Origin of the sequence: Selenomonas sp. GACV-9 (genome assembly GCA_900116485.1) — a bacterium.
Taxonomy (GTDB): Bacteria; Bacillota; Negativicutes; order Selenomonadales; family Selenomonadaceae; genus Selenomonas_A; species Selenomonas_A ruminantium_G.
The window spans coordinates 1-47,794 of sequence record FPAX01000017.1; the positions used below are offsets into that span (position 1 = coordinate 1).

Below are 47,794 nucleotides of genomic sequence, written 5' to 3' on the forward strand. Positions count from 1 at the left end.
CGTTACTCACCCGTTTGCCACTCGACTCTCAAAAGCAAGCTTTCAATCGTCTCGTTCGACTTGCATGTGTTAAGCACGCCGCCAGCGTTCGTCCTGAGCCAGGATCAAACTCTCCAATAAATCATATTGAAGAACTCAATCAAGCTCTCAATTATTCTATGTAAGAAATTGCCGATTGCTATGTTGTTCATACCAATCGATGTTTTGAATATGAAACCGAAGTTTCATCAAACATCTGGCTTGAATCATGTTGCATGATTCATTCTGCATTGTTTAGTTTTCAGAGAACAATCTCTGGTTCTTTCGAACCGCGCCGCTCATCGTAGCGACTTGTTTATTATATCGCGTTGAGTTTTCTCTGTCAAGAACTTTTTGAAATTCTTTTTGACTGAATTCGGAACCAATGTGTTTCAACCCTTTGCCAATCAAGGCTTTGCGGATTCACATCCTGTGCCGTATCTCTCAGCGACTTGTATTATGATACACGTCTTTTCCTGCTTTGTCAACACTTTTTTCAAAAAAACAAAAAACAGGCTGCAGTATCATCCACTGCAGCCTGTTTCACCATCAATTCATCAGTAAAACGATGATTACACCTGGCACCCCTAATACGCCGGCAATCAAAGCCTTCACAAAGGTAATCTGCACACCAGCGCCAAACAGATTGACAATCCAAAGCAGGACTGCCCCGACGACACTGTTGGTAATGAGTTTCCACAGCAATTTCATCGGCAGCGCAATGATCTTGCCAATCAAGCAGAGTACAATAAGGCCTACGGCAAAGGCCACAATGATTTCCATTAGATTTCCCTCCGATTTTCCATTGCCTTAGACAAGGTGACCTCGTCCGCATACTCAAGGTCACCGCCAATCGGCAAACCATGCGCAATGCGCGTGACTTTCACGCCCATCGGCTTGAGCAGTTTGGCAATATACATGGCCGTAGCCTCCCCCTCGACATTCGGGTTCGTCGCCATGATGACCTCCTTGACTGTATCATCAGCCAAGCGGTTCAATAATTCTTTGATGCGTATCTGGTCAGGCCCCACACCCTCAAGTGGCGACAGAGCCCCATGAAGCACATGATAGACACCGTGAAAATCACGCATGCGCTCCATAGCTGCGACATCCTGCGGCTGCTCGACCACGCAGATGATCGAATGATCCCGCTGATCGCTGCCACAGATTGCGCAGGGATTCTGATCGCTGAGATTGAAACAGGTATTGCAATAGCCGATTTTCTCTTTGGCCTCTACGATAGCACCGGCCAAGGCTTTCGCCTGTTCCACATCCATATCCAGCACATGATAAGCAAGACGCACTGCCGTCTTGTTTCCAATCCCCGGCAGTGCGCGAAAATGCTCTATCAGTTTTGCAAGCGGTGCAATGTATTGCACGATCAGAACATCCCTGGAGGCAGGCCAAGACCACTCGTCAGCTTGCCCATCTCAGAGGCCATCATATCGTCTACTTTCTTGATGGACTCATTGAATGCCGCCGAAATCAAATCCTGCAGCATCTCGACATCTTCTGGATCAACGGCAGCCGGATCGATAACCAGCGACTGCACCTGTTTCTCGCCATTCATGACGATCTTGACTGCACCGCCGCCAGCCGTGACTTCAACGGTCTTGCGTTTTAGTTCGTCCTGCATCTTCTTCATTTCATTCTGCATTTTCTGGACTTTTTTCATCATGCCGGCCATTTGGCCCATGTTGCCCATTCCACCAAACATGTTATTGCTCCTCTCAGTACACGCTGTAAGCCAGCATGCTTGTCTTTTCTTTTTCACTTCCTCTAGCCTACCAAAATAACGTGCTAACGTCAACCATAATCCACAAAGGCATACAGGACAAAAAATCCCGCCGCCTGAAAGACAGCGAGATTTTTCGCAGAAACAGTTTTCCAAAGTTTTACTATAGGTTTGAAAAAGAGAATCTTACTTCGCCACGACGGGGAAATCGCGCGTAAGCTTTATCTGAGATGCCGTAAGAGCTTCCGGTTTAGCAAACCATGCTAAAGCATAGGCTGCCGTGCCCGTATAATCGATAGCATACTCATTCGTAGACCAGGACGACAGGACATCCAAATAGGATTTTGCCGTCGGGATATGGCCGCTTTCCAGGTATTTCGTCTGATCCGGATCGCCGCCCGATACCGCATTCGGACCACCGACTAAGAGACCTGGGATATAGGCACCCGTACTCTCATGGATGCGATTGTGCGGATGCTCTGGCGGATTGGCACCAGCGCCCGTGAGGAAACTCTTGTCGAGCGAGTTGCGGCCAAACATGTAATGGATCTGTGACAGAGCACCTTCGACATAAGCCTGTTTCGGCTCAAGCTGATATGCCATAAGCAACATATCGCCCTGCGTCACAGCATTTTTCGTCGATGCCCAGGTATATTCTTCTTTAGAAAGGGCGCAGCCAAAGCCGTCTTTGGCAATCTTGCCAGCAATCATATCTGCATAATCAAGATACGCCTTCTTTACCTCAGCCTGCAGGCCAGCGTCGGCATTCTTGGACATCGCATAGGCAAACTGTGCCAGTGCCAACGTATTGTCCCAGGTGAAGAATCCCGGAGCCTTCGTAAGCTCTGCCTTATTGGCCTTGAGATACTCCTCATACTTCTTGTCGCCCGTTGTACGGAACATTTCAGCGGCCATCCACAGACGCTCCTGAATATCATTCGTATCATTGTACGGGCCCGAGCCACTTTCCTGGCCTTCATCGACACGGTAAACCGACTCTTTCGTCTTGGACAGATAGTTCCAGACCTTATCGGCATCCTTCAGCAAGGACTTGGCATACGCCTGATCGAAGTCCTTATAGACGCGACCGCCGATGGCCAGGCTGGCACCATACATCGCCGTGCTGGCCGAGCAGGTGCTGTAGAGGAAACGATCCTGCGTATCCGTATCCGGGCTCTTGTCAAAACCTGGCCACTGAGCACCAGATACCTTATGGAACGTGCTGCCATCCTTGCGCATCATCTTTTTCATGAAGTCAAACTCATACTTGACCTCATTGAGTGCATCCGGCAGGTTCTTATCATACTGGATGCCTTTCGGGAACAGCAGCTGACCTTTCGTGAAATGATCAGGATGCGCCTCATAGGCGAGCAGCAGCTCAGCAGCAGCGATGCCAGCCGTCGTCGTGTATTTGCCGTAATCACCGGCATCATACCAGCCGCCCGTCACATCGATCTTATCGCCCTTCTTGTTGAGCTTATCCGTAAAGTAGACCTGTGCCTCTTTATCCTGGGCATGGCCATTCTTCACCTTGAGCCCCGTGATGTCCGCATCATCGATTGGCGTGCCGCTGCGCGTCAACGTATAGGAACGCCAGGTCTGCACAGCCGGCACTGCATAGACATTATCGCCAATAGCAAAGTCATAGGATTCACGATTGCCGACTTTGAGCTTATAAGTACCAGGCGTATCAAACCCCGTGAAATCAGCCCGGCGCAGCGTCTCCTCCGACAGAGGATCCGCTTTGGCTGCCGACAGTTTCCCCGTATAGACAACCTTCCCCGTCTTGGCATCGACTACGCTGAAATCCGTATCGCCGGAATCCGTTACCATAGCTACTTTTTCATAGCCAGTAAGGTAACCAACCTGATCGACATGCATGCCAGCATCGGCAGCCTCCGTAAGGGATGCCATCCCGCAAGTTCCTAGCATGGCAATTCCAGCCAGCACCAGCCGGCAAAGTCTTTTCTTGCTCTGCATGATACTATCACTCCTTATTCTGCAAACGGCGTATACTTGATGGACTTGTACTCAGCCTTGAGAGGCATCTTGTCATCTTTGAACGGCTTGAGCCACTCATCGACGCCTTTGCCACACCATGCGTTCATAAGGATGCGGCCCTTCGTGCACGGCAGGTCGCCCCCTTCGACACGGTATACTTCTTTACCATCCACATACCAGATGATGGAATCCTTGTGCCACTCGAATACATACGTGTGGAAGTCTTCCGAAGCATCAAAGCCAAGGTCGATCATCTTCTCATGGCCGCCAACACCCTTGCGGAAGTAGTTGAGCTGGACCTTCGTGGTGTCCTTGCCCAGGACCTCGAAGTCGATCTCATCCCAGTCGTTGCCGTTATCATAGGGGCCCGTGCAGGTAAAGAACGAGGAAACGACACCATCGTTCTTGATGGCCTTCATGGTCGTCTCAAAACGTCCATAACCATAAAACCCTTTCGTACGGTATTCGCCGCCAGAATAGGGCACCTTATCGGCTGACGGATTCGGCGAGGGGCTGACTACCAGCTGCATAGCGCCATCGTTGAAAGTAACATTCTCTTTATGCCAGAATACATTGAACGGATTGCCATTCGTCCAGCCATCCGAAGGGATGGAGATATCATTCTCCCCCCCCTTCGTCAAGTCAATCGTAAAGGCATCACTGGCTTTTGTTTCCGTTGCCGGAGCAGCAAAAACGACTGCCGGTGAAACCATGTCCAATGAAACAGAGACTGGAGCTGCCAGCGCAGCGAGAACTGCAACTGCCAAGGCTTTCTTACGAATATCCATCATTCCGTATTCCTCCCGATTTTTTACATAATCAATGCGTTAGATCTTCGCCATTGCTGGCAATGACTTTCTGATACCAATAGAAGGATTTTTTCGGTTTACGTGCCAGCGTGCCCTCACCTTTGTTGTTCTTGTCAACGTAGATGAAACCGTAGCGTTTCTCCATCTCACCCGTGCTGGCCGAGACAAGGTCGATCGGCCCCCAGGGGCAATAGCCCATCAGCGTGATGCCGTCTTTCTCGATGGCATCCTTCATCTGAGCAATATGCTCGGCAAAGTACTTGATGCGTTCATCGTCATGTACTACACCATCCTCAGCCGGTTCTTCATGCAGGCCAATGCCGTTTTCCACGATCATCATCGGCAGTTCATAGCGTTCTGCCAGGACATTGAGCGTATAGCGCAGGCCAACCGGGTCGATCTGCCAACCCCAATCCGATGCCTTGACATATGGATTAGGTACTTCCTTGCCCATATGGATCTTGCCATCGGGGTCAAACTCACTGACAAAGCTCATATAGTAGGACAGGGCAAAATAATCTACCTTGCCTTCCTCCAGCAAGGCCAGATCCCCGTCTTCCATCTCGATATGATAGCCACGGTTCTCCCACTCTTTGAGCATATACTGCGGGTAATGGCCACGGCACTGGACATCGCCATAGTAGAAGGTACGGTCCATCTCCTTGAGTGCTGCCATCTGGTCAAGGGGTTTGGACGTGGCCGGATAGACAGGCGACATCGCAAGCATGCAGCCAATCTGGAAATCCGGATTGATTTTATGCCCCTCGATAACCGCTTTAGCCGACGCGACGAATTCATGATGCGCAACCTGATAGAGAACCTGATAGCGATCCTCGCCCTCTTTATAGACCACACCCGAATTCGTGAACGGAGCAAACGCGTCATCGACATTGCGCTGATTGTTGATTTCATTGAACGTCATCCAGTATTTTACCTTGTCTTTATAGCGTTCAAAGCAAGCAACAGCAAAACGGACAAACATATCGACGAGCTTGCGATTGCGCCAGCCACCATATTCTTTGACCAGATGATACGGCATCTCGAAATGTGAGAGCGTGATGACCGGTTCCATGCCATACTTGAGCATTTCATCGAAGAGATCATCGTAGAACTTCAGACCTTCTTCATTCGGCTCGAGCTCATCACCATTCGGGAAAATGCGCGTCCAGGCAATACTTGTACGGAAGCATTTGAAACCCAGCTTGGCCAGCAGAGCGATATCCTCTTTATAATGCGAATAGAATTCGATTGCCTCATGATTCGGATAGATCTTGCCTGGCAGGACACCATCGGTGATCTCACGCGGTTTGCCAGGACCGCCGACCGTCATGACATCGGCAACGCTTATGCCTTTGCCGCCTTCTTTCCAGCCACCTTCAAGCTGATGGGCTGCTACTGCGCCGCCCCAGAGGAAACCTTTTGGGAAACTCATAATCAGGCCTCCTTCTCAGCATCAAAGCGCTTATACACTTCGATGAATTCCAATGCAATCGTCTTAAAGCCCTCAGCACTCATGAGCTGATCTTCGGCATGGAGAATCAGCAGATTGATGTTGCCCCCCTCACCAGAAGCCTCCTTCTGCAGGAGCCCGGCATGGGCATCATGGCCCTCAACAAATGCCTCATCGCCATCTTTGATAAGTTTCTCTGCCGATTCGTAGTTGCCTTTCTTGGCCTCCTGAATGGCCTCAATGTAGCAGCTGCGGGCCGTGCCGACAGCCGAAATAATCTGAAATGCAGTAAGTTCCAAACCTTCCATTATAAAACCTCAATCCTTCATAAGTTTACGCGCGAAATCCAGAGCACCCTTGCCATCCATGCGGCCATACATGCGCATGTCGATAGCATCCACCGGAATCCCCGGAATCTGCTCAGCAATCTTGTTCTTCTGGAAACGGATCTGTGGTCCCAGCAGGACACAGTCAGCATCTGCGGCCTTCGTTGCTGCCTCCGATGCCGAGAAAGCATCGATGGAGCAATCGTAGTTATCTGCAGCAGCGGCCTCTTTCATCTTCTTGACCAGCATGCTCGTGGACATCCCCGATGCACAAAGTAAAACAATCTTTTTCATGATAAACTCTCCCCTTTGAACCTTTTGACTTGGAAAACTATAGTATTGACATATTTTGCTTAGAAATGGTAATCGAGCTGGGTGCGGATAAGGTTACGCGTGAATCTATTTTCCCCTGAAGTAGTGCCAGTAGCCTGCCATGGTGACATATTGCACTCAGAAATCTGATAGAATGTTTCCCATTCAATATTCTTCCATGGTACATATTTGAAACCAATCGTCCAACCTCTGGAATTCTTGAGCAGCGACCCCCAAGCATCATCTGCCCAGATATTACCATGGGCCTGGATATTATGATAGCGCAGATAAGCACCAAAAGAACCAACTACCGACGGATTCGTCCATTTATAATCAAGGCGAGCAAGATATGCACGGTTCTCATCATCATGCCCCGGATCAGCCTTATGATTTGTCTGAACATAATCAGCCGTCAAACGCAGATTCTTGGCAACATTGGTAGCGCCGCTGATAACAAACGCTTGATCACCATAAGGGTTCTTTTCTGTAGCTCCCCATGCCTTGTTTATGATTTCTGTACGGCCTTTATTGAGTTTTGCATAAGCAATATTGATATCAAAATTATGACCAATCGGACCGCTAAGCGTTGGTCCATACATAGAGAAATCAGCCTCTGGATATTCAGCCATCGCATAGTAGAATGCACCGGCGCGCAGGCCCTGTTTCGTGATGGGATAGCTGACATCGATACCACTTGTCGTGCAGCCAATCAACGAGAACTGCATGCCGAGTGGGCTCCATTTGCGGCCTGCATTGATCTGCAGACCGTTCTTGAGGTTGCCGCTAAGCCAGATGCGCTGAATCTGACCATCTTCCTTTTTCAATTTTCCATCGGTTGTGCTGTGGGCAAAACGCTGATTTGTCTCACTCTGGAAATGACCAGTCCATTCATCATTGATCTTGAGGTCGCCCATCAAGTTCAGATAGTAACGGGAAGTTTCTTTTTCATCCCTCCACGCAGCAGCCTGACCACGTGCCGTATCCTTATCCCACGATGCGCGTACAAAACCGTAGACTTTGACACGATCCTGTTCCTTCTTGACTTCGTTGACCTTGTTATCCGTCTCTGCTTTCTCGGCCTTGAGCTTGCTGTTTTCAGCCTTGAGTGCCTCGAGCTGTGCAGCGAGCTGCTGCTGCTGTGCCTCGATGGCCGCGATGCGGGCGCTGATATCGCCCTCTTCAGCCGGTGCGGCAAATGCCGTTCCCGTAAGCCCCATGGTCAAACCAAGCAAGATAGCTCCCGTTTTCTTGCGATTCATCATCATCCAACTCCCCTTATTCTCAGTGTTCTACAACAGCATCCGTATTCTCTGCGTTCTCCTCGGCCTGCTCACCGCGCTCCTCTTTAAGGAAGGCATTATCCTGTGCCTTGAGGAACGGGAAGTAGACAGCCGTAGCGATGGCAAGGTTCACGATCTGCACCACAGCGCCCTGCCAGCCGCCGAGCAGGAAACCAGCGATAACTGGCGGCGTCGTCCAAGGAACCTGTACGGCACTGAACGGAGCCATGAAGCCCAGCGAAATCGAGAAGTACGTGACAAACATAGCCAGCAGCGGTACCAGGATGAACGGAACCAGCAGATACGGGTTGAAGACAATCGGCAGACCGAAGATGATCGGCTCATTGATATTGAAGAGTCCCGGAACAAAGGCCATCTTCATCAGCGATTTGAGCTGCTGTGAACGGGCTGTGATGGCACCAGCAATCAAGAGGCCAAGCGTCAGGCCACAGCCGCCGCTCTTGACGAATACGTCGTTGATCTGGCAGGTGAAAATCTTCGCCTGCGGGTTGTTGATAAGGCTCATGCCTGCGTCAAGGATGTGCTGGTTATCGAGGGAGTTCGCAATCAACAGCGGGCTTACTACACCGCCGACAACGTTCGGACCATGGATACCAGCCCAGAACAGGATGCTCTGGAGACCAACGATGATGGAACCGCCAGCCAGCGAGTCCGAAAGCCCCTGCAACGGCGTCTGGATAACCTTGAAGATGAGTTCCGGCAGCGTCGTAGCACCGATATAATGGCAAAGACCATAGAGAATCGATGCCGTCGTGAAGAAGATCATGCCCGGTACCAGTGCCGTGAAAGCCTTGGCAACACCAGAAGGTACGGAATCCGGCATCTTGATGCCGATGTGGTTCTTTTCGCAGTAGCAGAATACATACGAGACGAAGAAAGCAATGATGATTGCCGTAATGACACCATTACTGCCTGCCCATGCCTTCGGGATGATATCACCAACAGTCTCCCCACCTTTGGTGATGATTGCCGGTGGCAGCAGGATAAGGAATGTGGACAATGCCAGGATTGACGCCATGATGGCATCACAGCCTTCATTTTCCACATATTTATAAGTGATAGACAAAACTACGATAAGTGCTAATACGCTAAACGTGCCGCCAGCAACAGCATTGAGCGGTGCCGTCCAGTCATTGCCGAACAGCGAAGCCATGAATTCTGCATAACCTGGGATTGGCATATTTGCGAGCAGCAGGAATACCGAACCGCAAATCGTGAATGGCGTCGTCATGATGAAGCCATCACGTAGAGCTGCTACAGCACGAATCTGAGCGAACTCTCCCATGAATTCGATAAACTTATCGAATAGTTCTTGTTTACTCATGTTCTTTTTCCTCTTTTCCAATAATCTGTAACCATGGAGCTGTGCGCCCAGCTCCTTCCCCTTAAGGTAAGTCTAATATAGCATGTCCTGCTTTTTACGCACAATAACGCCAAACCAATAAGAAACACTGATTCAAATCCCCTTGACAGATAATTCCCAGTCATGTAGCACTGTTACATATATTGCTTTTATTCATAATATTACGTCGTTATTGCATAAAAAAAAGACTCCCCTGCAGGGAAGTCTTAGAATAAACATTAAAAATAGAAATGCTTATTGAGCCACTGGTCTTTCTGCTGCGCATTCTTATAGTCAACGCGCGTCATCAGCACCGCAAACAGGATATCAGTCACGTATTTCGCCGTCAGCAGGAACAGGCGTGGCCCCAATTCCTCCATCGCTTTGGCCGTCGCCACAGGAAAGACTACATCAGCCATCGACGCCAGGGAAGATTGCGGTGCTGCCGTCAGCAGGAGGATTGGATTACCACGCATCTTCAGCAGATGCGCGATATCGAGCAACATGCGGTTCTCGCCAGTCCTGCTGATAAGGAACGCCACATGATCCTTCGGTGCCCCCGTCGCCTGCAGATACTGCATCGTCATAGCAGGATGTACCGTTGAGCACTTATTGGCCATGATGAAACCTGCAGCGGCCATATTCGCGATGTTGATATTGTTATCCGTCGCATAGAAATCCACATGGTCTGTCTTATTGAGCAGCGTCAGTGCCCGCACGAAGTCGGCAGGATCGAGCATCGTACGCGTATCCTTGATGGCATCAAGCTCGATGCTCGTAACCTTGTCGAGCAGCGAATGTACCGAGTCGCGATCCGTCATGATGAGTTCATCACCATGCGGCCGCTCGATATAACGCATCATCTCTGCCAGGAATTTGACGCGAAACTCCGTATAGCCGCCAAACCCGAGTTTTTGACTGAAGCGGACAATAGCTGCCGAACTCGTAAATGTCTCCTTGGCGAGCTGACGTGTGGACATCCCCGGCAGCATGCGAAAATGCGTCAGCAGATAATCCGCGATCATTGCCTCAGACTCAGAAAACCCTGTCTTCTCCTGCAGTTGCTTCACTAAACCAGTCATTTGTCATCCTCGATTTCTACTACATGGTCACCAAAATAGTTGAAAGCCGTCTCCAGCGGCGCTCGTTCCTCCGGCGGTATATCGTTGAGATCGACCGGAATGGCCGGCGGTTCCTCCGGCAGCGGAATGGCTTCCGCCCGCGGTTTCGGCTTCGGCCGCGGCGGCGGTGCCATCGGCGTATCTTCCCCACTGCACGACAGATGCAGCTCACGCCCTGTAATCTCCTGCAGCAAGGCTTCGAGCTGCTGCCGATAATTGCGCATCGTCAAGGATGCCATAAGGCTGCCCTTGAACTGGATGAAGAATTGTTTCTCCGTCATGCCTGCAAAAGTTCCCTGCTGCACACAGGCCAGGATTGGCATCTTATTGGTCTCCCGCAGCTTGCGCAGCAAGGCATCCCAGACCTCAGCATCGGCGGCTGTGACCTCTACCGGCTCAGGCGGCGCTGCCGGTACTGCCACCTGTGGACGCGCAAGTGCCGGCCGTTTAGCTGCTGTTGCCACAGCAGCTGGGGCAGCTGGTCTTGCAGCCAGCGCCGCTGTTACCTGTGCAAGTTTTGCCTCCAGCTGGGCAATGCGGGAATCCTCTGCAGGAGCAGCTGATGCAGCTGCCACACCGGTTACTGCAGCAGCCGCCGGCCGGCACAGCGCCAGCAATGCCACCTCGACCGTAATCCGCGGCTGCGGCGACCACTTCATCTCATTCATCGCTTCATGCAGCCTTTTGATCATCTGCATGATCTGCTCAGCCGTAAACAGCTGTGCCTGCTCCCTCAGCACCTCATCCTGCTCAGCATACAGGTCCATATTCGCGACTGTGCCAGCAGCCTGATAGATCATCAGGCTGCGCAAATGCAACGACAGCTCCGCCACGATCTGCTTGAGATCCTTGCCATCACGCAATAGTTCAGCAATGATTTGAAGGACTTCCTGCGCCTTATGCTCAGCTAGTGCTGTCGTCATGCGATAGATCCAGTCATGCCCGACGAGACCCAGGATCTGCCGCACGCGCTCAGATGTAATCTTCCCCTCAGCCAGTGCCGAGCACTGATCGAGAATTGAGAGCGCATCACGCAGACCTCCATCGGCCTGCACAGCAATCATCGTCAAGGCCTCATCTTCGGCATCAAGCTGCATTTCCTGCGCCACATAGCTAAGCCGCTCGCGGATTTCCTCCACCGTGATGCGCTTGAAATCATAGCGCTGGCAGCGGGACTGGATCGTCGCCGGCACCTTATGAGCCTCTGTGGTCGCTAGGATAAAGACAACATGGGCCGGCGGCTCTTCGAGTGTCTTGAGCAGAGCATTGAAGGCCTCCGAGGTCAGCATATGCACCTCGTCGATGATGTAGACTTTATACCGGCCATCAACTGGCGCAAATTTCACGGTCTCACGCAAATCGCGGATCTCATCGATACCACGGTTCGATGCCGCATCGATCTCAAAGACATCCATCGACGAGCCATCGTTTATCTTGCGGCACTGCTCGCACTCGCCACATGGATCAGGCGTCGGTCCATGCTCACAGTTCAGTGCCTTGGCAAGGATCTTGGCGGTACTGGTCTTACCAGTACCACGCGGCCCCGAAAACAGATAGGCATGACCGATGCGCCCTGATGTGATCGCATTGGACAATGTCCGGCTGATATGTTCCTGTCCCACCAGATCCTTGAAACTGCCCGGACGCCATTTGCGGTACAAGGCAATATATGCCATAACCTGTTCCCCCTAACTCTCCGTACACAAAAAAAGGATAGCCAACCGCTATCCTTATTCTTTTCCACGTCGGACCACAGTCCCCAGGCGACCTTGCGGCACATGAAGCGATCCGCTTATCGCTGCTTCCTTCCGGACCTGACGAGGTTCGCAGGACTCCATTGCGCAAGACCCAGACACTATGGCCCGACCTGAAAAAGAATCATTATTGTAAAAATGAATAAAAAAATGGCGGAGAGTGAGAGATTCGAACTCTCGATACAGCGTTCACCGTATACACGCTTTCCAGGCGTGCTCCTTCAACCACTCGGACAACTCTCCACAATGCTCTACAATGTAAGCTATTCATTTTTCGTCATCAAGCTTGTCGCTTAACAACAGAATTTATTATAGCGGCTCAAGTAACATCTGTCAATACTTTTTTCTAAAATAATGCAAAAAACTTTTACAAAAGAAAAGGAGCAGTTACTCTGCCCCTCATTATATCAAAAAAACTCATCAACAGCCAGTACAATCTGAAAAGCACCAAAGGAAGTATAGACACGCAGACACAGCTGACAATTCCCATGTGGCTCGATATCCTGTCTCCATCGCGGCAGCTGCAGCTCTCCCTCAAGATTCTGCCTGGCCATCGTCACAGAAAACAGGCCTTGCACCACATTGAGGAACTCTGCACAAGCATCAATCGCCATATCGTCGACTTCCTGCAGGGTATCGTCACCACTGTAGCGGCGTGCCAGCTCAATAAAGACCGGTTCACTTGCCACAACGCCACCGACGAATTCGTAATCCCCATCGATGCGGACCGATACCGCATAGGCAGGTGCTGTTTCCAGCTCCACACAGGGGTCCTGCGCGATAACAGCCTCCGTACGCACAAGCTCACGCAGTTTCTCGATAAAAATCTCTACGTAAGTGATATATAGCGACAGCTGCTTGTCTTCATAGCCATCGCCTGCTGCCCGCAACACTGCCGTACGCACCGGCCGCGTATCAATGGTCTCCACTTTTGGCAGCAGCCGTACCATGGCCCCTTCATTTTCTTCGCCTTGTTTGAGCAGTACCTGGATCTCATCAGGACTATGTTTCTCCTCATTGAGCAGGCACTGTGCAATGTTGTAGTTAATTGCCATTCGCAGCGACCTTCTTTCGGACCGTCTCGATGGTCTTCTTGATCTGGTCGCTGGAGTATGGTTTCTGGATGAAGTCCATCGCTCCCATCTTGAGGGTTATCATGAGTTTCTGCGGTGTACCTGCCGAGGACAGCATGACAACCGGCAGGTCAGGATTCACTTCCTTAATGACCTGCAATGCCTCAATGCCTCCAACTTCTGGCATCACGATATCCAAGAAGATGCAGTCGATGGATTCCTGCAGATTCAGCATGACTGCTTCTTTGCCGTTCTCAGCCTCGAGGACCTCACAGTTCAAAGCCTCAAGCTCTGCCCGCAGTTTCTTGCGCAGCATCTTGGAATCATCCGTAATCAACACTTTAAGTTTTCTATCCAAAATTAACGCCCCCTAAGCTGTATATGTCCATCCCAAATCCACTAGACATTCCATTACATCGATACTCTGTATTAATTCGGCAGGCCATACATAAACTCCTTCCCGACCAATAAAAAAGAACCTGATAAAAATCAGGTTCTCTTGTTGATACGATTACCAGATGAAAAGACCAGCGATGCCTGCCGACAGCAGCGAAACCAGGATACCCGAAAGCAGCATGTAGCCGACATTGCGGGAAATCAGGTCGTTCTTGTCCTCATCGACAATGCCCTTGAAACAGCCGATGATCATACCGACCGTCGAGAAGTTGGCAAAGGACGTGATGAATACAGTCAGGACACCCTGCATGTGCATGCTGAAGCCAGACATGATATCCTTGACATTGAGCATGACGACGAACTCGTTCGTGATGAGTTTCGTGCCCATGTACTGTGCCAGCTGGAATGCCTCACCAGCATCCAAACCGAGCAGCCAGGCAAACGGGAACATGATGCAGCCAAGAATGTTCTCGAGGGTAACCGATGGATGAATCAGCACGAGGAGCTTATCGATAAGTGCAGCCAGCGCCACGAAAGCGATGACGTTTGCGCAGATGATGAGTACCAGACGGCCAGCCCCAAGGATGGAGTTGCCAAGGAAGGAGAAGAACGGCTGACGCTCAGCGCCATTATCATTCAGCGTAGCAATGACATCTTCCTGCTCCGAGACCTTGACCGGATGCAGCAGATTCGAGACAATCAACGCGTTGATGCAGTTGAGCGGCACAGCCGTCAGGATGAACTCTGCCGGCATCATCTTCGTATAGACACCAATCAGAGCAGCCGTTACGCAGCTCATGGACATCATGGCCAGCGTCAGGTTACGGTCAGCCTTCATGCGGTTGAGCTGCAGCGTGGAAACGGCCAATGCCTCCGTGTTGCCAAGGAACATCATCTCGATGGCAAAGAAGGACTCAAACTTCGGCGTGCGCGTGACAAAGGCAAGCGCCTTGCCAATCCAGCGGATAACAAACGGCAGGATGCCGATATACGTCAGGATATCGAACAATGGTACAACCAGCAGGATTGGCAGCAGTGCCGAAGTGAAGAAGTTCATCTGCTCAACATGTACCCAATCCGGGAATGCGAAGGCAATACCGTCATAAGCGACACTGACGAGCCAGACGAAACCTGCAGCCGCCCCCGATACGATATCACGGCCGATTGGGAACGTCGTCAGGAACCAGGCGATGAATACGTTCAAAAGCAACAGCGCACCAACACAGCGCCACTGAATCTCTTTACGTTTCTTGGATAAAAGAACGCCAATGGCCAGAAAGACCACGACGCCAAGAAGATTGATAATGAAATACATCTTTTTCTTTCTCCCCTTTTAGCATTATGAGAAATAAGGACACGAGTCCTATTTTCGCACACGCGTCTGGTATTGTCAAATTGTATCTACGAATCAGAGATCTTTTTCTGAGAACGCAAACGGCAGGACTTCCTCCAGTGTAGCTACCTTTACATCCCCCTTGAGATTTGCCATGATGATGCGGTTGATATGGAACTCACCCATAACCTGGCGGCAAGCGCCACAGGGCGAGCATGGCCCCTCGGTGTCAGCGATGAGGGCAATGGCCTCGATTTCACGCTCTCCCTCTGAAACCGCCTTGAAGATAGCCGTGCGTTCCGCACAGTTAGTCACTGGATAGCTGGAATTCTCGATATTGCAGCCACCGTAGACATTGCCCTTTTTCGTCAATACTGCCGCACCGACCTTGAACTTGGAATACGGGCTGTAGGAGAATTCACGATACTTTCTCGCGACCTCAATCAGTTCTTTATCTTCCACGCAAAAACACTCCCTCAATACAAAATTTATTGACAATTTCTTCGATAGAAAAATGCCTCCCGAGGAGGCATTCCCCTATCCACTAGTAAATCAATATTTCTCGACTTTGTCTTTCTCGACACGTGCATAGACCAGCGGCTCTTTCTCCGGCTGCGTATCGCCAATGACAACAGCCTCACGATATAGGCGCTCTGCCCCCTTGAGGGACTCTTCCTTAGACGTGTAGAGCGTAACAAGACTGTCACCCTTCTTGACCGCATCGCCATATTTCTTGTGCAGCACAAGGCCAGCCGAGAAGTCAATATCGCTGTCCTTGGTCTCACGGCCAGCACCGAGGATGACCGACGTCTCACCAATCTGCTCCGCATTCATCTTGGTGATGAAACCATCGCGCTCGGCCAGGATTTCCTGCTTATACGGAGCCTGCGCAAACTTCTCGTAGTCGCGCAGTACAGAGTCATCGCCGCCCTGCTCGCGAACCATCGTGCAGAAAGTCTCAAAGGCACTGCCATCAGCAATAGCCTTCTCAGCCATTGCCCGGCACTCTTCAATCGTTCCCTTGCCAACGAGATAGAGCATGTTCTCAGCCAGCTGCAGCGAAACCTCGGTGAGGTCTGCCGGACCATGTCCCTTGAGGACATCCATCGACTCCATGACCTCAAGGCTGTTGCCAATGCCAAAGCCCAGCGGCGTATCCATATCGGTAATCAGTGCTACCGTGCGGCGGCCAGCGCCCTCACCGATGGCAACCATCGTCTGTGCCAGCTTGATCGAATCATCCAGCGTCTTCATGAAGGCACCGCTGCCCGTCTTGACATCCAGCAGGATGCAGTCGCTGCCAGCCGCGAGTTTCTTGCTCATGATAGATGAGGCAATGAGCGGAATGCTGTCAACAGTTGCCGTGACATCGCGCAACGCATAGAGTTTCTTGTCAGCCGGTGCCAGATTGCCCGACTGGCCGATGAGACTCATGCCGCATTTGTTGACCGTATCGAAGAATTCCTTGCGGTTCAGCACCGTGCGATAGCCTGGGATTGCCTCGAGCTTGTCCACCGTGCCGCCCGTATGGCCGAGGCCACGGCCGGACATCTTGGCGACCTTGCCGCCGCAGGCAGCTACGATAGGTGCTACGATCAGCGTCGTCTTATCGCCGACACCGCCCGTCGAATGCTTGTCAACCTTCTTGCCTGCAATGGCCGAAAGGTCGATCATATCGCCAGACTGCGCCATGACCTTCGTGAGTTCCGTGATTTCATGGTCGTTCATGCCGTTGAACCAGATAGCCATCGTCATCGCCGACATCTGATAGTCAGGAATCTCGCCATTGACATAGCCAGTGATCATGAACTGGATTTCCTCATCCGTCAGGACCTCGCCATGTTTTTTCTTCGTGATAAGATCATACATTCTCATAGCTGCATATCTCCTTTATGTTACAGGGGAGCAGCTGCTCCCCCTTATTATCAGTCTTGTACCAGACGCGGCAGCAGGCTTTCGCCCTTGGTCTTGAGCTCGCAATCAAACATATCCGCAATCGTTGCGCCAATCATCGCAAAGGTCGGATAGGTACCGAGGTTCAGTCCCGCCTTGATCTGTTTGCCATAGACGAGCAATGGCACGTACTCACGCGTATGGTCAGTGCCCGGTGCCCCTGGATCGCAGCCATGGTCAGCCGTGATCATCAGCACGTCATCATCACGCATCTTGGCCATGAACTCACCGAGCTGACGGTCAAAGACCGTAGCAGCCTCAGCATAGCCATCGATATCGCGGCGATGGCCATACTGCATGTCGAAGTCGACGAGGTTTACGAAGCAAAGCCCCGTGAAATCCTCATCCATGAGTTTCAGTGTCTTTTCCATGCCATCGACATTGTCCTTGTTGATGCCCAAGCTGCGGCTGATGCTGCGGCCGGCAAAGATATCCGAGATCTTGCCGACACCAATGGTAGCCAGTCCCTTGCGCTGCAGGGCATCCATCATCGTATCCCCCGTCGGGTCAAGGGAGAAATCATGACGGCGCGAGGTGCGCGTATAATCCGGGAATTTGCCAACATACGGACGGGCAATGACACGGCCGACACCATGCTCCCCCTGCAGGATCTCACGGGCCGTCTTGCAGTAGCCGTAAAGCTCCTCCACCGGAACATCGGCCTCGTTGGCAGCAATCTGGAACACGCTGTCCGCCGACGTGTAGACGATGAGTCCCCCCGTCTTCTCCTGCTCCTGACCGTAGTCATGGATGACCTGCGTGCCGGAATACGGCTTGTTGCAGAGGATCTTCTTGCCGAAGGCCTGCTCGAGCTTTGCTATGAGATCCGCCGGGAATCCATCAGGATACGTCGGCATCGGCCGCTCCGATATGATGCCAGCGATTTCCCAATGGCCAGTCGTCGTATCCTTGCCGCGCGAGAGCTCACGCAGACGGGCAAAAGCGCCAATCGGCTCTGCCTCAGGCGTGCCGCAATCAACACCATCGATGTTGAACAAGCCGAGTTTCTTCATATTCGGCGTATCGTATTTCGGCGATGCGGCGATGGATTTGAGCGTATTGCAGACATCATCGCCGAACTCCGGAGCATCCGGCTCACGGCCGATGCCATAGCTATCGAGCACGATAATGAACGCGCGTTTGAACTTACTCATTTTTGACCTTCCCTTCCTGGCCTCTGCCATCATTTATCGATTTCGTCTTTGAGGACCTTTACGGCTGCGCTGGCACCAAGCCGCGTGCAGCCAGCCTTGAGGAATGCTTCCATCTCTTCGCGGGTGTGGATGCCGCCAGCAGCCTTCATCTCAACACCTGCGCCAATGTGTTTCTTGAAGAGCTCGATGTCCTCCAGCTTGGCACCAGCCGAACCAAAACCCGTCGACGTCTTGATGATGTCGGCCCCGGCCTTCGTCACACACTCGCAGGCAGCAATCTTTTCTTCCTCGGTCAGGAAACAAGTCTCAACGATTACCTTAAGCACACGCTCACCGCAGAGACGCTTGAGGGCACGGATCTCGTCGGTGACATAGTCCATCTCACCAGCCTTGAGCATGCCGATGTTGATGACCATATCGATTTCCACAGCACCATCGGCCAGGGCCTGCGCCGTCTCCGCAATCTTAGCAGCCGTATTGCAGTTGCCGTTCGGGAAACCGACGACCGTGGCAATCTTTAAGGTCTCTCCATACTTTTCCTGGATGCGCGGGATAAAGCAGGACGGCACCATGACCGTAGCTGTATGATATGCCACTGCCTCATCGCAGATCTTCTCGATATCGGCCCAGGTTGCCGTCTGTTTCAGATACGTATGATCGACACAGGCTAAGATTTCCGTTGCTTTCATGAATTATTCCTCCCAATTACATAGGTCACTATGTTTACGATGATTGACGGGGTCCATCATCATGTTTCCCTTTGTTGCTATTATTGTATCGCTTTCCCTCGCATAATAAAAGGACACATGTCTTGAAGTACCACGCATTCTGTCGTGTTTTTCAAGTAATGTGTCCTATTTTCATATTTTTACCACGAATCAGCAGCCAAGCTCCAGCCCCTGCTCCTTGCGGGCCTGGTATTCCCGGTCGAGGATACCCAGTATCACGAGATTCTCATAGATGCCATTGGTCAAGATGGTCTCGCGAATCAGCCCTTCGCGCAGCATGCCCTCGGATTCATAGAGATGCAAGGCCCGCGCATTGTAGTCCTTGCAGTCGAGCCAGGCACGATGAAAGCCCAGCGTGTCAAAGGCCCAGGCCTTCAGCAATCTCATCGCCTCATGACCATAGCCCTGCCCCTTCTTGCCGATGATGACATGCGTCCACTCGATTTCCTTAGCAGGTGTCGTCAGTCCGTTGATCATCAGGTAGCCAACAGCCTCACCTGTGGCTTTCTCCTCGACGATGACATCCATCGCCGCCTTGCTGTCCGTAATGATCCGCGTATGGAATTCACGGTCAAAGGGCACGATGAACTTGAGGTTTTCCGGCTCGTATTCCAGTTTCATGATATAATCTAAGTCACTAAGGTCTGCCCGGCGCAGCTGCAAACGCTCTCCAGACTGCAAGATTTCTGCCATACTATCACTCCATTTCCTGCATCAATGAAATTCAGCTTTTCTTTTCACATAGGTATAGTATAATTAGAGATATTTTCAAGTTCAAGTAACACTATCACCAAGATAACAATTAAGGAGGTAATTTTTTTGCCGAATTCAGAATGGATGACCGCAATCAACTGGGCGCATCTCTTGGAGATGCTGATTATCCCCGGCTGCATCCTGGCTGCCTCACTTACAGCAGGCATCACTATCAACCGCATCATCAAGCAGCGCGTGGCTCATCATCTCGACACTGATGAGGCCACCTGGCAGTATATCTTCATCAACGCCCTGCAGGGTGTGCCGATCTCACTCTGCCTTGTTGTCGGGCTCTATTGGATCGTCAACACCATCAATATCATCGAACCCCTAGTACGCATCTTCTCGTACATCCTCTTTACCGTCATCATCCTTTCGATTACCCGTGTCATCGCCCGGGCGATAAGCGGCATCATCGATATGCAGATCGAGCGCTCCCAGCAGAAGCTGCCGAAGACAACGCTCTTGAATGCCATCGTCAACTGCATCATCTACGCAATGGGCGGTCTCGTTATCCTTCAATATTATGGCATCTCGATTGCCCCGATCCTCACTGCCCTCGGTGTTGGTGGTATGGCCGTCGCCCTCTCGTTGCAGGAAACACTGGCCAACATCTTCTCCGGCCTGCACCTCATCCTTTCCAAGCAGCTGCGCATCGGCGACTACATACAGTTGAGCACCGGTGAAGAAGGCCGCGTCACCGATATCACCTGGCGCTTTACGACCATCGTCCCCGCCGGCAACTCCAACATGGTCGTCATCCCGAACCAAAAGATTGCCTCCTCCATCATCACCAATTTCAGCATGCCGTACCGCGATATCGTCATCAAGATTCCTATCGGCGTTGCCTATAACAGCGATCTGGAAAAAGTCGAACGCGTGACCATTGAAGTCGCAGAACAGATCTTGCAGGAAGTCGACAAAGCAGTAACCGTCAAACCTGTCGTCCGTTTCCACACCTTCGGTGACTCGAGCATCAATTTCAATGTACTCATGCATTCGAGCCGTTTCGACCATCAATTCATCCTCAAACATGAATTCATCAAGGCGTTGACCAAACGCTATCGCGAGGAAGGAATCGAGATTCCGTACCCGATCCGCACGGTTATCCACTCGTAATCCACAAGCGGGAAAATAATCTGTGGATAACAATATATAGTGTATCTATTGACTATCACCCCATACATATTGTATAATTTGTTCAGATTCAAGAAAAGCCTTGCATCGACAGGATTGGCGCGAATACGCACTTTCACACATAAAAGAACGGGGGATTATCATGGTAGTAAATGGTATTGATGTAACGATTGAAGGACTTTCCGATGTTTCCGAGCAGGAAATCGTCAATTATATCGACTATGTCGAAAACGAGACCAAGGAAAAAGTCGATACGCTGCGTATCTCGGCTGCTGAAGATGATACGGTAAATATCGACTATGTCCTGCAGCCGCAGAAATTCGAGCGCATCCGCCGCATTACCGGTTATCTCGTCGGCACGATCGATCGTTGGAACGACGCCAAGCAGGCAGAGGAACATGACCGCGTCAAACACGGCATGCATTGACGATGAAACTGCAGATTGCCGGTATTATCGATGACTCGATGGTCGACGGCGAGGGCATGCGGCTGACTGTATTCACCCAGGGCTGCCCGCATCACTGCCCCGGCTGTCACAACCCCGCCACCCACGATTTCCGTGGCGGACGCGAAACGACCACCGAGGCTATCCTGGCCGAAGTGGCGGCCAACCCACTGCTCTCAGGCATCACCTTCAGCGGCGGCGAGCCCTTCATGCAGCCCGCACCGCTTGCGCGACTGGCCCGCGATATCCATGCCCGCGGGCTTACCGTCTGGAGCTACACGGGCTTTACCCTTGAGGAGCTGCTGCAGCGGCGCAATCCCGCAATTGACGCCCTGCTGGCCGAAATCGATGTGCTCATCGATGGTCGCTATCGCGAGGACTTGCGTGACCTTACGCTGGCTTTCCGCGGCTCTTCTAACCAACGCATCATCGATATGGATCACTGGCGCAAGACCGGTAAGATCAAACTTTTATATACGGACACTTAAAAGCGGTGCAACGAAACGCTTTGGCATTTCGTTGCACCGCTTTTGTGTACCTGATTATTGCTTATTTTACGACCAACACCGGACACTTGGACTGCTCAACAATGTACTGGCTGACACTTCCGAGCAGTACCCCCTTGACAACGCCAAGGCCACGGCTGCCCATGACAATCATATCCATATCATTGGTTGTAGCAAAGTCGAGAATGACGACTGCAGGCGAGCCGGTTTCCGAGAACGCCTCCTTCTCGATGCCCGACGGAACCATCTCCATCGCCCGATCGAGGATGACGTTGCCAGCCTTCGTGACTGCCTCAAGGATTGCATCCGACAGGCAGGCATTGATGGCCAACTGGTTGATATTGGCTACATACAGGAAGTTCAGCTTGGCCTCGCAGGCCTCTGCCAGTGCAATTGCCTGGGCTACGGCGCGGTCCGAACCTTCAGATCCATCTACTGGTACAAGGATATTTCTCGACATAATATTACCCCCTTGATAAAATGCTTGCGCTTATCTGGCTACTACCACAGAGACAGTCGCCCGTTCTACGATTTCCTGACTGACACTGCCCAGCAAGAACCCTTTCACCATGCCGAGGCCACGGCAGCCGATTACGATAAGCTCCGTCTGATTCGCATCGGCAAATCTCAGGATCTCTTCGGCCGGAATGCCTGTCCGGCGGTGATAGTTAGCAGCCACCGACGCAGGAACGTGTTTCCTCGCCCGCTCCAGCGCCTCCTGCCCTGCACGCCCTACCGGACCAGCAATCGATGCCGGCAGCCAGGATTCGTTTTCATCATCAGTATCGGCATCGAAATACGAAACATGCAGGACATCTAGGACAGCTCCTGTCACCAAGGCCAGATCAGCCGCCAATGACACGGCCCGATCTGCACCGTCAGACGAATCAACAGGAACCAAGATACGGGTAAGATTCTTCATATTTTCTTCCTCCCCCGTAATGCTTATACTGTATATTTCGGCAATTGCCGCAAAATTCCTCTAAATTTTCCTAAACTATCCCAAAAAAACCGCATGATTTATTCGTTGACAATAAATATGGAAAGATGATAAACTTTATAGAACATTTAACGGATATTTTTACACATTAATCACCATTTAGTGTAAATACACTCTTATTTTTTAGTATATTTGTTTATAAATATTTCAAGGAGGCATCATCCATGTCAAAATCAGCCGCTGCAGCCCCAAGCAACCAGGAAATCGTCGCTTCCACCACCATTGCCGGTGTCTATCAGGCAGCCCGCCAGCTCGAGGGCGTAGTCAAGAAAACACCGCTGATTCCCAGTGACTTCTTCTCTGAGCAGTCCGGTAACCAGGTATTCCTGAAACCAGAAAACCTGCAGCACACCGGCGCCTTCAAACTGCGCGGTGCCTATAACAAGATCAGTCAGCTCAGCGAGGCAGAACGCGCCAAAGGCGTAATCACGGCCTCAGCCGGCAATCATGCCCAAGGCGTCGCCTTTGCAGCTCAGAAACTTGGTGTGGTAGCTGTCATCTGTATGCCGGCTACCACACCAATCCTCAAGGTGGAAGGGACCAAGGCCCTCGGTGCCGAGGTCGTCCTGCATGGTGATGGTTTCGACGACGCCTACGCTTACAGCCTGGAGCTGCAGAAACAGCACGGCTATGTCTATATCCATCCGTTCAACGATCTGCAGGTACTGCTCGGCCAGGGAACAACTGCCCTCGAGATCATCGACGCCTGCAAGGATATCGATGCTATCCTCGTGCCGATTGGCGGCGGCGGCTTTGCCTCGGGCGTAGCCCTGGCCACGAAACTCGTCAACCCCGATATCAAAGTCATCGGTGTCGAGCCTGAAAATGCCGCCTGCATGAAAAAAGCCCTGGCCAAGGACAAGATTGTCACACTCTCCAGTGCTGACACCGTTGCTGACGGCTGTGCCGTCAAGACAGCTGGTACGCTGACCTTTGAGTTCTGCAAGAAATACCTCGACGATATCATCACGGTTTCGGAAATGGAAATCATGGGGGCACTGCTGTCACTGATCGAGAAACACAAGCTGATTGCCGAAGGTGCCGGTGTCCTGTCCCTCGCCGCTCTCTCGAAACTGCCGTTCAAAGGCAAGAAAGTCGCGGCCATCGTCAGCGGCGGCAACATCGACATCTCGATGATTTCGGCTCTGATTGAAAAGGCATTGATTGCCCGCAGCCGCGTCTTCTGCTTTGCCGTATTGCTGCCAGACAAACCAGGGCAGCTCCTCAATGTCTCGCGCATCCTCACCGAGGAGAACGCCAATGTCATCGAGCTCAACCATAATCAGGCCAAGGTTACCGACAGTTTCAAGAAAGTCGTGCTCGAGGTAACCGTCGAAACCCATAATGAAGAGCACGTACAGCGCATCATCCATGCACTCGATAAGAACGGCTATGAGGTCGAACGTCTCTATTGATAGCTGAATCTGCCGTTATTTGAACCCGGTTTCATCCGGGTTCTTTCTTATTTTTTGCTTGCAATGATATTCATAGTTTTCTAAAAATAGAACCTTTTTTATTTCGCATTGACTTTTTTTAGTACCTGCTTATATAATGAAGTATCTTATTTATTTTCATCATTTTTTCACAATGCGCTATTACAAAGAAAGGAATGAACTCATTTGGTTCTAATCGCACTGTCCCCAATCCTTTGGCTGGTCGTTGCGCTGAGCATCCTTCATATGCCCGGTCACAAGGCCTGCTCCTTGGCACTTGTCATTTCCGTAGTGGCTGGTATGTTCCTCTATGATATGACTGCCCTGCATGCATTCCAGGCTTTCCTTGAGGGTGTGGCATTGGCTTGCTGGCCAATCCTGTTGGTCATCATTGCCGCTATCTTTACCTACAACCTGTCCCTGCATACCAAGGGCATGGATGTCATCAAGAAGATGCTCACCTCGGTCAGCAGTGACCGTCGCGTACTTATCCTGCTGATTGGTTGGGGCTTTGGCGGTTTCCTTGAGGGTATGGCTGGTTTCGGTACGGCTATCGCTATCCCGGCTGGCATGCTCGCCGGCATCGGCATCAATCCGATCATGGCTGCCTCGGTCTGCCTGATTGCCAACTCGGTACCGACTGCCTATGGTTCCATCGGTATCCCGCTTGTCACGCTCGGCAGTGTCACGGGCAACGATCCGACGACGCTCGCTACCTACACCTGCCTGCAGCTCGCACCGCTGACAGTACTCTGCCCGACGCTTATGACCATCGTCGCTGGTGGCGGCAAGCTCAAGGCCATGAAGGGCATGACAATCATGTGCATCGCTGCTGCTCTCGGTTTCCTTATTCCTGAGCTCATTGTCGCTCATTTCATGGGGCCAGAGCTTGCTGTTGTTGCCGGTGCTATCGGCGCTATGGCTGCCATCGTTGGCTGCGCCAAAGCCTTCCCGGTAGACGACCCAGAGTATGCAATGCCAGCTCAGGCTGACGAAGAGCCTGTCACGGGCGCTGAGGGCGTAAAGGCCTGGCTGCCGTTCATCCTCATCTTCGTCTTCCTGCTCGCTACGTCGAAACTCATCCCGGCAATCCATGATCCGCTGAACCTCATCAAATCCTCGGTTCTCATCTACTCGGGAGAGGGCGGCGCACCGTACACGTTCACCTGGATTGCTACGCCGGGTGTGCTGATCCTGCTGGCTGCCTTCATTGGCGGCAGCGTCCAGGGTGCAGGCTTTGGCGAGATGCTCAGCGTCCTCAAACGCACCATCATCAACCTGCGTTTCACGATCCTTACGATCATCACGGTTATCGCCACCGCTAAGGTCATGGGCTATGCCGGCATGACCCATGAGATTGCGGAGACGGCTGTTGCCGCAACGGGTACGGCTTATCCGTGCATCGCAGCTTTCATCGGCTCGATTGGTACCTTCATCACAGGTTCGGCTACGTCGAGCTGCGTCCTGTTCGGCAAGCTGCAGACAGACTCAGCTATCGCTATCGGCGCAAGCCCAGCTGCACAGGCCTGGATTGCCGCTGCCAATGCGACGGGCGCCTGCGCCGGCAAGATGGTTTCGCCGCAGAGCATAGCGATTGCTGTTGCCTCCATCGGCGTTGCCGGTGTCGACGGCCAGCTGCTGAAATTCGCAGTCAAATATTATCTGCCCTTTGTCATTGTCATGGGCCTTATCGTTTACTTCGGCCAGGCACTCGTCGGCTGATCCATATCACAAGAACCTTCCTCGCATGCGGGGAAGGTTTTTTCGTATGCAGCATACGTATTGTGTTATACTAAATACATATCTTGCCAAAGGAGCAGCTACAATGATTCAGCTAAATCAACTAACCACCGAGCGGCGCAATCCGCAGACGACTCATATCGATGAACTCGATACCCTGGCCATGGTCACGCTCATCAACCAGGAAGACCAGAAAGTACCGCTTGCCGTGGCAGAGGTCCTGCCGCAGATTGCCGCGGCCATCGATGTCATCACCGGCAGGCTCAGCCACGGCGGACGGCTCATCTATATCGGTGCCGGCACCTCCGGCCGTCTCGGCATCCTCGATGCTGTCGAATGCCCGCCGACCTACAGTACCGACCCCGACCTTGTCCAAGGACTTATCGCTGGCGGCCTGCCAGCCATCTTCAAGGCCCAGGAAGGTGCCGAAGATGATCCGCAACTAGCGCAGCATGACCTTGAAGAGATCCGCTTTGCCAAAAGCGATGTGCTGGTTGGCATTGCCGCCTCAGGGCGCACCCCCTATGTCATCGGCGGCCTGCAATACGCCAAGGAACTCGGGGCCGCCACGATTGCCGTATCCTGCAGCACCGTATCGAAAATCGCCGAGATTGCCGACATCGCCATCACACCAGTCACCGGCCCCGAAGCCATCACTGGCAGCACGCGCATGAAGGCCGGCACCGCCCAGAAACTCGTGCTCAATATGCTGTCGACCGGCACGATGATCAAACTCGGCAAGGTCTATGGCAATCTGATGGTCGACGTCAAGACCTCCAACCTCAAGCTCGAGGAACGAGCCCGCCGCATCGTCATGGAGGCTGCTGGATGCAGCCGTGAAGAGGCGATTCTCGCCCTTGCTCAGGCCAATGGCAGTGCAAAACTTGCCATCCTGCTGCAGCTCACGGGCTGCACCCCCGCCGAAGGTCAGGTACTTCTTGACAAGGCTCAGGGAAAACTTGGCCTTGCCCTGCAGAAAAAGGAGATGGCACAATGAATCACGAACTTATAGCCCAGGAGATTTATGAGATTGTTGGCCCTGCTGGAAATATCCGTTCCGTTACCCATTGCATGACCCGCCTGCGGCTCTACCTCGTGCAGCGCCCGGACAATATGGAAAGCAATCTCCAAAAGATTGCTGGTGTTCTCGGCGTCAATGACACCGGCGACGAACTGCAGATCATCCTCGGCCCTGGCACAGCGGCCAGCGTTACCGATTGCTTTACCAGCATTATCGATAAGGCTGCCGGAGACACAGCGGTGCAGCCTGCGGCCCCAGAAAAGCCGCAGATTGGCGATGGCAAGGCACTCCATGCCCAGATCCGCGCCAAGAATGCTACGCCGGTCAAGCTGTTCTTCAAGCGCATTGCCAGCATTTTCATGCCGCTTATCCCGGCCTTCATCGCCTGCGGCCTGACCACAGGACTTCTTAGCATCGCCGCCAAGATCGATCCGTCAATCACCACTGCCGCCTGGTTCCAGCTCGGCGCTGTTGCTGGCAATGTCGTATTCTGGAGCATGAATCTCTTCATCGGCTATAACACGGCCAAGGAGTTTGGCGGCTCGCCAATCCTCGGCGGTATCCTCGGCGGCCTTATCAGCCACCCGGGCCTTGCCGCCATCACCCTCGGCGATACCCAGCTCGTCCCCGGCCGCGGCGGCGTCATCTCAGTACTGCTGGTCGCAGCCCTCGGGGCACTGATTGAAAAGAGACTGCAGCGTCTGATCCCTGATATGTTCAGCCTCTTCCTGGTACCATTGCTGACCTTCCTGATTGCCGGGCCGATTGCCATCTGTGTCCTGCAGCCCCTCGGCGGCCTCATCGCCACCACCATCGGTACGGCTGCGACAGCTGCCGTGCAGCACGGTGGGGCCTTGACAGGCTTTGTGCTCGGTGGTCTTTGGCTGCCCCTTGTCATGCTCGGCATCCATCAGGCCTTCACCCCCATCCATGTGGAGCTCCTGTCCCAATACGGCATGACCATCCTGCTGCCAATCCTCGCTATGGCTGGTGCCGGCCAGGTTGGCGCCAGCTTTGCCGTCTTCTGCAAGACCAAGAACGCCCATTTGAAGAAAACCGTGGCCTCAGCCCTGCCAGTTGGCATCATGGGCATCGGCGAGCCGCTGATCTATGGTGTCACGCTACCACTGGGCAAGCCATTCCTCGCGGCCTGCATCGGCGGCGCCTTTGGCGGTGCTGTCCAAGCCGCCTTTGCCGTCGGCGCCTCCGCCCTGGGCATCTCGGGGCTGCCGCTGGCCGCCACCACCAACCACGTCCTCATCTACCTGCTCGGCGTGCTCACAGCCTATGTAGCCGGCTTCATCGCCGCCTGGCTGCTGGGCTTTGACGATCCTGCCGATGAGGCTTGATTACCTTTCTGGCACGACTATAAAACGATAAAGAAGGAACGAATATGGAGAACGGTATTTCCATCTATCCCGGCCTCGACAACACGCTGGAGGAAAACCTCGCGCTGATCGACAAGGCCGCTGCCTGCGGTTTCCGCCGCATCTTCACATCCCTGCATATCCCCGAGACCAATGTCGCGGCACTGAAACGCGAGCTCTCAGAGCTGCTGCGAGCCGCCCGCCACCATGATATGGAGGTCATCTCCGACATATCGCCGGCAACCATGAAACTACTCGGCATCGATGAATTCAGCCCGCAGGCCTTCCGCATGCTCGGCATCACCACCTTGCGCCTTGATTACGGCTTCGGCCTTGAGGAAATCGTCCGGCTGTCACGCAACAAGCAGGGCATCCGCATCCAGCTCAATGCCTCGACGATTACGGGCAAGCTTTTGAGTGCCCTCGTCGAACTGGATGCCAATTTCCACCAGATTGACGCCCTGCACAATTTCTATCCACGCTGCGGTACAGGCATCAGCGAGGAATTCCTCGTGCGCAAGACGATGATGCTGCACAAGCTCGGCATCCGTACCGGCGCCTTTGTACCCAGCCAGCACCGCCGCCGCGGCCCCTTACACGATGGCCTGCCCACGATGGAGGAGCACCGCGACGAGCCCGCTGAGCTGGCCGCCCGTCATCTGATTGCGCTTGGCATCGACTCGGTATTCATTGCCGACAGCCTGCCAGCTGATGCGGAGCTGGAGACGATTGGCAGCCTGGCTGGCAACCAGGTCACGCTGCGTGCCAAGCTCCTGACACAAAATCCCGTCCAGCGAGAGCTGCTCACCCATACCTTCACGGCCCGTCCCGATGAGGCCCGCGATGCCATCCGGGCCGAGGAAAGCCGCGCACTGCTCAAGAAGATGGGCGAAAGCATCGAGCCCGAAAACACCCTCGTGCGCCCCATCGGTGCCATCACCATCGACAACAAGAGCTACCAGCGCTACATGGGGGAACTGCAAGTCATCCGCCATCCCCAGAACGCCGATGCACGCATCAACGTGCCAGCCATGGTGGAGGAAAGCGAAGTCAACCTGCTGCAGTACATCACCCCGGGCCGAAAATTTTCGTTCCGCTTCAATCCGTAAACTGCTATAATAAATATGATTAGGTTCAACACATTAGGGAGGATTCCATGGAAGAAATAACAGCGAATGATGACCTCTGCGAGATTCACCACACCCATCCGGACAAATTAGAGAACTGCGCCGTCCACAAGCTTGATGACGCAACGAGTCAGGAACTTGCAGATATATTCAAGATCCTGGGTGACAAGACCCGCATCAAGCTGCTCTCCCTGCTGGCCTCCGAAACGGAACTCTGCGTCTGCGATATTGCTGAATCCCTGCAGATGGGACAGTCGGCGATTTCCCACCAGCTGCGCGTACTGCGGGCTGCCCGTCTCGTGAAGTTCCGCAAAGTGGGCAAAGAGGCCTTCTACTCCCTTGATGACGATCATGTCGTCAAACTCATGCGACAGGGACTCGACCATGTACGCGAGACCTGACTGACATCAACCGCTTTGCTGCGGGCAGAAAGGACGATTCTGATGAAGAAAAACCGGTTGCTTCGCGCTGGCATCATGACCGGCGTATCGCTGATGTTCCTTACCGGCGTTGCCTTGGCATCGCCGACGCTCCAGACCGGTTCCCACGGTCATGACGTACTGCTGCTGCAAAAAAAACTCAAGACTATCGGCTACACCATCCGCACGGTCGATGGTGTCTACGGCGATGAAACCGAGCGCGCTGTGGCCGAGTTCCAGCGCGACCAGAAGATCCGCGTAACCGGTATCGTCAACAACGCCACCTGGCGGGCTCTCAAGAAGGCCAAGCAACGCGAATGGGGAGTGGATGTGCCCAAACCAGCGGCACAAACACTCCCCACGAATAAGATCCCACTTGCTCCCAATAACAATCCCATCCTTGCCCCTGGCAAGGTAAAAGATATCATCAAAACTGCCAAGTCCTATATCGGCGTCCCGTACAAATTCGGCGGCACGACTCCCAAGGCCTTCGACTGCTCCGGCTACCTGCAGTATGTCTTTGCCCAGAACGGCATCGCCATACCACGCACGGCTGATGAACAGTACAAGCTTGGCCGCCGCACGACCAGCAGCCGCCAGCTTGTGCCTGGTGACCTCGTCTTCTTCACGACCTACGAACCAGGTGCCTCACACTGCGGCATCTACCTTGGCAACGGAGACTTCATCCACGCCAGTTCCAGCAAAGGTGTCCGCATCGACAGCCTGTCCAGCGATTATTGGCAGCCGCGCTACTACGGCGGCAAGCACATCGTGAAATAAGACGGTCAAAACATCTCCTCGAGGATATTCCGGCGCGGCACGAGCTTGACTGGTGCCTGGCTGATCAGTTCTGTACCATCTGCGGCCTTCGGTATCGGCTTTGACTCATCAATAACGGGACGAAGTTTCGGTCTTAGATGGTAGCAGCTTTCCAAATGGCCATTCTCATAAACGGAAATGCGGATGCTGCCATCGGGCAGGATGCGTTTCACAGTCTCGGAAAACTCCCGCTGTACCTTCAGCTGCTTGATTTCCTCCCGCCGTTCCTCCATTGCCTCGAGCGTCGTCTCCAAGCTGCCCTTGCGCTCAGCGACCAGCTGCGAAAACAGCTGCTTGAATTCGTCCGTCCCTGACACTTTCTTGTGGCTGCTTTGCCTTTGTCCAGCCAATAACCCTAAGCCATCAATCTTTGCCTCCATAAGCGATCCTCCTGTATGGATTTGCTGTCTCTACAGATATTATCGATGAAAACAGGAAAAACTTAAAAATCCCTGCAGACTTTTCTCGTCTGCAGGGATTTTTCGTATTGTCATTCATTTCCTGCTGTCAGCCACAGCCTGGAAGGCAGCCTCAGCAGCTGCAATCGTACGGTCGATATCCTCGTCGCTATGAGCGCCGCTCATGAAGAGGGTCTCAAACTGCGACGGTGCCAGGTAAATGCCCTGTTCCAGCATGGCCTTGAACCAGACCTTGAACGCCTCCTGATCCGAGGCGCAGGAATCTTCATAATCAAAGACATCATGGTCATTGAAGAAGATGCCGAACATCGAACCAGCCTGATGCGCCTGAATCGTGACGCCAGCAGCCTTGGCCTTTTCCTGCCAGCCCAGCAGGAGTTTCTTCGTCTTTAGCGTGAGCTCGCGGCTGTAGTCAGCCTTGCCTGCCTCCGGTTCCGCCGTGATGATCTTGAGCGTCTCCAGACCAGCTGTCATGGCCAGCGGATTGCCCGAGAGCGTGCCTGCCTGGTAGACCGGGCCAGCCGGCGATACCTTCTGCATGATGTCACGGCGTCCGCCATAGGCGGCAACCGGCAGGCCGCCGCCGATGATCTTGCCAAGGCAGGTGAGATCCGGCGTGATGCCATAGGCTGCCTGGGCGCCGCCCAGGGATGCGCGGAATCCGCACATGACCTCATCAAAGATCAACAGGGCCCCATATTTTTCCGTAAGGTTGCGCAGCGTGCGCAGATAACCCTGTTTCGGCGGTACGCAGCCCATATTGCCAGCCACCGGCTCGACAATGACAGCTGCAACCTGATCACCAATCTCCTCCATGACCTTCGTGATAGCCTCGGCATCATTGTACGGCACCGAAATCGTATCCTGGGCTGTTCCCTTCGTAACGCCCGGCGAGCTTGGCACGCCAAACGTCGCCATGCCCGAGCCGGCATTGACGAGCAGGCTGTCGCTATGGCCATGGTAGCAGCCGATGAATTTGATGATCTTTTCCCGGCCCGTATAGCCGCGGGCAAGACGCAAAGCGCTCATGGTCGCCTCGGTGCCAGAGTTGACCATGCGGATGACCTCAATCGACGGATAGACCTGCATGACAAGCTTGGCCAGCTCGGACTCGATGCAGGTCGGCGCGCCATAGCTCGTACCGCGCGTCGCAGCCTCCTGCAAGGCCTTTACGACCTGGGGATGCGCATGGCCGACTACCATCGGGCCCCAGGAACCCACATAATCGATATACTCGTTGCCATCGATATCGTAGATCTTATCGCCCTCAGCCCGGGCAATGAAGGGCGGGTTGCAGTCAACACTGGCATAGGAACGGACCGGACTGTTGACGCCACCTGGCATCAGATTCTTGGCCTCAGCAAAAGCGGCAGCAGATTTTTCAAGATTCAGCATAGCTTACTCCTCTTCTTTGAGCCATTTCGCAGCATCAATGGCATGATAGGTAATGATGATATCGGCGCCAGCGCGTTTCATGCTCAACAGCGTCTCGAGCACGATGCGCTTCTCATCGATCCAGCCGTTGGCAGCAGCTGCCTTGACCATCGCATACTCGCCGCTGACATTGTAGACAGCAACGGGATGATGGATATGGTCGCGGACCTGACGCACGACGTCAAGATAAGCAAGCGCCGGTTTTACCATGATGATGTCAGCACCCTCAGCCACATCGAGGTCGACTTCCTTCAGCGCCTCATGGGCGTTAGCCGGGTCCATCTGATACTGGCGGCGGTCACCAAAGCTCGGCGCACTGTCAGCCGCATCGCGGAAGGGGCCATAATAGCCCGATGCGTATTTGACCGCATAGCTCATGATGGATACATTGGTATAGCCAGCCTCATCAAGAGCCTCGCGGATAGCCGCCACACGGCCATCCATCATATCCGACGGCGCGACGATATCAGCACCAGCCTTGGCCTGGGATACAGCCACCTTCTGCAGCAGTTTGAGGGTCTTGTCATTGTCGACGTAATGATCCTCCAGATGGCCGCAATGACCATGGGAAGTATACTGGCACAGGCAGACATCGCCGACAACCATGATTTCCGGCACAGCCTCTTTGATAGCCTTGATGGCACGTTGCACCGGGCTCGTCATGTCCCAGGCGCTGGAGCCATCTTCGTCCTTGTATTCAGGCAGGCCGAAGACCTCGACAGCCGGGATGCCCAGCTGCCAGCATTCTTGGGCCGTCTTTACGGCGTTATCCACCGACAGATGGTAGCAGTTCGGCATGCTCGGGATCTCTTCTTTGATATTCTCTCCCGGAACGACGAACAGCGGATAAACGAAATCCTTGGCCGAAAGGGTCGTTTCACGAACCATGGCACGCATGGCCGGGGAAATGCGCATGCGGCGCGGACGGAGTTTCTGAGTATACATTGAATCCATCTCCTATGAATCAGATATTTGCTTTGATTGCCTCGACAAGACCGTCAATCGTGTACTCACTGGCAACGATATCAGGCTCAATACCATTAGACTTGGCCGTATCAGCCGTGACCGGGCCGATGGCAGCCGTCTTCACACCAGCCAGTGACTCTGCCGAGCCCACGATCTGGATAAGGTTTGTCACCGTCGAAGAGCTCGTGAAGGTCACAAGATCGATATCTCCATTTGCCAGCTGCGCCTTGAGGGCCTCGCCATCGACGGCAGCAGCTACAGTCTGATAGACTGGCGCCACATCGACCACAGCACCCTGCTCACGAAGTTTTTCAGGCAGGATTTCCCTTGCCTCCTGAGCACGCGGAATCAGGATCTTCGCGTGCGGCGGCACCTTGCCCTTGAGTGCCTCTAATACGCCCTCAGCCCGGAATTCCTGCGGCACGACGTCTGCGATGATGCCATAGGCCTTGAGTTTTTCCGCCGTGGCGCTGCCGATAGCCCCCACCTTGGCATAGCCGAGCGCTCGGGTATCCTTGCCGGCTTTCAGCAGGCGGGCAAAAAAATGCTCCACGCCGTTGGTACTGGTAAAGATAAGCCACTGATAGTCATTCAGCTTATCAATGGCCGCATCGATGGCAGCATAGTTATCAGCCGGCTCCTCGATGCGGATAGCTGGCGTCTCGATGACCTTGGCCCCGAGCTGCTCAAGGCGGGCCGTGAGTTTCGACGCCTGGCTGCGCGCCCGCGTGACAAGCACCGTCTTGCCAAACAGCGGATGGGTCTTGGGCTCATCAAACCACTGGAGTTTCTCCCGCAGGTTGACCACATCGCCGACAATGAAGATCGCTGGCGGCTTGAGGCCAGCCTTAGCCACGTCTTCAGCTGCCGTGCCCACCGTTGTCATCAGCACGCGCTGCTCGGGTTTCGTGCCCCAACGGATCACAGCAGCCGGCGTATCCGACGGACGGCCGTTTTCGATGAGTTTTGCCGTGATATGGGGCAGGTTAGCCACGCCCATGAGGAATACGAGGGTATCGACGCCAGTTGCCAGATGCTCCCAGCGCATGTTGCTCTTGCCCTTGGTGGGATCCTCATGCCCCGTTACGACAGCAAACGAGGTTGCCACAGCGCGGTGCGTGACGGGAATTCCCGCATAGGCCGGTACCGAGATTGCCGACGTGATGCCCGGCACGATCTCAAAGGGCAGGCCGTTTTCCTGCAGCAGCAGTCCTTCCTCGCCGCCACGTCCGAAGACAAAGGGATCGCCGCCCTTGAGCCGAACGACGCATTTGCCCGCCTTCGCCTTGTCCACCAGCAGCTGATTGATATCCTCCTGCTTCATCGTGTGGTTGCTCGATGCCTTGCCGACGTAAATGTACTCCGCATCATCAGGAGCCCACTGGAGAATGCGGTCATCCGCCAGACGGTCATAGACGACAACCTCCGCCTGTTTCAGGCAATCCACAGCCTTGAGACTGATCAGACGATAATCTCCGGGGCCAGCCCCCACCAAATAAACCATTCCTGCCATGTATCTATCTCTCCCTTGTTCCTGTTTTATTTGCGATTGAGCAGCAGCCCAAGTTCATGCATGATCTCGATGCCGCCCTTATCAAGCAGTATATCGGCCAACTTGCGGCCAAGTTCCCCGGCCTCAGCGGCGGGGCCCGTGATCTTGTCACGATAGAGCCTGCTGCCGTCGAGGGAGGCAATCACAGCCTCCACCTGCAGCTGGCCCGCGCCTGCCGGAGTTGCATAAACGCCGACTGGCACCTGGCAGCCGCCCTCGACGCGGCTAAGGAATGCCCGCTCAGCCGTCGCGCACTGCACGGTCTCGCTGTCATTGAGGAAATCGATAAGCGCGCGCATCTTTTCGTCGTCAGCGCGAGTCTCGATAGCCAGAGCTCCCTGCCCTACAGCCGGCAGTACGGTGCTCTTCGGCAGCACATCCGTGATGCGCTCGCCAAAGCCCAAGCGTTTGAGACCTGCCACCGCCAGGATGATGGCATCAAAGTTCTCTTCTTCAAGTTTCTGCAGGCGCGTGTTGACGTTGCCGCGCAGGTCACAGATATCGAGATCAGGGCGCACATGCAGGAGCTGGGCCTTGCGGCGCAGGCTCGAAGTACCGACCTTCGCCCCCAGAGGCAAATCCGCAAATTTCTGATATTTAGGACTGACCACGGCGTCGCCGGGATCGAACCGCTTGGTAATGGCCGAAATCACGAGGCCTGCAGGAACCTCAGTCGGCATATCCTTGAGGCTGTGCACGGCCAGGTCAATGCCGCCAGCCAGCATATCTGTCTCCAGTTCTTTCGTGAACAGGCCCTTGCCGCCAATCTTGGCCAATGGTGCGTCAAGTATCTTATCGCCCTTGGTGGTCATGAGTTTAAGCTCTACCGTAAGCTTCGGATACTTCTCCTCCAAACGGCCTTTAACGTATTCCGCCTGCCAAAGCGCGAGCTTACTGCTCCGCGTACCGATAATGATGGTGTCTTTCTTCACGGGTAGCTGTCTCTCCTATCGTATCGAGTTTGAATAACGAGCGCATCGCATCGATGTAGAACTCCTCCTGGGGCGTTCCCGCCGAGGCATTGAGCTTCATCATCGGCATGCGCAGGATTTTCCGGACAATCATGCGCGTCATATGCTCAATCTGACGCTGCTCCTCCGGTGTGAGATCCGGCAGCTTGGAGCTTGCACGCTTGATTTCCCTCTGCCTGATGCGCTCACAGCGCTCCGAGAGCAGTGCCATCAGCGGACGGAACGAAAGGTACTGGAACTTATCTTCAATCGAGAGGACCTCTTCCTCGACAATCTCCTTAGCCTGCTCTGCCTCTTCGCGGCGTTCCTGGATATGCTCATCGACAACTTCTTCAAGGGCATCGATGTTGTAGAGCGTGACGCCCTTGATGTCGCCGACATCTGGATCGACATCCCGCGGCACGGCGATATCGATCAAGAACAGTTGGCGTCCCTTGCGCTTGGTCATGAGCTGACGCGTCTCCCAAGGTTTGATGACATAATGGGGCGCCCCCGTCGACGTCACGATGACATCGACAGCGACAGCCTGCTTCATGGCCTCCTCAAAGGGAATAGCCTCGCCGTCAAAACGCTCAGCGAGCTGCTCAGCCCGCTCAAGATGGCGATTCGTCACATAGATCTTCTTGACGCCATGGGCGACGAGATGCTGGGCCGTAAGCTCCGCCATCTTGCCGGCGCCAAAGATCAGCGCATTGGAACCCTCGAGTCCGCCAAGCTCCTGCCGAGCCAGCTCGACAGCGGCATAGCTTATCGATACCGAATTATACTGAATGCGCGTCTCCGTGCGCACGCGCTTGCCCGTCGCAATCGCACGATGGAACAGGGTATTGAGTATCGTGCTCGTCGTCCCGGCCTCAAGGCCCATCGCATAGGCCTCCTTGACCTGGGAAAGGATCTGCCCCTCGCCAAGTACCAGCGAATCAAGACTCGATGCTACCTTGAACAGATGACGGATGCAGTCTTCATGAGCAAAATGATACAGGTATTCGTCGATGTTCTCTTCATTGCCCGTAAGGTCGAACAGAAACTGCTTCAGCGTCGGCAGGTCCTGACGCACATCGTCAACTACCGCATACATCTCACTGCGGTTGCAGGTCGACAAGACCACCGCCTCGAGCAGCCCCTCATACTCATTGAGGTTAGCCAGGCCATTGCGCACCGCCTGCTTAGGAATGGAAAACCGCTCGCGCACATCTACGGGCGCAGTCTTATGGTTCAATCCCAGCATCAGTAATTCCATGTCTTATCTCATCCTCCGCCTGGCTAAGCTCGCCAGCTCTCACTAAATCTATCACATGTTGGTCCAATACCTGGCGCCAGAGCCGTTGATGGGCGTCACTGCCGCCAGGCATGTCCTTTATCTCATCGCGCAGTTCCGCCAGCCAGTCCAGGAACCTTGCAAAATTCTCTGGATATTCCTGCTCCAGCCGCTCGCGCAGGAGCCTCGAGAAAGCAGGGCTGCCGCCACCAGTCGACACTGTCAATAGCAGCTGCCCGCGCTGCACCCGCGACGGCACCTGGAAGTCCGTGATTTCCGGCTGCGCCGCTGCATTGACCAGCGCCCCGATCTTCCTTGCCTCCTGAGCTGCCTGCTGGTTGACCGCCGGTACATCTGCCGTACAGAAGACTAGCAGCGGCTTATGCTCTGCCAGCATCCCCGCACGGTACTCCTGTAACTGCCATCGCAGCAGCTTAGACTCTGCCAGCTGCTGCAAGCCGGCAGTTACTGCCGGAGCAATGACAGTGACACGGGCCCCGGCTGCTAAGAGCCCCTGGGCTTTGCGCTCTGCCACCCGTCCTCCGCCGATGATGACACAGCTCTTGGCGGAAAGGTCCAAATTCAACGGATAAAGCATCAGCCATCCCTGCTTTCCTGAACGAATATCAAATACGAATTCGATTCATTTTTAACATACTTCCTATATTATACTCCATATCAACACAAAAAAAAAGAAGATACCCAACCGGATACCTTCTTTAATTTACACGTATTTCCTATCAATCCAGCGAAATGATCTTGTTCTTGAGAACATAGACCAATGCCTGCGTGCGATCATTGACCTTGAGCTTATGGAAGATGCTCGTCAGATGGTTCTTGACCGTCTTTTCGCTGAGCCCCAGTGCCTTGCCGATGTCCTGATTTGAAAAGCCCTTGGCGATGCACTCGAGCACATCCATCTCACGGGCCGTCAGGCGCTCGCCACGGCTCTCATCGAGCATCTCGCGGGCCTTCGTCTCGACATCATCAGACAGCGACAGGCTGCCAAACAGACGCTCAGCCAGCTTCGGATATACGAAGGCATTGCCATCATTTACCACGTGGATGGCCTTGACGAGCACCGACGGCTCAACATCCTTGAGCAGATAGCCGAGGGCACCGTTCTTGAGCAGCTCCAGCACATAGTTATCGCTATCGTGAATCGTCAGCGCAATGATCTTCGTCGGGCAGTCTGCTTGTTTGAGCTGGCGGGCAACTTCAAGGCCGCTTAGCCCTGGCATGTTGAGGTCCAGCAGCAGTACATCCGGCTGGAGCATCAGCGTCCGCGCCAATGTCTCCTGACCGTCCTCTGCCTCACCGATGACCTCCAGATCGTCCTCAAAATTCAGCACGCGCTTGATGCCCTGTCTGAGCAGTGCATGGTCATCTGCAATCAAAATCTTTATTGCCATAACTGTTCTCCTTTACTTTTCCGGCTGACCTGTATCCCTTATCCCACCAGAATCTCCTAATATATGAGCCGTCAAGAAAATCATGATTTCTGACTCCGTACGGCTATGCTTTAGATTGCGAAAAAATTGCCCCAGGATCGGGATATCGCCTAAGACAGGTATCTTGCTGAGCGAACGCGATTCCTCGCTGCCAATGAGCCCGCCAATCACCATCGTCTCGCCATCCTGCAGCCGCACGTTGGTATCCGCGCTGCGCTTCTGGAAACGATACGCCTTGATGTCATTGACAAACAACGGTGTACTGACCTCAGTATGAACCTCCGCCGTAATCTGGCGGTTCGCATTCACACGTGGCGTACAGCGCAGGATGATACCGGCCTGGCGATATGTCATCGTCGTCGTTGTCGTCGCATCAGTAACCGATTGCGTAGGCACAGGGACTTCACCGCCGATATTGATGACCGCCTCATGCCCCTGCAGCGTCGTGATATTCGGCCGCGCCAGGATCTTTGCCTTGCCATCTGTTATCAGTGCATTGAGCTTAGCCGCAAAGTAAAACTCAAAGGGTTGCCCCTCGGGCCCATGACCAAACTGGATGATGCCCGGTACCTGTTCCTTGTCCTGCCATTGCCGCCGGACTTCCGTCTCCACGCGCTCGGTATCCTTTCCCACATGATACCAGCGCCGATGCGACTCTGGATACTGCGGCAGCTTTGACCACTGCCACTCCACGCCAAGCTCTTTCGAGGCATTGCGCGAAAGCGCCACAACCTTTGCCTCTAAAGACACTTGTTCAGCTGGCACGTCCAACTCGTGCAAAAGCATTTCCACCGCCTGTGCCTCTGCTGCCGTGCCATAAAACACCACAGCCCCCGTCGTCTCATTGGCCAAAGCCAACGATTCCAGCGGATCTGCTGTTTTTTCCTTGGGTTCTTTTTTCTTGGTGTTATCAGTATTATGATTCAACGCCGATTCGTTTTTTCCTGCTGACTGTAGTGACAAATTTACAATCTGCGCCAAATCCTGCGGATTCGCATACTTCACCTTGTAAACATGCATACTTCGCAAGCTGGCAGCGCGGGCAGCAGTCGTCACAATGAACTCACTGCCATCGCGTACCACAACCAGGCCCTTAGCCGCTGCCACCAGCCGCAGCACTCGTTCAGGTTCATCCGTGAGCGTAAGCGTCACGGTGCCCGTCACCGCATCATCAAGTACCAGATTGAGTTTCCCCATGCGTGCCGCCGATAACAACACAGCCCGCACATCACCATCAGTCACCTGAACCTGCATCGGTTCAGCCTTTGCTGCCGGCATGGCCAGTACCCCGAAGATAAGCCCTGTCAGCAGGCAGCACCTTTGCCATCGTTTCATCATCGTTCCTCATCCCGCTCATCAACGCGGCAGTAACAGCCTTTTTTGCTGTCCGCCATTCTGCACCAAAACACCAGACTCGTCAATCGTCATGACCGTCCAGCCCTGACAAGACTCACCAACAGCCAGCGCAGCGCTCTTATCCTGTACACGCAGCATTGCCAGATACCGATTGCCACTCTGCAGGATGCCGCAAAGCTCGGGTTCGGGATCTGCCTGCCGCTGTGCAGCCATCGGCTCAGGTGAGTCTTGGGGCGCAGCACCAGACGGTGCTGCTGCCTTCTCTGCCACTTTCTGATCTGGCAGAGACTGCCCCGCAGCAGCTGTCTCATGCAAGACGCTGAACGGATTGCGCACTTCGACGTCAGCTTGTGCTGATGCCAGTCCTCGCACAGATTTTTTTGCACCACCTGCTGCTTGTCCAGGAACGGGCAGCGGATCAGCAGTCCCTTCCTCCGGCTCCTCCGCATACAGGATGCCTGCCCCCATCAGCAGCACAGCAGCTACTAAGGCCGCCAGTTTCCGCTTATCTTTCTGTACGTCCATAAGCAATCACACCTCTTTTTGTCCTTTCATAATGGACTTCAGTTTCATTATAGCGAAGTGTGTTCTTATTGTATAGTGTTATTGATAAAGAAAAAGCAAGAACGATAACGAAAAAGAAGAACTTCCTCTGTGAGGAAGTTCTTCCTGAATCCAATGCCGGAATTATTTCTGATTCTTAGCCTTGCACTCAGCAAGTTTCGGTCCCATGATGCGTTTATAGGACTCGACACCCGGCTGGTCAAAAGCATCAACATCTGCCAGCTCACCCTCATATGCTACCGACATGGCCAACATGTAGAGGAGCTCACCGAGGTGGTAAGCATCGAGTTTCGGCAGCGTAAAGCAAGCATTGTAGCGTTTGTTGGAAGCCAGGGCATCCGCGTTGGACTGACGGGCAACCTCAAGAGCCTGTCCCATCGTAACGCCGGAAATATCTGCCAGCTTCTGAGCCTCTGGGAAAACATTCGGGATCTCGAGATCGTTCTCCCAGTTTTCGAGGCGGATGAACTGGACAATCTTGTCAAGTTTGCCTTCCTGATGCTGCTGCGTCTGGGAATGCATGTCCGTCGTGCCGACAGCTACCAGCGGCGTACGGCCATAGCATACTTCCTTGCCTTCCTTATTGTACTGTTTACCGAGCGACTCAGCCAACAGCTGGATATACCACTCTGAAACGGATTTGAGGTAATCGCCATAGGGCATCATGACCTCAATGTCACGACCATGTTTTTCCGATGCAGCGAATTTGAGGGCTGCATTGAGCATAGCCGGGTTCTGCCAGATATCATCATTCTGGCAGGCCTTGTCCATATCCTTGGCTCCGTCGAGGAATGCCTGGATATCAAAGCCAATGCAGGCAGCCAACGTCAGGCCGACCTCGCAGAAAATCGAGAAGCGGCCGCCGACACCATCCGGTACAGCATACTGCGGCCAGCCTTTTTCGATAGCCAGTTTCTTCAGCAGCGTCTGCTTCTCCATGTTCGGATCCGTTACAGCTACGACCTCAACGTCGATGCCCTCGAACTTCTGCAGTGCATCATAGATGACCATGAAGTTGGACATCGTATCGAGGGTGCCGCCGGACTTCGAGATAACGAGCAGCAATACCTTGAGGTTGCGTTTCTCATGGCTCTTCGTAATAGCAGCCGAGCTCTTCAGATAATGGATGATATCGCCCGTGCGGCGCGGATCGATATTCTGGCCACTGAATACGACTTTCGGGAAGCCATTGCGCTCTTCTTTCGACATGGCATTCCAGAACTCGCCGCAGTGCACGTCAAAGAGAACCTTGTCGCCGAGATAGGAGCCGCCAATACCGAGCGAAACGACAACGTCCACATTGTCTTTGACATGATCCGTGAGTTCCTGCAGATGTTTCAGCGAGCTCGGGCTATTCAGATGTCCCTCCTCAACATACGGCAGCTGGCTGAACAGGACTTTCTCCGGCTCGCCATCTTTGGACAGATGGGCACGGATAAAGCCCGTTTCACGCATAACCTTCAAAGCCTCATGGGCTTTTTTCAGGTCTTCCTCATAGCTCTTGAGATCTGCCTCCGTAACTTTACCTTCACCATACAGGTTCTCATAGTCAAAAGTAAAACCGGATTTCAGTTTCAAACTCATGCTCGTCAACACTCCTCTTTGCCCTGCATCCCTGCTGCCAAGCCTGGCCAGCAAACAGCATGCAGTCGTTAAAAATCACTTATTGTTCCATACGTGATTATTATAACGAACCAGTTTCTCTTAGTCAATATCGAATCAGCACGGTTTCGCTTCTCTTGAAACAATATTCCAAAATCCGAAACACCTTATCTTCTGGTTATTTCCCGCCTATATAAAAGATGCCCTCGCTGGCATTCCGGCCAGCGAGGGCATCCTGATTCCTCATCAACACGATTCAGTTACGAGCGGCAGCCAGCATCTGGGCAATCATCGGCCAGGTGAACTGCTTTTGCGGGAACAATTCCGAAAGCAGCTTGCCTTCCGAGCGTGCCAAAAGCTCCAAAACCAGCAGCCAGATCAACATACCACGTTCGTTGCATTCCCCTTCGATACAGTTGCCATCTTCAGCAAACAAACAGCAACGTCCTAGATCCAGATCCCAAAGAACGCCCATGTCTGCCTCTTGCTGGCGCACAGCCTCAGCAGTAGCGGCGCGCATCGCAGCATCAGCTGAATCCGGCACGCCATAAGGGAAGCTGCGGTCAAACACATTGTTGACCTTCACGATATCAAACGGCAGTTTTTTCTCCAGGGCATTGATGACCGGTCCAGCCGGACCGTTGACCGTATTGGCAACGACCTTGTAGGGCTTGAGCTTATCGCCATCGACATATGCGAGCAATCCGTCGACATACGCCCGCATGACATCAACATCGACAACTTCACTTTCTCCATCGCTTTCTGCATCAAAATCGCTGGCAGCGATCTTCTTCTCAAGCTCCCTGAGGTCATATACATCCTGAACCAAACGAACCTCATTGCTGACTGAATCCATCAAATACACCCCTGTTTATTCCTGTTGTTATGCCAGCAGTGGCTTAACAGCCTCTGCCAATTTCTCTTTTACCTGTTTCGCCTCAGCAAGATCCTTGCCCAGCGTCGTGAAATACGTCTTGATCTTCGGCTCCGTGCCCGACGGACGGACAACGACAGTAGAACCGTCATCGAGCGTATAGGTCAGGACATTGGCCTTCGGCAGACCGGTTTTCTCCGGCTCTGCATAGTCGATGAGCTCCGCAACCTTGCGGCCTGCAAACTCTGTCGGCGGATTCTTGCGCAGCTCTGCCATGATGCCCTTCATCTTGTCCATACCCGAAAGGCCCGGGAACGAGAAAGAGTCAACCGCATTATAGTAACGGCCATACTGCTGGTAGATCTCTTCCAAGCGCTGCTTGATGGATGAACCGATCGAGCGGTAGTAGGCCGCCATCTCACAGATCAGCATCGACGATACGACAGCATCCTTATCGCGGACATACGGACCGGCCAGATAGCCATAACTCTCCTCAAAACCGAAGATGAACCGATCTTCCTCGCCCTTTGCCTCAAGGCCGGCAATCTGATCGCCAATCCACTTGAAGCCCGTGAGGACATGGCGCAGGTCGACACCATAATGCTCAGCGACTTTATCTGCCAGCGGCGTCGAAACAATCGACATAGCTGCTACTGGTTTTTCCGGCATCGTCCCCTTCTCCTTGCGCCCCTGGCAGATGTAGTCGAGCAGCAGCACGCCCATCTCATTGCCAGATACGAGCTCATAGGAACCATCCGCACACTTCATGGCGATTCCGACACGGTCTGCATCAGGATCCGTGGCCAGCATCAGGTCAGCCTGCTCCTTCTTGGCCAGCTCAAGGCCTTTTTCCAGTGCCTCAAAGATTTCCGGATTCGGATAGCTGCAAGTCGTGAAGTAGCCGTTCGGATATTCCTGCTCCGGCACGATTGTGATATCCGTGATGCCGATATCCTTGAGCACACGGGTGACCGGTACAAGGCCCGTGCCATTAAGCGGCGAATAGACAAGCTTGAGGCCAGCCGTCCTGGCAAGCCCCGGGCGAACCTGACGAGCCTCGATTGCCTCGTAGAAGGCATCCTTGCAGTCATCGCCAACGAACTTGATAAGCCCTTTCTCAACGCCTTCGGCAAAGCTGATGTATTTGGCACCTGTCAGCACATCGGTCTTCTTGATCGAGTCATAGACCACGGCTACGGCATCATCAGTCATCTGGCAGCCATCTGGGCCATAAGCCTTGTAGCCATTATACTTGGCCGGATTATGCGACGCCGTTACCATGATACCGGCATTGCATTTGTAGTAACGCGTAGCAAAACTCAGTGCCGGCACCGGCATGAGCTCATCGTAAAGGCGTACCGTGATGCCATTGGCAGCCAGGACGCTGGCAGCCTCACGGGCAAAGTTCCAGCCCTTGAGACGGCTGTCATAGCTGATGGCCACCGTCTGCGTGCCGGACTGGGTCTTGACCCAGTCCGCAACGCCCTGGGTCGCCTGACGGACAACCCAGATATTCATGCGGTTCGTGCCTGCCCCCAATACGCCGCGCAAGCCAGCCGTACCGAATTCCAAAGCGACAGCGAAACGATCCTTGATGGCCTCCTCGTCATCGCGGATATCATTCAGTTCTTTGTTCAGATCAAAGTCCAGAAGATCTGCTGCGGCCCAACGTTTGTACTCATCTTGATACATAATTAATCCATCCCTTTCATGAATCGGTTGATCTGGCATTATGAATACATTAACCCAACTTTTTACTTCGACACCAAACGGAAAATCCCTGCTAAACGGGGTTCATCCGAGATTATATTTTTTACGGAAACTCCGGCTTGTCCAGTAGAAAGCGATAGCCAGTGGTACACAGGAACCGATCCAGGCCATGGGGTTGGCCAAGCAGGCACCAAGATAACCCAGGGAGGCACAGAGGAAGATTGCCGCTGCCGTGCGCATGATAAGCTCCATGATACCGGCAATCGTCGGCACCACGCTCTGCCCTAATCCCTGCAGTGTATAGCGGAAGATGAACAGCAAGGACAGGATCCAATAGCACGAACCGTTGACCATAAGGTACTGCTGCCCGTAGTCAATGACCTGCTGCTGCCCGTCACCGACAAAGAGATACATGATATCGGGGCCAAAGACAATGAGCAGCACACCAGCCAAAATGCTGAACGACACCGACATATAGCAGCACTTGCGCACGCCTTCGGCAATGCGCGCGTATTTCTGGGCCCCGTAATTCTGCGCCGTATAAGCCGCCATCGCCAGGCCAAAGGACATCATCGGCATCATGGCCACCGAATCGACCTTCTGGGAGGCGGCGTAGGCGGCCACAGCCGTCGGTCCAAGGTTGTTGAGAGCCACCTGCAGGACGATGGCGCCGATGGCGATGATGGACGACTGGAATCCCATCGGCAGACCGATCTTCAGATGCTCCCGCAGGATATGCCATGATACATGCCAGTCTTCACGCTGCGTGTGCAGGATGGGGACCCGGCGCCGGATGTAGAGATAGCAGACCGCATTGCCGATGAACTGCGCCACGACTGTCGCAATAGCTGCACCGGGAATGCCCCATTGCAGCACCAGGATAGCCACAGGCTCAAGGATGATGTTGATGATGAGTGCCAGGGCCAGGATGACCGTCGGCATTCGGCTATCGCCGAGCGCGCGCAGGATATTCGTCTGCATCTGCAGGAACACGAACATCACGATGCCGCCATAGACAATGCTGATAAAGGACACAGCGCCTTCCATGATCTCTGCTGGCGTCTGCATCCAGATAAGGAGCTGCCGGCATAGCGATACGCCCAAAGCGGTCAGTACCACCGATGCTGCCAGCGAGAGGATCGTACAGGCAGCAGCACTCTGCCGCACGCCTTTCGCATCCTTGGCACCATACCGTTGCCCTGTATAGATTGTGATGCCCGTCGAGAAACCGATGACAAAACCAAGCATCAGAAACATCAGACTGCCCGTACAGCCGACTGCTGCCAGGGCCTCAACGCCTAAGAATCGCCCGACAATAAGCGTATCGACGAATGCATACAGCTGCTGGAAGATATTACCCGCAATAAGTGGCAAGGTAAAGAAGAATATGAGCTTTGTCGGATTGCCTTCCGTAAGATTTTTCGTCATTCCAAGTACCTCATCACCGCGGTGCGCAATACCTCCTGCAGCACAATCACATTATCCCGCAATGCACCTGCCTGCGGGCTCAGCTTGTTATAATGGAACACATGGCGAAGATTTGTCTGGTAATCCGCAGGATATGGTGTCACCGCCACATCCTGTTTGGCAAAGGCCAGCACCGAGCGGTTCATATGGAAGGCCGACGTTACTAGGATGGGATGCGTAAGGCCATGCTCACGCAGGATGGCTGCCGAGAATCTCGCATTCTGCGTCGTATTGATGCTCTTTGTCTCTACGAGGATCTTATCCTCGGGAACACCCAGAGAGATCAGGATGCGGCGCGCAATCTCCGCCTCAGGGCCCGAGTCCTCATAGACCTGGCCACCCGAAAGCAGGATGGGCACATCGAGCTTGCGCTGCAGGCGCACTGCCGTCAGCAGCCGACTCGACGGATTTGAGCAAAGGGCACCTTTGCCATCGACATCCGGCACCTCCGAGAAGGCACCGCCGCCCAGCATGACGATCGCATCGCCCTGTGGCTCTGCCGGAGGCATATAAGCAGACTCCAGCCACCCCATAGTCCGTTCAGACACTAAGCTGGTACAAAACAGATAAAACACCAGCGTAACGCCAGCCAACAATGCTGCCAGCCGCCGTTCTCGTTTCCATTTCCAGATATAGACAGCCAAAGCCCAAAAGGCCAGGATAAAGATTCCTGGCGGCAAGATCCAGCTTGCCCCAAATTTCAACAGATAAACCATACTGCACCTCCAGTATCCATGCCAAAAGAAAAAGCGCAAATCCCTGGCCATTGCCGGAATCCCCGCATTTATTTCAGAACCAATAAGTTGTATAATGTCATTGTAGCAAATAAACTTGAAAAAGAAAAGAAGGAGAGTTTCAATCATGGCCTTTATCGAACCAAATCCCATCCAGGCAACCAACAAAGCCGATGGCAACGGCACCATCACCATCGTCAAGCTGCTGACCCCAGCTGAGCTCGACGGCAAGTGCGATATGTATGCCAAAGTCATCATCCCGCCACTCTGCTCCATCGGTGTCCATGAGCATCACGGCAACACGGAAACTTATCATATCCTGCAGGGTACGGCCCTCTACAATGACAATGGCACGGAGGTAACACTCGGCGCCGGTGCCACGACCTTCTGTCCGGATGGCGAGAAGCACGGCATCGCCAATGCTTCGAAGACCGAAGACCTCGTATTCATGGCACTTATCATCAAAAAATAAGTGGCTGGCCGCTACACGGCAAAAATCCGTTGACGAAAATGCGTCAACGGATTTTTTGTAAATTGCAGTTTGTCTGTTAGTGCGTGCGGAACGGAATCCCGATAGTACGCAGCTCGGGGTTCACGGGGTAGTACTTTTTCTGTTTCCGCTGAATGGACCGTACAACCAGAACTACGGACCTAGTTACCTGCTCCCGTCACCAGGTCGCGACGTACATAGTTCTTTCTAGGTTATGCGCTTACGGCCCAGTCCTGCTGCGCAGGACAGTCGCTCCAGACAGAAAGAAGCACTACCCCGTTCGCCCCTTTGGTAACGGAAATCTGAGATTGTACGAATCGTTTCTCCCGTAACAAACACATCGATGTAATTCGTGACCTATCGCCGGAACAGA

48 protein-coding genes, 1 tRNA gene and 1 rRNA gene are annotated in these 47,794 nt (G+C 53.5%); 11 read left to right on the forward strand and 39 right to left on the reverse strand.

The genetic code is table 11. From position 1 onward, the window contains the following. The 22 genes from BM322_RS11170 to BM322_RS11275 all read right to left on the reverse strand — a co-directional run. Positions 1–120, reverse strand: a 16S ribosomal RNA gene (locus BM322_RS11170); the annotation flags it as partial. Between the two features lie 447 nt (positions 121–567). Continuing rightward, entirely contained in the window at positions 568–801 is a 234-nt protein-coding gene (locus BM322_RS11175) for a pro-sigmaK processing inhibitor BofA family protein (protein ID WP_075430487.1), read from the reverse strand. Continuing rightward, a complete protein-coding gene (gene recR, locus BM322_RS11180; protein ID WP_075430490.1) occupies positions 801–1,397 on the reverse strand; it encodes a recombination mediator RecR in 597 nt (198 codons plus the stop codon). Before recR ends, BM322_RS11175 begins: the two co-directional genes overlap by 1 nt. 2 nt (positions 1,398–1,399) lie before the next feature. Next, entirely contained in the window at positions 1,400–1,735 is a 336-nt protein-coding gene (locus BM322_RS11185) for a YbaB/EbfC family nucleoid-associated protein (RefSeq protein ID WP_075430492.1), read from the reverse strand. Between the two features lie 204 nt (positions 1,736–1,939). Beyond that, positions 1,940–3,733 (reverse strand): glycoside hydrolase family 9 protein, encoded by a 1,794-nt coding sequence (locus tag BM322_RS11190; protein ID WP_075430494.1) that lies wholly within the window; start codon positions 3,731–3,733, stop codon positions 1,940–1,942. 14 nt (positions 3,734–3,747) lie between these two features. Continuing rightward, positions 3,748–4,545 (reverse strand): glycoside hydrolase family 16 protein, encoded by a 798-nt coding sequence (locus BM322_RS11195; RefSeq protein ID WP_318254604.1) that lies wholly within the window; start codon positions 4,543–4,545, stop codon positions 3,748–3,750. 28 nt (positions 4,546–4,573) lie between these two features. Next, positions 4,574–5,995: a 6-phospho-beta-glucosidase gene (locus tag BM322_RS11200; protein WP_075430496.1), complete on the reverse strand. Its 1,422-nt coding sequence runs from the start codon at positions 5,993–5,995 to the stop codon at positions 4,574–4,576. Between the two features lie 2 nt (positions 5,996–5,997). Continuing rightward, positions 5,998–6,321 carry a PTS lactose/cellobiose transporter subunit IIA gene (locus BM322_RS11205; protein ID WP_075430498.1) on the reverse strand — a complete coding sequence of 108 codons (324 nt, stop codon included), beginning with the start codon at positions 6,319–6,321 and terminating at the stop codon, positions 5,998–6,000. A 9-nt stretch (positions 6,322–6,330) separates the two neighbouring features. Beyond that, complete coding sequence (locus BM322_RS11210; protein WP_075430501.1) at positions 6,331–6,633, reverse strand: PTS sugar transporter subunit IIB; 303 nt, start codon at positions 6,631–6,633, stop codon at positions 6,331–6,333. A gap of 59 nt (positions 6,634–6,692) precedes the next feature. Further along, complete coding sequence (locus tag BM322_RS11215; RefSeq protein WP_143102236.1) at positions 6,693–7,910, reverse strand: hypothetical protein; 1,218 nt, start codon at positions 7,908–7,910, stop codon at positions 6,693–6,695. A 22-nt stretch (positions 7,911–7,932) separates the two neighbouring features. Next, entirely contained in the window at positions 7,933–9,276 is a 1,344-nt protein-coding gene (locus BM322_RS11220; RefSeq protein ID WP_075430505.1) for a PTS sugar transporter subunit IIC, read from the reverse strand. 257 nt (positions 9,277–9,533) lie between these two features. Beyond that, positions 9,534–10,376, reverse strand: a complete 843-nt coding sequence (locus BM322_RS11225; RefSeq protein WP_075430507.1) for a MurR/RpiR family transcriptional regulator — start codon at positions 10,374–10,376, stop codon at positions 9,534–9,536. Next, a complete protein-coding gene (gene dnaX, locus BM322_RS11230; protein ID WP_075430509.1) occupies positions 10,373–12,091 on the reverse strand; it encodes a DNA polymerase III subunit gamma/tau in 1,719 nt (572 codons plus the stop codon). Before dnaX ends, BM322_RS11225 begins: the two co-directional genes overlap by 4 nt. A gap of 229 nt (positions 12,092–12,320) precedes the next feature. Next, a tRNA-Ser gene (locus BM322_RS11235) sits at positions 12,321–12,412 on the reverse strand. A gap of 164 nt (positions 12,413–12,576) precedes the next feature. Further along, entirely contained in the window at positions 12,577–13,224 is a 648-nt protein-coding gene (locus tag BM322_RS11240) for a hypothetical protein (protein ID WP_075430511.1), read from the reverse strand. Then, a complete protein-coding gene (locus BM322_RS11245; protein ID WP_075430513.1) occupies positions 13,214–13,600 on the reverse strand; it encodes a response regulator in 387 nt (128 codons plus the stop codon). The genes BM322_RS11240 and BM322_RS11245 overlap by 11 nt, the downstream gene beginning before the upstream one ends. A gap of 153 nt (positions 13,601–13,753) precedes the next feature. Further along, the gene (locus BM322_RS11250) at positions 13,754–14,953 is read right to left on the reverse strand and encodes a NupC/NupG family nucleoside CNT transporter (RefSeq protein WP_075430515.1); all 1,200 of its coding nucleotides are present in this window, start codon (positions 14,951–14,953) and stop codon (positions 13,754–13,756) included. A 93-nt stretch (positions 14,954–15,046) separates the two neighbouring features. Then, positions 15,047–15,433 carry a cytidine deaminase gene (locus BM322_RS11255; protein WP_075430517.1) on the reverse strand — a complete coding sequence of 129 codons (387 nt, stop codon included), beginning with the start codon at positions 15,431–15,433 and terminating at the stop codon, positions 15,047–15,049. Positions 15,434–15,523: 90 nt separating this feature from the next. Further along, positions 15,524–16,846 (reverse strand): pyrimidine-nucleoside phosphorylase, encoded by a 1,323-nt coding sequence (locus tag BM322_RS11260; protein ID WP_075430518.1) that lies wholly within the window; start codon positions 16,844–16,846, stop codon positions 15,524–15,526. 50 nt (positions 16,847–16,896) lie between these two features. Then, a complete protein-coding gene (locus BM322_RS11265; protein ID WP_075430520.1) occupies positions 16,897–18,078 on the reverse strand; it encodes a phosphopentomutase in 1,182 nt (393 codons plus the stop codon). A 29-nt stretch (positions 18,079–18,107) separates the two neighbouring features. Next, positions 18,108–18,767: a deoxyribose-phosphate aldolase gene (deoC, locus tag BM322_RS11270; protein WP_075430522.1), complete on the reverse strand. Its 660-nt coding sequence runs from the start codon at positions 18,765–18,767 to the stop codon at positions 18,108–18,110. Between the two features lie 189 nt (positions 18,768–18,956). Beyond that, on the reverse strand, positions 18,957–19,499 hold the full coding sequence (locus tag BM322_RS11275; protein ID WP_075430524.1) for a GNAT family N-acetyltransferase: 543 nt from the start codon (positions 19,497–19,499) through the stop codon (positions 18,957–18,959). 144 nt (positions 19,500–19,643) lie between these two features. On the opposite strand from BM322_RS11275, the gene BM322_RS11280 reads away from it, so the two are divergent. The 3 genes from BM322_RS11280 to nrdG all read left to right on the forward strand — a co-directional run bounded on the left by BM322_RS11280 (position 19,644) and on the right by nrdG (position 21,629). After that, entirely contained in the window at positions 19,644–20,678 is a 1,035-nt protein-coding gene (locus tag BM322_RS11280; RefSeq protein ID WP_075430576.1) for a mechanosensitive ion channel family protein, read from the forward strand. A 160-nt stretch (positions 20,679–20,838) separates the two neighbouring features. Then, positions 20,839–21,123, forward strand: coding sequence for an anaerobic ribonucleoside-triphosphate reductase (gene nrdD, locus BM322_RS11285; RefSeq protein WP_075430526.1), 285 nt, complete (start codon positions 20,839–20,841; stop codon positions 21,121–21,123). 2 nt (positions 21,124–21,125) lie between these two features. Beyond that, a complete protein-coding gene (gene nrdG, locus BM322_RS11290; protein ID WP_075430578.1) occupies positions 21,126–21,629 on the forward strand; it encodes an anaerobic ribonucleoside-triphosphate reductase activating protein in 504 nt (167 codons plus the stop codon). Between the two features lie 61 nt (positions 21,630–21,690). Here the strand turns inward: nrdG and BM322_RS11295 are convergent, their stop codons facing one another. Then, positions 21,691–22,107 (reverse strand): universal stress protein, encoded by a 417-nt coding sequence (locus BM322_RS11295; RefSeq protein WP_075430528.1) that lies wholly within the window; start codon positions 22,105–22,107, stop codon positions 21,691–21,693. Between the two features lie 30 nt (positions 22,108–22,137). Then, positions 22,138–22,569 (reverse strand): universal stress protein, encoded by a 432-nt coding sequence (locus BM322_RS11300; protein WP_075430530.1) that lies wholly within the window; start codon positions 22,567–22,569, stop codon positions 22,138–22,140. Between the two features lie 242 nt (positions 22,570–22,811). On the opposite strand from BM322_RS11300, the gene ilvA reads away from it, so the two are divergent. The 7 genes from ilvA (at position 22,812) to BM322_RS11335 (ending at position 30,534) form a co-directional block, all read left to right on the forward strand. Next, complete coding sequence (ilvA, locus tag BM322_RS11305; protein ID WP_075430532.1) at positions 22,812–24,062, forward strand: threonine ammonia-lyase; 1,251 nt, start codon at positions 22,812–22,814, stop codon at positions 24,060–24,062. A gap of 204 nt (positions 24,063–24,266) precedes the next feature. Continuing rightward, positions 24,267–25,802, forward strand: a complete 1,536-nt coding sequence (locus BM322_RS11310) for an L-lactate permease (RefSeq protein WP_075430534.1) — start codon at positions 24,267–24,269, stop codon at positions 25,800–25,802. 103 nt (positions 25,803–25,905) lie between these two features. Continuing rightward, a complete protein-coding gene (murQ, locus tag BM322_RS11315; RefSeq protein WP_075430536.1) occupies positions 25,906–26,817 on the forward strand; it encodes an N-acetylmuramic acid 6-phosphate etherase in 912 nt (303 codons plus the stop codon). Beyond that, entirely contained in the window at positions 26,814–28,190 is a 1,377-nt protein-coding gene (locus BM322_RS11320; RefSeq protein WP_075430538.1) for a PTS transporter subunit EIIC, read from the forward strand. Before murQ ends, BM322_RS11320 begins: the two co-directional genes overlap by 4 nt. Before the next feature lie 44 nt (positions 28,191–28,234). Further along, positions 28,235–29,317 carry a DUF871 domain-containing protein gene (locus BM322_RS11325; RefSeq protein WP_075430540.1) on the forward strand — a complete coding sequence of 361 codons (1,083 nt, stop codon included), beginning with the start codon at positions 28,235–28,237 and terminating at the stop codon, positions 29,315–29,317. A gap of 47 nt (positions 29,318–29,364) precedes the next feature. Next, on the forward strand, positions 29,365–29,736 hold the full coding sequence (locus BM322_RS11330) for a metalloregulator ArsR/SmtB family transcription factor (protein ID WP_082334474.1): 372 nt from the start codon (positions 29,365–29,367) through the stop codon (positions 29,734–29,736). Between the two features lie 42 nt (positions 29,737–29,778). Next, positions 29,779–30,534: a C40 family peptidase gene (locus BM322_RS11335; RefSeq protein ID WP_143102237.1), complete on the forward strand. Its 756-nt coding sequence runs from the start codon at positions 29,779–29,781 to the stop codon at positions 30,532–30,534. Between the two features lie 5 nt (positions 30,535–30,539). On the opposite strand, the gene BM322_RS11340 is transcribed toward BM322_RS11335, so the two are convergent. From BM322_RS11340 to BM322_RS11410, 15 genes are all read right to left on the reverse strand, one after another. Further along, positions 30,540–30,953: a hypothetical protein gene (locus BM322_RS11340; protein ID WP_075430542.1), complete on the reverse strand. Its 414-nt coding sequence runs from the start codon at positions 30,951–30,953 to the stop codon at positions 30,540–30,542. 114 nt (positions 30,954–31,067) lie between these two features. Next, the gene (gene hemL, locus BM322_RS11345; RefSeq protein ID WP_075430544.1) at positions 31,068–32,387 is read right to left on the reverse strand and encodes a glutamate-1-semialdehyde 2,1-aminomutase; all 1,320 of its coding nucleotides are present in this window, start codon (positions 32,385–32,387) and stop codon (positions 31,068–31,070) included. 3 nt (positions 32,388–32,390) lie between these two features. Further along, positions 32,391–33,371 (reverse strand): porphobilinogen synthase, encoded by a 981-nt coding sequence (gene hemB, locus BM322_RS11350; RefSeq protein WP_075430546.1) that lies wholly within the window; start codon positions 33,369–33,371, stop codon positions 32,391–32,393. Between the two features lie 19 nt (positions 33,372–33,390). Beyond that, complete coding sequence (gene cobA, locus BM322_RS11355) at positions 33,391–34,905, reverse strand: uroporphyrinogen-III C-methyltransferase (protein WP_075430548.1); 1,515 nt, start codon at positions 34,903–34,905, stop codon at positions 33,391–33,393. Between the two features lie 26 nt (positions 34,906–34,931). Next, positions 34,932–35,876, reverse strand: coding sequence for a hydroxymethylbilane synthase (gene hemC, locus BM322_RS11360; protein WP_075430550.1), 945 nt, complete (start codon positions 35,874–35,876; stop codon positions 34,932–34,934). Next, on the reverse strand, positions 35,836–37,155 hold the full coding sequence (gene hemA, locus BM322_RS11365; RefSeq protein ID WP_075430552.1) for a glutamyl-tRNA reductase: 1,320 nt from the start codon (positions 37,153–37,155) through the stop codon (positions 35,836–35,838). The genes hemC and hemA overlap by 41 nt, the downstream gene beginning before the upstream one ends. Beyond that, on the reverse strand, positions 37,124–37,771 hold the full coding sequence (locus tag BM322_RS11370; RefSeq protein WP_075430554.1) for a bifunctional precorrin-2 dehydrogenase/sirohydrochlorin ferrochelatase: 648 nt from the start codon (positions 37,769–37,771) through the stop codon (positions 37,124–37,126). Before BM322_RS11370 ends, hemA begins: the two co-directional genes overlap by 32 nt. Positions 37,772–37,913: 142 nt before the next feature. Continuing rightward, positions 37,914–38,585 (reverse strand): response regulator transcription factor, encoded by a 672-nt coding sequence (locus BM322_RS11375; protein ID WP_075430556.1) that lies wholly within the window; start codon positions 38,583–38,585, stop codon positions 37,914–37,916. A 12-nt stretch (positions 38,586–38,597) separates the two neighbouring features. Next, positions 38,598–39,959 (reverse strand): secretin N-terminal domain-containing protein, encoded by a 1,362-nt coding sequence (locus BM322_RS11380; RefSeq protein WP_075430558.1) that lies wholly within the window; start codon positions 39,957–39,959, stop codon positions 38,598–38,600. A 21-nt stretch (positions 39,960–39,980) separates the two neighbouring features. Further along, the gene (locus BM322_RS11385) at positions 39,981–40,505 is read right to left on the reverse strand and encodes a hypothetical protein (protein ID WP_075430560.1); all 525 of its coding nucleotides are present in this window, start codon (positions 40,503–40,505) and stop codon (positions 39,981–39,983) included. A gap of 162 nt (positions 40,506–40,667) precedes the next feature. Next, on the reverse strand, positions 40,668–42,128 hold the full coding sequence (locus tag BM322_RS11390) for a glucose-6-phosphate isomerase (RefSeq protein WP_075430562.1): 1,461 nt from the start codon (positions 42,126–42,128) through the stop codon (positions 40,668–40,670). 274 nt (positions 42,129–42,402) lie between these two features. Beyond that, entirely contained in the window at positions 42,403–43,002 is a 600-nt protein-coding gene (locus BM322_RS11395; RefSeq protein WP_075430564.1) for a hypothetical protein, read from the reverse strand. A gap of 27 nt (positions 43,003–43,029) precedes the next feature. After that, positions 43,030–44,712, reverse strand: coding sequence for a phospho-sugar mutase (locus BM322_RS11400; protein WP_075430566.1), 1,683 nt, complete (start codon positions 44,710–44,712; stop codon positions 43,030–43,032). A gap of 102 nt (positions 44,713–44,814) precedes the next feature. Next, positions 44,815–46,158, reverse strand: a complete 1,344-nt coding sequence (locus BM322_RS11405) for an MATE family efflux transporter (protein WP_075430568.1) — start codon at positions 46,156–46,158, stop codon at positions 44,815–44,817. Then, positions 46,155–46,913: a YdcF family protein gene (locus tag BM322_RS11410; RefSeq protein WP_075430570.1), complete on the reverse strand. Its 759-nt coding sequence runs from the start codon at positions 46,911–46,913 to the stop codon at positions 46,155–46,157. The genes BM322_RS11405 and BM322_RS11410 overlap by 4 nt, the downstream gene beginning before the upstream one ends. 145 nt (positions 46,914–47,058) lie before the next feature. Here BM322_RS11410 and BM322_RS11415 point away from each other — a divergent pair, with 145 nt between their 5' ends. After that, complete coding sequence (locus BM322_RS11415; RefSeq protein ID WP_075430572.1) at positions 47,059–47,403, forward strand: cupin domain-containing protein; 345 nt, start codon at positions 47,059–47,061, stop codon at positions 47,401–47,403. Positions 47,404–47,794: the final 391 nt, after the last annotated feature.

Excerpts from the sequence above, each read along its gene's own strand:
- BM322_RS11295 (WP_075430528.1), bottom strand. The coding sequence starts at position 22,107 with ATGTCGAGAAATATCCTTGTACCAGTAGATGGATCTGAAGGTTCGGAC.
- dnaX (WP_075430509.1), bottom strand. The coding sequence starts at position 12,091 with ATGGCATATATTGCCTTGTACCGCAAATGGCGTCCGGGCAGTTTCAAG.
- cobA (WP_075430548.1), bottom strand. The coding sequence starts at position 34,905 with ATGGCAGGAATGGTTTATTTGGTGGGGGCTGGCCCCGGAGATTATCGT.
- BM322_RS11275 (WP_075430524.1), bottom strand. The coding sequence starts at position 19,499 with ATGGCAGAAATCTTGCAGTCTGGAGAGCGTTTGCAGCTGCGCCGGGCA.
- BM322_RS11405 (WP_075430568.1), bottom strand. The coding sequence starts at position 46,158 with ATGACGAAAAATCTTACGGAAGGCAATCCGACAAAGCTCATATTCTTC.
- BM322_RS11205 (WP_075430498.1), bottom strand. The coding sequence starts at position 6,321 with ATGGAAGGTTTGGAACTTACTGCATTTCAGATTATTTCGGCTGTCGGC.
- BM322_RS11210 (WP_075430501.1), bottom strand. The coding sequence starts at position 6,633 with ATGAAAAAGATTGTTTTACTTTGTGCATCGGGGATGTCCACGAGCATG.
- BM322_RS11340 (WP_075430542.1), bottom strand. The coding sequence starts at position 30,953 with ATGGAGGCAAAGATTGATGGCTTAGGGTTATTGGCTGGACAAAGGCAA.
- BM322_RS11220 (WP_075430505.1), bottom strand. The coding sequence starts at position 9,276 with ATGAGTAAACAAGAACTATTCGATAAGTTTATCGAATTCATGGGAGAG.
- hemL (WP_075430544.1), bottom strand. The coding sequence starts at position 32,387 with ATGCTGAATCTTGAAAAATCTGCTGCCGCTTTTGCTGAGGCCAAGAAT.
- BM322_RS11390 (WP_075430562.1), bottom strand. The coding sequence starts at position 42,128 with ATGAGTTTGAAACTGAAATCCGGTTTTACTTTTGACTATGAGAACCTG.
- BM322_RS11385 (WP_075430560.1), bottom strand. The coding sequence starts at position 40,505 with ATGGACGTACAGAAAGATAAGCGGAAACTGGCGGCCTTAGTAGCTGCT.
- BM322_RS11265 (WP_075430520.1), bottom strand. The coding sequence starts at position 18,078 with ATGAGTAAGTTCAAACGCGCGTTCATTATCGTGCTCGATAGCTATGGC.
- BM322_RS11370 (WP_075430554.1), bottom strand. The coding sequence starts at position 37,771 with ATGCTTTATCCGTTGAATTTGGACCTTTCCGCCAAGAGCTGTGTCATC.
- BM322_RS11380 (WP_075430558.1), bottom strand. The coding sequence starts at position 39,959 with ATGAAACGATGGCAAAGGTGCTGCCTGCTGACAGGGCTTATCTTCGGG.
- BM322_RS11330 (WP_082334474.1), top strand. The coding sequence starts at position 29,365 with ATGGAAGAAATAACAGCGAATGATGACCTCTGCGAGATTCACCACACC.
- BM322_RS11240 (WP_075430511.1), bottom strand. The coding sequence starts at position 13,224 with ATGGCAATTAACTACAACATTGCACAGTGCCTGCTCAATGAGGAGAAA.
- hemB (WP_075430546.1), bottom strand. The coding sequence starts at position 33,371 with ATGTATACTCAGAAACTCCGTCCGCGCCGCATGCGCATTTCCCCGGCC.
- BM322_RS11320 (WP_075430538.1), top strand. The coding sequence starts at position 26,814 with ATGAATCACGAACTTATAGCCCAGGAGATTTATGAGATTGTTGGCCCT.
- BM322_RS11190 (WP_075430494.1), bottom strand. The coding sequence starts at position 3,733 with ATGCAGAGCAAGAAAAGACTTTGCCGGCTGGTGCTGGCTGGAATTGCC.
- BM322_RS11375 (WP_075430556.1), bottom strand. The coding sequence starts at position 38,585 with ATGGCAATAAAGATTTTGATTGCAGATGACCATGCACTGCTCAGACAG.
- BM322_RS11215 (WP_143102236.1), bottom strand. The coding sequence starts at position 7,910 with ATGAATCGCAAGAAAACGGGAGCTATCTTGCTTGGTTTGACCATGGGG.
- BM322_RS11200 (WP_075430496.1), bottom strand. The coding sequence starts at position 5,995 with ATGAGTTTCCCAAAAGGTTTCCTCTGGGGCGGCGCAGTAGCAGCCCAT.
- deoC (WP_075430522.1), bottom strand. The coding sequence starts at position 18,767 with ATGAAAGCAACGGAAATCTTAGCCTGTGTCGATCATACGTATCTGAAA.
- BM322_RS11335 (WP_143102237.1), top strand. The coding sequence starts at position 29,779 with ATGAAGAAAAACCGGTTGCTTCGCGCTGGCATCATGACCGGCGTATCG.
- BM322_RS11185 (WP_075430492.1), bottom strand. The coding sequence starts at position 1,735 with ATGTTTGGTGGAATGGGCAACATGGGCCAAATGGCCGGCATGATGAAA.
- nrdG (WP_075430578.1), top strand. The coding sequence starts at position 21,126 with ATGAAACTGCAGATTGCCGGTATTATCGATGACTCGATGGTCGACGGC.
- BM322_RS11325 (WP_075430540.1), top strand. The coding sequence starts at position 28,235 with ATGGAGAACGGTATTTCCATCTATCCCGGCCTCGACAACACGCTGGAG.
- BM322_RS11410 (WP_075430570.1), bottom strand. The coding sequence starts at position 46,913 with ATGGTTTATCTGTTGAAATTTGGGGCAAGCTGGATCTTGCCGCCAGGA.
- BM322_RS11400 (WP_075430566.1), bottom strand. The coding sequence starts at position 44,712 with ATGTATCAAGATGAGTACAAACGTTGGGCCGCAGCAGATCTTCTGGAC.
- ilvA (WP_075430532.1), top strand. The coding sequence starts at position 22,812 with ATGTCAAAATCAGCCGCTGCAGCCCCAAGCAACCAGGAAATCGTCGCT.
- BM322_RS11415 (WP_075430572.1), top strand. The coding sequence starts at position 47,059 with ATGGCCTTTATCGAACCAAATCCCATCCAGGCAACCAACAAAGCCGAT.
- BM322_RS11395 (WP_075430564.1), bottom strand. The coding sequence starts at position 43,002 with ATGGATTCAGTCAGCAATGAGGTTCGTTTGGTTCAGGATGTATATGAC.
- murQ (WP_075430536.1), top strand. The coding sequence starts at position 25,906 with ATGATTCAGCTAAATCAACTAACCACCGAGCGGCGCAATCCGCAGACG.
- BM322_RS11280 (WP_075430576.1), top strand. The coding sequence starts at position 19,644 with ATGACCGCAATCAACTGGGCGCATCTCTTGGAGATGCTGATTATCCCC.
- BM322_RS11300 (WP_075430530.1), bottom strand. The coding sequence starts at position 22,569 with ATGAAGAATCTTACCCGTATCTTGGTTCCTGTTGATTCGTCTGACGGT.
- BM322_RS11195 (WP_318254604.1), bottom strand. The coding sequence starts at position 4,545 with ATGATGGATATTCGTAAGAAAGCCTTGGCAGTTGCAGTTCTCGCTGCG.
- BM322_RS11175 (WP_075430487.1), bottom strand. The coding sequence starts at position 801 with ATGGAAATCATTGTGGCCTTTGCCGTAGGCCTTATTGTACTCTGCTTG.
- BM322_RS11250 (WP_075430515.1), bottom strand. The coding sequence starts at position 14,953 with ATGTATTTCATTATCAATCTTCTTGGCGTCGTGGTCTTTCTGGCCATT.
- BM322_RS11225 (WP_075430507.1), bottom strand. The coding sequence starts at position 10,376 with ATGACTGGTTTAGTGAAGCAACTGCAGGAGAAGACAGGGTTTTCTGAG.
- BM322_RS11260 (WP_075430518.1), bottom strand. The coding sequence starts at position 16,846 with ATGAGAATGTATGATCTTATCACGAAGAAAAAACATGGCGAGGTCCTG.
- hemA (WP_075430552.1), bottom strand. The coding sequence starts at position 37,155 with ATGGAATTACTGATGCTGGGATTGAACCATAAGACTGCGCCCGTAGAT.
- nrdD (WP_075430526.1), top strand. The coding sequence starts at position 20,839 with ATGGTAGTAAATGGTATTGATGTAACGATTGAAGGACTTTCCGATGTT.